Origin of the sequence: Streptomyces capillispiralis (genome assembly GCF_007829875.1) — a bacterium.
In the GTDB taxonomy this organism is placed as follows: Bacteria; Actinomycetota; Actinomycetes; order Streptomycetales; family Streptomycetaceae; genus Streptomyces; species Streptomyces capillispiralis.
Map to the genome: position 1 here is coordinate 5618797 of NZ_VIWV01000001.1, position 57671 is coordinate 5676467.

Sequence of the window (57671 nt, forward strand, 5' to 3'; positions counted from 1 at the left end):
GTGGCGGTCGGCTTGTTGTCCGCGACCGCGTCGTTGCCGAGAACATCGCTGAGCGGCTCCCTGGTCCGCAGTGCAGGCACCTCGCCGCGGTACTTGGGGTCGCTGAGTTGCACAGGGCACGCGGCGATCATGTCCTCGGCGACCTCCAGCTCCTCCTGGACGTCCCGCAGCATGCGGGTGGCGGCGGCCAGCCGTGTCCACGTCTCGAAGGTCGGGTTGTGGTGCGGGTTTTCGAAGGTCAGCCGGGCTCGGGTCCAGTCGGCCGCTGCGGCCACGAGTTCGGTCAGCTGCGGGAGGGCTCCGACCAGCGCTGCGTTGACCTCTTCGATGATTCCGGCGACCTCATGGGGAGTTGCTGTCTCGGTGAGCCGGGCGATCATCCCCGGGACGGAGTACGAGTCAGCCGACGGGTGGGGCGGGTGTCGGCCCTGCAGGGGCGTGTCTGAGCCAGGCGCCTTGCCACCGTAGGCAAGCAGGATGTTGTGCTGCATCGCGGCGCCTACGGCCTCGCCGATGCTCGGGTAGAACTCGGGCACTGTTCCTCCTTGGGTGCGGTGTTGAGTCGGTGCCGGGTGGGTTGGACAGACCCCTCGGGCCTAGGCCGGTCTGACGGCGGACGCGCTGGCCAGAGCGTCGATGTCTGTCCGCATGAGGTCGTCGCGCGTCGGACCGCCGGAGGGGGGTGCGAGAGGAGAGGATCGGGATCAACGGGTCCGAGGGCTGGCGACCTGCGGCGAACCTACGGCTGTACCGACCTCCGGAGAGGGAGTTCCGAGCGCCGAAGACGCCTTGGCCCTGCCCACCGCGGGCGACGTGGCGAGAGCCGCGCTTCGTGCGTCGGGCGGGGCTGGGGACTGCATCTGCGCCCCGGCGTGGTCGTGCCGCGAGTCGTTGACACGGTGCAGTTCGCGTCCTGCTCCGACGAGTTCTGATTGCGCCGCGCTGATGAACTCCGCGGCGAAGCCGAACCGGTCGGCGAGCGCGTACGCCTCGTCGTCGAGGTCGGTGATCTGTTCGCCTGCCGTTTCCAGAGCTTCCCGGAGGCGTTCCAGGACGCCGTGCTCGGGATGAAGGAGGTGATCGACCGCCTGGGCAAGGCCTGCACCGTTCTCGGCGGCCCTGATCTGGTCGGTCAGCCGGAGGACTTCGGCTCCGGCGGTGTAGAGCCCGAGAGGGTTGGCCGGGCTGGTCAACCGGCTCGTGTCGAGGTCGGGGTCCAGATCGACGCTGTACCGGGCGGCGCGGAGCATCTCGGCTGCGTGGGAGGCGATGGCGACGCGCTTAGCCTGCGGGGTGGTGGTCGCCAGGCGGTGGCGGCGGCCGTACCAGTCCTCGATCTGCTGGAAACCGGCGTGCTTTAGGAGCGTGGCGGACAGGTCGTCGCTGGCGCCCTTCGCGGAGACGCTGCCGCTGGGCTCTGCGCTGATGGTGATGTAGGGGGCAGGCACGTGGGTCTCCTGGGCGCTGGGTGTTGGGCGCGGGGCCGGGGGCAGGTGGCCGAGTTCAGTGGCGATTCGGTGGCACTCGGTCTGGAGACGGAAGGCGTCGCGGTAGGTGTTGTGGAGGCTGCCGTCCTCGCGGGCGAGGGTTGCCACGACGTGCACTTGCCGTGCTTGGTTGCGCACGGCGATCCACCGGCAGGCGTCCGGATCGCCCTCTGGGGCGATGCCGGTGGCCGCCACGATCCGGCGGGCCACCTCGGCCCACTGCGCGTCGGTCGGGTCGGGGCGCCGGGGATCGGAGCGGACTGAGCAGACCCACACCGGCCGCTCGGGAGCTCGGGCCCCGAGGCGCTCGACGGGTGCGTCGAGGGCGTGGGCCAGGTGCGCCGGCGCGTCGGTCTGGGCGAGCATCTCGATCGGGGCACCGTGGCCGTCCCCCGCGATGAGGCGGGGGTTGGTGTGGTTGCCGCGCTCGCCTGGCCCGTACAGGTACTCAAGGAGGCCGGCGGTATGGCTGGCACGCTGCAGGTGGGCGATCACGGCGTCTACCTCGAAGGGGAGTGGTGAACGGGAGCCCGGGTGGTCGGGCCGTCGAGGAGAGAGGATCCGCGGAATCCGCGATTTGGCCCGGCCGGAGATGGGTGGTAGATGGCTGTGGTCACCCGGCTCGTCGTGGGCGAAGGCCGTGCAGATGGAGCGGACGCCGTTGTACATGCGGGCCCAGCGGCCGTCGTGGCGGATGACGGTGGCGACGAGGACCTCGCGCGTTAGCTCGAGCCAGTCGTCGTCGGTCCACATCGGTGGTGTTGGGGTCGTGCAGTGACAGGTGAGCCGCTGGCACGCGGTGTGGCCGGTCCCCGGTCGTGTCCCCGGTCGTCGTGTAGCCGATCACGGTCCGCCGCTTCCGCTTTGGAGCCGTCCGGTACATGCCCCTGCCAGCCGCCGTGCGATCACGGCTGGTCTTGGCCCAGCGAGCCTCAACAGGGCCTCCGGCGAGGGCGATTCGGGCCGCGGCCACGGGATTCCGTCAGCTTGATCGACTGCACCACTCAGCGGGACGCTGTCCGGCCTTGGACCGCCAGGCCCGACCTGCGTGTCGAACGCTCCGACATCGAGGCTGCCTCAGGTGCCGGTAACGGTGGTCAGAAGGCTCGCAGCTTCTCGATGTGGCGTCTCTGCTGTTGGTCGTCCTGTTTGATGTGCACACTGATAAGCACTCTTTGGCCGTCCGGCTTGTAGTAGATGCGGCAAAGTCGCTCGCTTCCCGCGGTGCCTGTTGCCAAGCTCGTCACCTCAAACCAGCCACGCATTTCCTCAAGCACCTTCCCTGCAAGGCGCCCAGAGTCAATCTCAGCAAGTGCTCTCATCGTGGATGCTGGCGAATCGAGGTTGGCGATCACATCGACTGCATCGAGAACGAACTCGAGGCGGCTGAACGCCCGAGGCAGGAAGTCTATGACGCCCCCGCGCCGAGGCCGTTGCGCGGTCGCGGCGCGAAGTCGTTCCGTCTCCAGGGCCTCAAGTTCCGAAACCCTCCCAAGGAGTGCGTCTACCTGCACCGCCCAGCTGTCAGCGCGTGCTCCGCTTTCTGCCGCTTCCGAGTCGGCCGCTCGCACACGCTCCAGCAGCAAGGAGTTCTCGGCAAGAGCGAGTTCTCGAAGTTCCTCGGCGTCAGCGAGGTTCTTCACCAGTTCCGCCGTGTCAGCCATGCCTCCCAGGCCTTGTCGGAGCACGGCGAGTTGCTCTTGCAGATCTGAATGACGGCGTTCTGCGAGGGCAACGGATTCTCGGTATCGATGCTCGCTCGCTTCCGCGTTCGCAAGATCGTGACGGAGCTGCGCGACCTCACGTTCAGCCGCCTCGCCCTTGCGTGTCGCGACATACAGTTGGTTGAGCAGCTCCTCGATCCGAGCCTCGGCATCAGCAAGGCGAGCTGTGGTCGGATCCGTGACTGGCACCGTCGGCGCAGAAGACGACGGCGGTGCGATGACATCCCCGACGAGCGCAAGTGCTTCGACCTGGCTGCCCTTGAACCGAAGGCGCGCGAACCAGTCGTAGAAGTTGCCGTCATCTGCTGGACGATGGCTGACGTCCCAGCGCTGGACGTTGAGACCCGCGTCCTCAAGCGCTGACACCAAGCTGCTGGCAACGTGCTCCGACGCGTTGAAGACGACGCTATGCCCGTACTGGTTGGTTTCGAGGTGCCACTCGATGTCGAAACCGCTGGCCTTCTCCAGCGGTTCACCGGCGATGGGAGCGTACGGAACCTCTGCTCCGGTGAACAGGAAACGATCGCAGTCCGCGAGTTCCCAGCTCGTTCCGTCCAAGTCGATGAGATCGCCCTGCCGGAGTGGGTAGACGGAGCCCGCATACGCGATGCCCGCATATCCATCGGGAGTCAGACGAATCGGACGGCGGACTTTGGACTCGACTTCCGTTCCGTGGTCGAGCACTCGCACGAGTACCTTGGCGCTCGCCATGTCACGCCGTTCCGCATCGACAATCCGGGTGCCCCCACTGGCGCTTGCAGGCGGCGCACGACTTGTAGTACAGGTGTTCCAGCACCTGGGCTTCTGTCGCTCCGTCGCGCACGTGCCGGGTGAAGGCCCTTGAATTGTGCCGATACAGCACGTCGCCCGGAACGGTTGCCTGGTCCTTGTCCCTCGCCACATTCGCACGGACGACCAGTCCCGCCTGTGGCACGACTGTGGACTCCTCAGGTGCTTTTGGGGCTGCGGCTGCACCTCCGGGCATAGCTGAAGCAGGGAGGCCAAGACCGAACTCCAGGTCGTAGTACGACGCTGTGACTCGATCGTGCTTCTGGCTTGATGACGCCTCGACCGACAACACCAAGTCGTCGTCGAGAACGACCTTCAGCTCGAGGCGCTCGTGCAGTGGCGGGGCGGTCTCGTCGACGGCGAGTGTGATCATTCCCAGCGACGTTCGCCGCTCGCTCGCCTGCGGGTGTGATGACAACGCGGTCGGAGTGGCGATCGGAAATTTCGCCTTCCCGTCCGTCGGATCCGCGCAGTACAGGTGGAGGGTTTCGTGCTTGATCTCTCCACCGAGAGGCATTTCGGTGCCCGCAGCGAGGAGCGGCATCAACGACCCACGGGCGAGCTCGAGTTCGATGGGCTTTGCCAGTCGGAGTCTCTGCCTGTCATGCGCGATCCACGCAGCTCCTTGTGAGATCAACGTGGCACTGTTCGTCGGCACCTCAACTCGGTCCGGGCCAAACAACTCGTGCAGTCGGCTCCGAATCGCGGGCATGGCCGCCATGCCACCGACCACGACGACCAGCGAGACCTGGCCGGGCGCCATCGACAGGCTGCCGAGCAGCGACTCGATCTCATCGATACCTGCCGTGACGAGCGGCCGTGTGATCTCCTCCAGCTCCTGACGCGTGAGCCGGTACTGCAACGTGGCACCTGATTGGAAGTAACTTGGCCGGTAGAACGTCACGTTGGCGCGGTCAGCCGAGAGCTCGATCTTGTTGCGTTCCGCGTCTTGGAGGAGCCGGAGTTCAGCCTCAGGGATCGCGAGGTCGTCGTCAGTGGCACTACCGCGAGCCCGAGCGCGCTTCACGACCTCGTCGCGAATTACCTTGTCGAACTCGTCGCCGCCGACCTGGGCCGAGCCACCGTTACGAAGTTGTCGAACCTGGTCTTCGTCGACTCGACAGAGAGTCAGGTCCAGCGTTCCGCCGCCCCAGTCGACAACCAGGACGTTTCGTCGTGCAAGCCGCCGCGCCATCTCTTCTGGATCGTCTGCTCCCCGGATGAACCCATACAGGGCGGCGAGCGGCTCGTGGACGAACTGCGCTACACCCATCCCGGCCCCGGCGAACGCCTCTCGCAGCGCCGCGCGCCGGTGCCCATTCATGGTCACGGGGATCGTGACCACAGCATTGTCGAGGCCGCCGAGCACCTTCCGCTGCGGACTGCGCAGGGACTCCGACCGGACGTGCCGCACAACGTCCGCAACGATGTCCACCGGGCTCCGGTCGACGCCTCCGACGGCGATTACCTCCTCGCCGAGGAGGAACTTCGGCGATTTCACCGTGTTGCCGTGCACACCAATGCCCGCGGCACCCAACGCGTCCTTGGCCTCGCGACCGACGACTACCTGCTCGCCCTCGTACCGGACGATCGAGGGATGTGGCCGGCCAGTCTCGACGTCCATCACGTCGATCACGCGGTCACCAACTACCACCGAAACAAGGCTGTTGGTCGTTCCGAAGTCAAACCCGACGATCACGCGAAGCCTCCAGACGCGTCCTTCAACTGCTCGACCTCACGCGTGAGGGCAAGCAGAGAACGGTCGAGGAACTCCTCCGCGACGTCGGGCGCACCGTTTCGGAGTGCGTGCAGACCATCGGTAAGCAGATCGATCTCACCCCCGAGACGCCGGATGATGCGCGTTCGCAGCGTTTCGTAGTCGTCCGCCATATGGCTCTTGTCGACCACTCTGTTATCGCGCTCAGCCACGAGCTCCTTCTGCAGTCGCACCACGTCGGCAGAGAACGCGTCGGCGCGAGCCAGCGCAGATTGCTCACGCTCCTCGACGGTCGAAAGCTCATTGCGGAGCCGAGTCTCGCGATTCCGAGCAGCCGCAGCCTCACTCTCGAGATGTGTGACCTGCCGTTCCAAGCGGGCGATCCGGGCCAGGTAGTTCGCGCCGACGATCCCGAGCACCTTGTGATCGCTGCTTGCCCCGACCTGGCTGGCGGCTCGCTCCAGCCCTGCTGCCTCCGCGGCCTCGTACCTCCAGAGAGAGTCGTACGACGCATCGATGAACTGATCCAGGGTCCAATCACGTTGGAGCGCGCGGAGGAGTCCGTAGCACGCGATCGCATGCCTGACGAGGCGCTCACTGTCTGCGGCTTTGAACTGCTTCGGGGCCGCTCCAAGCTCGTCGGCGACCCGCTGAGCCGCGGCACGCACGTGTTCGATCGAGAGCTGCGGATCCTTGCGGGGATCGACCAGCTGGTCCACCCTGCCCCCGAACACCGGGCTGTGACCCAGTGCGACTACCGCGAGGTCAACGAGCCGGTTCAACGTCGGCGCGAGGCCACCGTCCTCGGCGCGCTTGAGCGGGACCCCCTGGCGCGCCGCGAACTGAAGCAGCTTGAACGGGGCCGACAACGTTGGGTCTGTCGGCGCGAGAGACCCGACCAGCGCGCTCTGTGACGCGATGCCCTCATCGGTAATCGCCAGCTTCTTGAGATCCTCCTTCGAGAACTCAAGCAGTCGAGCGTTCGACTCGTAGGCGAACGTCAGCAACTCCTCGATCGAGGTAATGATCGGCTTCGGTTTCGTCTTGGACTTGGCCCGCTGTGTCCCCTTCTCCGCAGCGGGTGCCGCTGACGCATTGTCAGTAGGCGCGGCCGAGCCGGTGCCATCGCCGGTAGCGGTAGCCGATGCGGGTTCGCTCGGCCCCGACTCCGCGCCGGGCTCTGGAATGGTCTCGTTGCTCAACGTCCTACCTCTTGCAATCGGGTCCGAAATCCTGCGTACCAGGCGCCGGTCTCCTTGGAGTGCCTGAGCGCCTCGCCATGTCGTGATGCACCATCGATGTCTCCCACAGCGAGCAGCGCCTCAGCCGCGATGAGTCGGACCTTGAATTGGTCCTGGGGCCGGAGCTCGCCCAGCGAGGGCAGTAGCTGGGTGACCATGGATGACTGTGTCCCGTCCAAAGCCGTCGCACCGAGGTCCATGAGGTCCTCGGTAACGGAGTCGCTCAAGGCCCGATCGAAGCTTCCGTGCGACCGGTCGGCCAGGCTTGTCGTGACGAATGCGCCGCCTGCGAGGAGGGATCGGAACCGCGCCGCGACATCGGAGACACGGTGGCTGTTGGTCTTGCGCACCGCAAGTTCGAACTGGTTGTAGTGCAACGCGACCAACCCGCAGATCGCCTCCGCTGCGGGGCGGTCGAAGGTCGACAGCAGAGAGACCGCACTGTTGTACCGCTGCTCGTAGATCGGCGCGCCCGACGCATCTACCCGGCCGGGGTCCTCGACCGCTTCACGCGCGAGTACGCCGTACAGGTATGCCGCCACACCTTCGCGGTAACGGCGGGCCGTCACCCCGCGGCCGGCACGCATGATGAAGGTGTCGATTGCGTTGCGACCCAACTCGCGACTGGAGATGAGCTTCTCCAAGGCCTGGTCGACGAGGCAGAGGTCGTCTTCTTCTGCAAGGCAGAAATCGAACTCAAACCTCCGCTCCAGCGGGCCATTGGAAACAGCCACCGTCTGGACGCCAACCTTCACCGACGCAAGGAAGCCGGCGGCCTCAGACGGTGAGGTTTCGCGGCCGTTGATGGCGATGGATTCGACATCCGAGGTCACCCAATCGGCGGAGACACTGGGGCTCGTGACCATCAAGCGCGTGCGCCCGCACTCTCGTCCCCTGAAGAGGAGGGTCGGCCGCTTAGTCGCATGACCGTCGAAGCGGTGCGCTCGGAGGGCGCGCTCGGACGAGAAGATGAGCCCACACTCAGTGCAGGGAAACTCAGGGGGCTTTGGCGGGGCTGGTAGCCCGACCCATTCAATTCCGGTCGGCTCATGGAACTCCATGTAGCCGGTGTGCCAGAACCCCACGACCCCCACCCGTCGCTTCCTGATCCGCGTCCCCTACGCCTTCGGAAGGCTAGTCGGACTGCGGGTACTTTGCGAGGTCGCTGGTTGAGTGAGATCGACCCGTGATGGGCTGTCATGTCACCTTCGTGTGGGCCAAGCTGCCGATGCATGTCTGAGACGCCATCCGCTTCCCGAACGTGATCGTTTGGTTTGGACGGGATGGGCATGAACTCCGTCTGGCGGCAGGAGAGAAGGGCGTAGTTCTTCCGTTCGTCTCGCTGCCCCGTAGGGGCGGGGCACCGGGCGGTCAGAAGTGGGGGTTCTCGGTGGGCCGGTCGGCGCCGGTAGCCGCTTCGAGCAGCTCGATCAGGTCGCCGGGCTCGGAGGAGCGTTGATCAATCCACCAGCCGGCGCGGGTGATCGTGCGAGCCGCCTCCTCGATCTCCTCCCACTCCGCCTCACTGGTCTCGCCTTCGAGGACCAGAGCGCTGTACGCGTCAGCCAAGACCTGGTGGCGGCAGCGCACGCCCCAGGCGACGGCGCGATCGCGGCCTTCGAGGGGCGGCATTCGGTACCGTTCCGACCAGGCTTCGGACTCGGCCTGCTCTTCGGCGCGCTTGGCCTCCAGCCAGGCGGCCTTGTCCTGCCCGTCGCCCTCCTTCGAGGCCCGCCAGCAATCGGTGCACTCCTGCTTGGAAAGCCACTCGGCGAACCCGGCGCGACGGTCGGCCGCCCGGTCGGACAGATCTCGCTCAGCCTGGTGCCCACAGGAATGGGCGATCTGCCAAAGGGTCTTCACGGCCATGGGAACTGCTCCTTACGGGAGTTGGGTCAGCGGTTACGGGAGAACACGATGCGCGGGTCCACCGGACGGGCCGCCGGGCCGGAGGCGGCGGGTACGGCCACCGGCGCCGTACCCGGCAGGTCGGCGCGGGCGGGACTGGCGGCGAGCGCGGCGGCGCTGATGAGGAAGCTGTGAGTGGCGACGCCCTGGACGCGCTGGTGGCGCGCTGCCGTCGTGGGCGCGGGTGAGTGGCGTGCGGCGATGTCCTGGGCGAGGAGGGGCTGCACGGCCACTTGGAGGTCGGCCCGATGCATCGCCAGCGTGGCAGTGGCGACCTTGTCGAGCGCCTCGCTGCGGCGTGTGGTGATGGGCAGCGTGTAGATGTCCAGGCCCGGGTTGTGTTGCCAGCCGTGCTCTTCCAGGATGAGCGGGCCGCCGAGAGCGGAGGAACCGTCGGCGGTGGCGGCGACCACGCCGAGCTGCGGGTGTTCGGCGAACGCGACGTCCGGCTCGACGCGCGGGGGCCGGTCGGGGGCGGGCGCTGGTCCGGAGGTCGGCGAGGGGGCGAACGCGGCGTCCACGTCGACCCGGTAGCCAGCCTTGCGCAGTAGCGCGACGGCCCGGGTGGTGCGGCCCTGCCCATCATTCTGCTGGTTGGCCAGCGCGTACAGGTTGGGGTGGTCGGGAACGGGGTGGAAGTCGAATCCCTTCAACATCCAGGTGCTTGCCGCCAGTTGCTTGGGGTTGGCGGCGACGATGCCGAAGTCGGGGTGGCGGCCGACCGCGATGTCGGGAAGCGGGTCGTGCTCGGGGGTGGGCATGGCGGATCCATCCGATGGGCGCAGGGGGTGCGGGGCGGTCGAGGGCGGGGACGGTTCTGTCGGTGCGGGACATGGCGGGCTCCAAGCTGGGCAGCGGTCAGCGACGGGGCCCGGCCGAGGGCCGGGTGGGAGGCGGGGAGGGAGGTGCGGCTGAAGCTGACGGCGGCGCGGCTGGGGTCGTGCGCCGTGCGGTCGGCGAGACCGCGAGAGCGGCGGCGACCCGGGACGCCGCCGGTTCCTCCGGGGCGACCTGGTCCACCCGGGCCTGGAGCCTGCCGGGGTGGTCGGTGTGCCGGTCGGCCAGCACGCCGCGCATGGACCGAATGTCCAACGCGTAGGAGTCGAGCTTCTGGGCGATGTAACGCAGCCGGTTCGCGTAGTGGGGATCGGCGGGTTCGCCCAGGCCTTCCCACCAGTCGGCCGTCGTGTTGAGGGACTCCACGATGTGTTGGAGAACGCCGTCACCGGGAGTGGTCAGCTCGCTCAGTGCGGCGACGACTTCGCCCGTGTGCGACGCCGACTGGATGGACTGGGGCAGGTGGCCGAGCCGGTCGCCAAGGCTGAGCCCCTGATTGCCAGGAGACGGCAGGCTGGGGTCAAGGAGGCCGGGATCGCACGAGACGTCGAAGCCCTCGGCCTGGAGCATGTCGACGGCCCGGGTCACCATCTGTCGCTGCTCGACCGGGTCGGTCATGGCGGAGGGCAGCCGGTGGAAGCGCTCGCGGAACAGCACGACGGGGACGAAGCCCGCACGGTGGAGTACCGCGTCGGCGCCGCTCTCGTGGGCAGGTCGCCGCGGGGCCGGTCGGGGCGGCAGTGCGAGCTGGTCCAGGCGAGTGTCGATGGCGTCGAGCAGGCGGGGGATGCTGCCGCCATCTCGGGCGTGGGGACCGTCGGGTTCCGAGTCGTAGATCACTTCATGGAGCGTGGAGTCGTCGGGATGCCCGCGCGTCACCAACCAGCTCTCCGGGTACCCGGGTGGGTGGTCGGTGGGCGGTTCCTGGGGTGGAGAGATGATCAGGGCGCTGCCGTCGGGAAGTTCGGCGTGGACGATGTAGCCGCTGAGGCCGTACTCGACGGTGCAGGACAGTCCGCGTTGCCGAAGCGGCGTGGTCAGGTGCCTGTACGGGTGGTCATGCTCCGACGTGCCAGCGGCGGCTTCCTGGATGAAGGGTTCGCTGGTGCGCGCCGTGATACGTGTGCCCTCCCGCTGGAGGGTGACCAGGGTCTGATCGGGGCGCATGTGGGCTTCTCCGTGGCCAGTGGCCGTCCCCAGCGGTCGACGGCGGCGGGACGCCGCAGCCGGGCGGGGACTGCAGGGGTGGTGGTGTTCATCGAGGATCCGGCGATCGGACGGTTTGGCCTCGCCGGACGTCGGTGCTGGAGGCTTTAGCGCGAGCGGCGCACGGCAGGGGGGGCGGACGCCGCCGAGGCGGGCGGCGAAGCGGCAGAGGCACCGTGCTGGCCGGAGGCGGATCGGGCCAGGGCTGCCTGGACACGCCCGGTGTACGCGGACTGGTCATCGCCGATCCGATCGGCCAGGTGATCGGCAGCCCTGGCCAACGCCGCTCCGCTGTAGCTGAGTTCGTCGGCGTAGTGCCAGCCTTCGGAGTTGCGGATCTCGCGGGCTCGTTCCTCGTAGAGCTCCCGCGACCCGGGCATGGACCCCTCCATGAGCGCGATGACCTGATCCCACTCGCGGCGGATCTCGCCCGCTCGCTCCAGTGCGGAGTCGATCCCCCGCAGGCGCAGCAGGTCGGCGCTGATCGGGCCGTCAAGGTAGTCGGCCGGTTGCGCGGCGGCCCGAACACCGGCGAGGACTTCGGGGCCGTGGGCCAGGAAGGTCTCGACGTGCTCCCAGGCGGTAGCGTCCCGGGTCACCTTGCCGTCGGCGTAGCCGGTCTCATCGACGGGCCAGCCGTCCTCGTCGCAGTACGAGTCGGAGACCGCGTCCCACTGGTCCGAGGCCTGCCTGATGCCGTCAGCAGCGGAGGCCAGGGCCTGGACACGCGCCCGCCATGCCGCCCGTTCGTTGGCATCTTGCGGCTGGCGATCAGGGGTGGCGGAGGAGTCGGGAGAGGTAGGCATGGTCGTTACTCGTTTCTGTACGGGTGCCTCACCGCGAACGCGGCAGCGAGCGCGTGACGGAAGGTGGGACAGGAGATGGAGCGTCGTTCCGCTGGCCGGGGGAAGTTCCCCGGGCCGACGCCGCTGGCGAGAAGCGGGCCGCTGCTGCCGCTTGGTGCGACCGGAGCGGATCTCGTGGTCGACGTTCTCCGCGACGAGATGCAGCTCCTCGCCGAGGTCGGTCAACCGGGAGGCGATGGTGTCCAACTCGGACGCGCTGCCTCGGGCACCGTGGGTGCGACACCACTCGGAGGCGGTTTCGAGCATCTGATGCAGGCGGGCCACCGCGCCGAAGTCCTCCGTGACGGCCTCGCGGAATAGGTCGGTGAACTCCTCGGTCCGGGCTGCGGCGAGGCGGTCGTTCCCGTCAGGTGCCGGTGCGCCGTTGTCCGGACTCGCGGCCGGGCCGGTCGTCGGGTGGCGCTGGAGCGGGGCGGCGTCCTCGACCGCACCGAACCGGAGACCGGGGGCGAGCCCGGACCGGGAACCCGAGACCCCACGGGGGCTCACTGCCGCGCCTCCCTGCTCGGTCCAAGAACTGAGGACTTGTCAGTTACGGTGAACTCACGGGGGTGCATGCATCCGGGCGTCCGTGTCGAACAGTTCGCGCTCGGCCGGATGCAGGATGTGCTGCGTGATGAAGCTCCGACCTGCGACTTTCCACAGGCCCCGGCCCTTGGTCAGGGCGGACACGGCCTGGGTTTCGATACCGGTCAGGCCGAGCAGCGACGCAGCTGCGGCGAGCTGGTCGGGCTCCTGGCGGTAGATGATGCGGGTGGAGCAGTCCGCGAGGAGGCCCTCGGCCAGCACCCGGCCACGCGAGCCGGCGTCGCCCGCGCTCAGGAGATCGCTGAGGCGGTGGATGACCATCAGGTTGGCGATGCCGAGCCCTCGGCTGAGCTTCCACTGGCTCTGCATGCGCTCCAACAGGCCGACGTGCCTCATCACGCGCCATGCCTCGTCGTAGATCACCCAGCGTCGGCCGCCGTCCGGGTCGGCGAGCGCGGACTCCATCCAGGCGCTCGCGCAGGTCATCGCGAGGACCAGTGCGGTGTCGTCGCCCGAGCCGCCGAGGCGGGAGAGGTCGATGGACAGCATCGGGGTGGTTGGGTCGAAGGCCACGGTCGAGGGCGCGTCGAACATGCCGCTCAAGTCGCCGTGGACCAGACGGCGCAGGGCATGCGCGAGGTCCTGCGCTGCGGCTCCCATGCGCCCGGCCTGGTCGCCGAGAGCCTGGTCAAGGTGCTCGGGCGAGCCGAGGGTGTGCGCGATCTTGCCGAGCAGGGGCACGGTGCCGCCTGCCTCGGCTTCGGTGACGACCAGGTCCAGCGCGAGATCGAGGGCCGTGTGTTCCATCGGCTGGAGATCGCGCTTCAGTACGGTGCGCGCGAGGCCGGCCAGGAGTAGGAGACGGCGCTTGCGGACCTCCGTTGACCAGTCGTCCTCGCTCACCGAGGCGGGCCGGGCCGGAGCATCCAAGGGGTTCAGCCTGCCCGGGAGCCCCGGACCCAGCGCGATGCTGTAGCCGCCGAGAGCCTGCGCGACGGCCGTCCACTCGCCCTTGGGGTCGCAGGGCACGTAGACCCGGTAACCGTGGGCGATCGCCCGGGTGGCGATGGACTTGGCCAGCGCGGACTTGCCCATGCCGATGATCCCGGCCAGGACCGCGTTGGGGTTGGTGAAGCCCTCGACCCGGCCGCTGCTGTACAGCGAGAACGGGTCGTAGCAGAACGCGGCCTCCGCGTGGACGTCGCGGCCGATGAAGATGCCCTCCGCGCCCAGGCCACCCTCGGCGAGGAAGGGATAGGCCCCGGACACCGTGGCGGTGGTCATCCGGTGGGCGGGCAGGCTGAGCTTGCCACCGCGTGCCGAGGAGGAGCCCGGGCGTCCGGACGGCGGATAGGTCGGCCGCAGCTCCGGGTCGAAGGTCTCCTCGTCGCGGCGCTTGGGCGGGGCTCCGGCGAGGCGGGCCTGGCGCCGGGCCTCGGCGAAACCGGCGCGGGCGGCGCGCTGCTCGGCCCGCGACGACTTGCGCGGGACGAACAGATGGGAGGCGCTGGCACGAGTACGGGGCATGAACGATTCTCCAGACGGAAGGCAGGGTCAGTGGCGGACGAGACCGGTGAACGGAGCGTGGAGGTCGGCCGGGGTGGTACGACGTCGGACCAGGTGCGCGGTGCGCTGGTGGCGCTGGCAGATGGTCAGCTCCGGTGCGCCTTCCGGCAGGCCGGCCCGGCACGCCTCGCGGTCGGGGACCTCACCGGAGCCGGGCCGGGGGGCTGCGTGATAGGCGGCGTGGACGTGGTCCGCGGCCTGCCAGACCCGGGTGCGGGCGGCGCTGAGCTGGTCGCCCTCGATCGGCGTGAGCTGGCCCGTGCGGGCGGCGTGGGCATCGAGCAGGCCGTGCAGCGAGACGAGGTGGGCGTGCAGGGCGTCCAGTTCGGCGCGAGTGGTGACGAGAGGACCGCCTGGCACGTTGAGCGCGCGGTGAAAGTCGAGCGCGGCGGTGGCGAAGGGCACGAAGTCCTGCGCGGTCGGGCTGGCGGTGCGGGACATGGCGGTGCTCTTTCGGAAGGGGGGAGGGCCGGCATCAGACGGCGAGGGCGAGCGGCATGGCGGCGGCGGTGAACGCCTCGGCCTGCTGCCAGGTGAGCGGCCGGAGGTCGAGCTGCGCGCCGACCGCCGCGGTCTCCACGACCGCGCAGGCGGAACGAAGCTCCTCCTCGGAGTCGGCCGAGACCGTCAGCAGGCCGGTCAGGGCAACATCCGCGTGGCCCGCGATGAGCTGCCGCTCACGGGACTTGATGTCCTGGTACTCGATCGAGTCCGCTTCGGAGTCGACCTGGCCACGCCGCGCCCGCTCGGCGGCGTCCGCGATCACACTGGCCTTCTTGCGCTGGACATCACGCAGGGCGGCATCCAGCCCCTTCGGCTCGTACGACAGCGACAGGGTCCGCCGCACCCCGGCGGTGAACAGCAGCTGGTGCAGGAAGCCCGCCGACGTCTCGGTGCGGGGCCAGTTCTCCACCCAGTACGTGCAGTGGACGGCGGAGTCGGTTGTGATGTGGTCCGACTTCTCGACGACCACGACCGGGCCGGCTGCGGCTGCGTCGGCCTCGGGACGCCCGGAGGAGGACCAACGGTCCAGTGCGCCAAGGGCCTTGGGGTCGTACGCCGTTCGCACGACGGCCGCGATCTCGTGGGCGGTGAGCCAGCCGGTGGGATTGAGCCCGGCGGTGCGCGCGGCTTGGTCGAAGGTCGAGGTCAACTGCGCCAGGACGCTGAAGGACCCGGTCAGACCGCCTCCGGCCTGGTTGATCAGGCGTCGCGCGGCCTTGGCGTCCAGCGAGACCGCGACGTACGCCTCGTGCGGAGCCGCGGCCGGGCCCGCGCTCTGGATCAGCTCGCTGTAGATCGCGCCGGCCACCGGGGCGTCGGGCTGGCCGTGCTCCTCCCAGTACCGGCGAAGGGCGTCGCCGGAGTCCGGCACGGTGCGCTCGATCACCTGGATCCGGGCGACCTGACCGGTGCGGGCCAGTGCGGCGAGGGCACGCCCCCAGCCGTTGACGTTGGCGTTCTGGGTGCCCGGGTCGAGCAGCGCGTAGGCGCGGGAGGACACCTTGACGACGGCGGTCAGCGTGCCGGTGTGGGGGTTGTGGACCGCGCCGTACCGGCGGTCGGGTGCGGTGACCACGCGCAGGCTGGCGGCGGTACCAGGCAGGTGGAGGAGTCCTTCGCGCACCGGGCGGCTGGAGGGCCGGACGAGCCAGATCAACTGGCCCCGCATCCGGCGGAGCACGTACCGGGTGACGATCGGAGCCCAGTCGGCCAGTGCTCGGCCTCGGTGGCGAACGAAGACGAGCAGGGCGATGGCGGCCCACAGCGGGATGAGTTCGAGAGCGCCGACCACGCCACGGGCGAGGATCACTGCGAGCAGGAGCAGGCCGGTGAGGCTCACGACGATCAGCTGTGGGGCGGTGAGGCCGAGCAGGATGCCGCGCCTGCTGCGGTGCGGGAACTTCACGGTGGCCGTGGTGGCTTCGGCCTGGGGGTTGTCAGACATGGCGGTTCCAGACGGGGGAGCGGGCGGGAAGGGGCAGAAGGCGCGGTGCTCTTCTGGAGGTCATGGCAGGGCTCCGTCTCGGGTGGCCGGGGGAAGGGGGCGGGCTGGAGGGAAGCAGCCCGCCCCCGGGTGGTGGTGGGTCAGGACCCGGACGGCGGCTGGTCGGGGTAGACCCAGTTCGTCGGAGTCGAGGAGCCGGTCGCTGACGGACCGGTGGAGGGCGGCGGTGGTGCGGCGGGACCAGCGGGCGGAACGGCACCTACGCGGGTCAAGCTGCTGCCCGGAATCGACGCGCCAGCGGGCTGAGGAGCGGAGGGAGCACCCTCGGAGCCTCCTGCTTCGCTGTCGGCAGGCCGTGTGATCAGCGCGGGGATGCCGGGGCGCTGGATCAGGGCGCGGCCCTTGTCACCGGAGGCGTTCGGGTCCTCGCCGTACCGGAAGCGGGTCTGCGGCTTCGGAGGTCCGGCGTCGATGCCCTCCTTGCTCAGGTTTCCGCCGGTGGGGTTGATGCCGGAGGCGACACCGTCGCTGCTCGCGCCAGGGACCTTGCTCGGCCCCTGCGGAGCGGGAGTGCCGGTGCTGACCTGCATCGCGAGGCTGCCCGCGGTCTTCGCCGCGCCTGCGGCGACCGCCATGCCGGCGACGCCGGTACGGTGCAGGTCGTCGTGTCCGCCGCCGTCACTCGCCCAGTGGACGAACTTGTAGGTCGCGTAGGGGCAGAGCAGGACCAGGACCATCACGACGATGCCGGCCATCGCGTCGGAGAGGGCAGCCATGCCGTCCGTGGCGTCGGACTTGCCCATGGCCGAGACGCCGATCAGGAAGACCACGGTCATCAGCAGTTTTGACACAACCAGGGTGGCGGTCGCCTCGATCCACCCCCGCCGCCAGCGCTTGGCGACCTCCCAGCCACCACCGGCTCCGGCGAAGACGGCGAGGGCGACCATGATCAGGACGCCGACCTTGCGGGCGACCATCACGCCCCAGTACATGAACGCGCCGATCGCGCAGCCGAAGGCGACCAGGGCTGGGATGGTCCAGCCGAGGGCGTACATCGGCCCCAACTGGTTGACCTTGATGACGCGGCGGATCGCGTCGTCCACTGAGCTGTTGGCCGCTTGGAAGAGACCGTCGGACAGGGCATCGACCACCGTGATGGCGACGGAGGTGAACGCTACGGCGCAGAAGGAGAAGAGGACGCCGGTCATCGTGCCAATCGCGGCTTGGGCGAGTGCGCGTTCGTCCCGTCGCCAGGCCGCGAGCATCAACTGGATGCAGAAAGTGCCGACGGCCAAGGCGAGACCGATGGGCAACAGCAGCTCGTAGTTGTCCCGGAACCAACCGGCGTTGAGATCGATGGCGGTGGTTTCGTTGACGGCCCTGGCGGCGAGATCGGCCGCGCTGGCGGCCAGCTCACCCGCTGACTTCGCAATCCACGCCCCGATGCCATCGGTGACGGTCCCGGCGGGATTGGTGGCGAAGTCGACGGCGCCGCAGACCTTGTCCATCAGCGGAAAGTCGCAGACTCCCATGGCGATACCTCCTTTCTCGGGTGGGGGTCAGGGCGCGACGGCCGACAGGACACCGGCCAGGGCGCAGGGCTGGGAGGGACGGCACTGGACCGCGAGGGTCGTGACGCGGTTCTCCGCGCCGCCGTGCGGCGAGCCTTTCCAGGCGATCGACTGTTTGCCGGAAACCGTCACGGCGTAGACGTACGCGGTGGTGATCGCCCCGGGGTCCGCTTGGAGGGCCTGGGTGAACGAGTCGGGGAAGTGCGCCTCGTTCACCTTGGCGGTGGCGAACTGGCCGTTGGCGGCCATCTGCTTCCACAGCACGCGCGAGGGGACGAGCGCGTCGACCGAGGCGGTGTCGGCGTACTTCCTCTCGCTGGTCAGCCACCCGCGCAGGGCAGCCAGCAGCTCGCGCTGGGAGTAGGCGCGGGTGTCGTAGGACCACAGCGCCGCGGCTGCCGCCTTGCCGAAGGCGATCGGGTCGTGCGTGGACGGGGGAACCGGCAGGTCGCCGCGGCTGCTGTGCGGTCGTGACGAAGCGGAAGCAGAAGCAGTCGGGGAGGAGGGGGAAGCCGAACTCACCTGCGGTGCGGGAGTTTTGGAGGAGGCCCTGCCGTCGCGGGTGAGGTAGGCGGCCAGGCCGGCGAGGGCGACGAGCACCACCAGGACAGCAGTGCCGAGCAGCGCCCGGCGGCGCACGCGAGAAGCGCCGCCGGGGTTCGTGGAGCGGGAAGACATCAACGGACCTGGCTCCCCAGCGCGCTGAAGAACGCCACCACACCGTTCGCGGCACCCAGCAGGAGGGCCGCGCCGGCACTGACCAGCACGCCCTTCTTGCCGTTGGCCTCGGCCTGGTGGCCGCCGGAGTGGTGGCCCCAGGCCCACACGCCCGCACTGACGGCGAGCGCCCCGACCACGGCGATGATTCCGAAGAGGTTGATCGAGCCCATCACCTGCTTGAGGACCGACAGACCCGGCAGCCCGCCCTCGTTCGGCTTGATCCCGGGGTCGTAGGCGAGCTGGACGACCTTGTCGACGAGGTACATAGTTGTGAACTCCAGTTCGATTTAGTGCACGCCAAAGCCCGAGGGGGCGAAGCGCCAGTGCAGGAGAGGGAGGGAGAGAAGCGCCGGTCAGACGACTCGGCGGGCCGCGAGAATCTGCGGCTTCCACGACGCGAGGGTCGCGAGGCGGACCACGTCCCCGGTGCGCGGGGCGTGCACGATCAGGCCTTGGCCGACGACCATCCCGACGTGTTCCGGGACTTTGGCAGTCCCTTCGGTGAAGACGAGGTCACCGGGCCGGAGAGCGTCCACCGATACCGGCTTGCCCTCCTTGACCTGCGTGTACGTCGTCCGCGTGAGGGTGACCCCGGCGGCCCTGTACGCCTGCTGCATCAACGAGGAGCAGTCGCAGCGGCCCATGGGGTCGCTCCCGTGGGAGTCGGTGCAGCTCCCGCCCCACTGGTACGGGGTGCCGAGCTGGCCGAGCGCCCAGCGGATCGCCGTCTGAACCTTGGGCGGAGCGTCTGCCGGGATCTTGTACCCGGTCGGCACCGCGCCGGGCGGGATGGTTCCGAAGTCGGTGCCGTCCCCGTCGGCCGTACAGCCGCCCGCGGTACTCGACGCAGCACTGGCCGTGCTGTCCGAGCCGGACGGCGAAGGGCTCGGCGACGTGCCGCCGGCCTTCGACAACAGCGGCTCGATCGCCTGCTGCAAGGCGGTGGCAAGGGGCTCCCACTTCGCGTAAGCCTCGGGGAAGCCGGACCTCTGCACCGCCTGGGCAGCCTGGGTGACGGACAGGGACTGCCAGCCCGAGACCTTTTCCAACGCCTCGTAGAACTTCGTCGAGGCATGCACCGGGTCGAGGATCTCGTTCGCGGTGCCCCACCCCTGCGACGGCCGCTGCTGGAACAAGCCCAGCGAGTCGCGGTCACCGTAGGTCAGGTTCCGCAGGCCGCTCTCCTGCAGGGCTGTCGCCAGAGCCACGATCTGGCCCCGGGCCGGGATGTTCATCGCGACGCCGGTGGCCTGGATGGTCTTGGCGTTGGGAATCTGCTCGGCCGGGTCGTCCAGGCCCGGCACGGAGACCGTGTCCTTGCCGCCGCCGTCCAGGATTGCCTTCACCTGAGCGGCGACGGCCGAGGTATCCACAGCCTGTGGACCGCCGGTCGAACAGGAGGCCGTAGCAGTCCCGGCCCCGACGGAGAGGACCGGAACGGCCAGCAGGAGCGGACCGGAGGCGAAGAGACTGACGACCGCTCCGGTGGTCTTCTTCATCGCCGCCGCCGTTCGCCGGGGCCGACAACCCGGCCGGGAAGCGGAGCTGGGTCAGGGTGTGGGCGTATCAGGGCGTGCTGCATCGCAGCGGCTCCTCGCAGTTCGTAGGAGGCGCGGTGCCGACTTCTCGTGCAAAGCCGCCGGCACCGCGCCGATGTGAATCCGCCTCTCAGGGCGGACCCGGGCCAGGGGAGTTGGTAGCTCCCGGACACCGGGTTCAGGTCATGCGCGGCAGCCAGCCGCGCTCGTAATCTCAGGCGATGCACCGGGTCTCCTCACGGCTTCGAGAACAGGGAGTCAACGTGCCTTCCGCTCCGCGTTTTTGGACGCGGAAACACGGATCAGCACAGGTCAGCAGGGGTGGAGCCGAACTCCGCCTCGGTGACGTGGCGAGACAGTAGACCGGGATTCCGGCCGCACCAAACGACTGCCGAACCTGGCCCGAACCACGGCACAGGCTCGTTAGGTGCGGCCGGAAATCGCGGCTAACCTCCGGCGCAACCCCGCTCCGACCGCCTGCTGTTGACCGCACTCCGGAGCTGGCCCAGTCCCGTCGTGCCCTGAAAGAGGCCCCGCACATGAGCTACACGCTGCACCGAGGCGACGCCCTCACCGTGCTGAAGAACCTCCCGGACGAGAGCGTCAACGCCGTCATCACCGACCCCCCGTACAACTCCGGCGGACGCACCAGCTCGGACCGCACCGGCCGCACCGCCCGCGCCAAGTACGTCACGGCCGGATCGGCGCACGACCTGCAGAACTTCCCCGGCGAGAACCGCGACCAGCGGAGCTATCGAAGCTGGCTGACCGCGCTGCTCACCGAGGCGTACCGGGCCGCGACCGAGCACTCCGTCGCCATGGTCTTCTCCGACTGGCGCCAAGAGCCGACCACCAGCGATGCCCTGCAGATGGCGGGCTGGACCTGGAGCGGCACGATCCCCTGGATCAAGCCCGCCAGCCGGCCCCGCAAGGGCGGGTTCAAGCAGTCGGCCGAGTTCATCATCTGGGGCGTCAAGGGCAGCCTCGACAAGGACCGGGACCTCTACCTGCCCGGCCACTTCATTGCCTCCCAGCCCCGCAAGGACCGTGTCCACATCACCCAGAAGCCGGTCGAGATCATGCAGCAGCTCGTGCAGATCTGCCCCGAAGGCGGCACCGTCCTGGATCCCTTCACTGGCAGCGGCTCCACTGGCGTCGCCGCCTTGCGCGAGGGCCGGCAGTTCGTGGGGGTCGAGCTCTCCTCGCATTACGCCGACGTCGCCGAGGCGAGGCTCCGAGCGGAGCTGACCCAGGACGACTTCGTCCTGGCCGGACCGGAGGCATGAGCGTGAGAGCGAACGGACCGGGGCCGACGGACCGCAGACGGATGAGGGCGGCTGGTGCATCGAGAAACCGACGCATCAGCCGCCCTTCCTCTTGCGTCAGGCCGCCTCGAACGCCCGCTGGATCAGCGGCCCAGCCTTCTCCAGGTCGGCCACCGAGGCGAGGCGCACCTCCAGGTCCCCGGTCCCGAGGTGCCCGATGCCGCGCATATCCCGGGTGAAGCCCTCCTCCAACGCGACCGTGTCCGGGTCGAGTCTGAGATAGACCAGGATCGCCTCGTGCTTCGGACGGAAGATCACCGATGCCACGTTCATCAGCCGCCGGTAAGCGATGTAGTGCCGCAGTGTCGCGACCTCGACCTCGCCCCACGCCGTGAGTGCGTCGTCCAGCTCCGCGTACAAGTCCCGCAAGCACTCCGGGACGAGCCCGGCACCCGCTGACGGAGGAGTCACCGGTGCCGTCGGCGCGCTGCTGACCGCCACGTCCCGCTCCCGGTTCCGCCGAGACGCAGCGGCGGCGGGGGAGCCGGCCGAGGAGTCGACGAGCAGCAGGCTCATCAGGCCGCCCTCGAAGACGCGGTAGCGCACCAGATCGATCCGCTCGGGCAGTCGCTGCACGGCCACGCGATCGTGGTGGGAGAAGCTGGCCGCGATGCAGACCATCCGCGGTCGACGCCAGTCGATGGACTCGGCGGCCTCCGCGCCCAACACCTTTCGGACCAACGCCTCGAACTCGTGGTGCGCCGAGTCCAGCCAGGACAGATAGGAGACGGCCTGCGACAGTACCCCGCTGTCAGAGCCCTTCTTGAACTCGATCAGCGCAGGTGTGCCGTTCTCGTCCAAGCCGAGCGAGTCGATCCTGCCCCGGTGCCACGGTCCCGTCGGGTACTCCGACGCCAGGAAGCGGATGCCGAGCATGGCCTCCATGCCTGCCTCGACCCGCCGCTGCAGCTCCACCTCCAGCGTCACCGTGGAGCCGCGCAGCTCGACGTCCCGGCCGTCGGCATCCAGCCGGAACAGCTTCAGGTCGGTCACCGGCGTCCCCCTCTGCGCGATCTCTACAGGAGAAGCAATGGAAATCGGGCACGTGACTATTCCGGGCGGGTTTTGAGCTGCTTCGTCCGCCGGACCTGTTCTCAGGACAGGCACCCGCCGTCTGTTGGCGCTGCGACGCAACATGGACGGAGCGGGGTGACATTTTCTGCAGCCGTGACCAGCTTTCTGACTAGATCCTGGGAGCTGGTCCCAGCCCGATGTGATCACTTCCTCCTATGCGATGCCGATCAGTAGGCTGTAGCGGTCATTCGTAGGTGTCCGTGCCCCTCGTGCTTTGCTTCTCTTGCGGCGGATCGGGGGCGTGCGCCGAGCGAGGGTGTGTTTTTGCTGCAACAGTCAGGGGGGTGTGCGGTGAGCGGCGCGTCTCTGCCATCGCGTATCGGTCCGTACCTCGTCGAGCGGCGGCTCGGCGCGGGCGGGATGGGGGAGGTGTACCTCGCCTACTCGGTCGCGGGTGAACCGGTCGCCGTGAAGGTGATCCGGCCCGACCGTACGGATCCGCACACACGTGCCCGGTTCGAACGCGAGGCGACGATCGCGCGTACGATCTCGGGAACGGGGCGCGTGGCCCGTTTCATCGAGGCGGACCCGTTCGCCGAGCAGCCCTGGCTGGCCATGGACTACGTTCCCGGCCGCCCACTCTCCGATGTCGTGAAGGACCAAGGTCTGCTGTCCACGCCGCTCGTGGCGAGCCTCGGCGCGCTCTTGGCCGAGGGGCTTGCCGCTGTGCATGCCGCGGGTCTGGTGCACCGCGACCTGAAGGCGCAGAACGTCATCCTCGGGGACTTCGGCCCGGTGATCATCGACTTCGGTCTCGGTGCCTTCGTTGGGGCGTCCAAGGGGTCGCTCACGCAGGCCGGCATGGTTATCGGCACGGTGCGCTGCATGCCGCCCGAGCAGGCACTGGGCGAGCTGGAGGTGACGCGGGCCGCTGACGTGTACGGGCTGGGCACGGTGCTTCTGTACGCGGCGACCGGGCACTACCCGTACGACGGCGCCCGGTGGGAGGCGGTCGCCGCGCAGGTGGTCAACGCCGAGATCGGCCCCGATCTGTCCGGGCTGCCCGATGCTCTGACCCCCGTCGTGTCGGCCATGCTGGCGCACAAGTCGGAGGACCGCCCCTCCCTGGAGGAGGTGACCCGGCAGTGTGCCGATCTGATGCGTCTGCTGGGTACGAGCCCGGCCCGGGCACGGCGCGCTCTGATCCAGGAGACGACGCCGAAGGACCACCCCACTATGTTGCTGCCCCAGCCTGACTCGCCCATGCTGGACCGGCTCGACTCACTGGAGAGGCTGCTACGCGAAGAATCGGCGGCGCCGGTGCCGAACGCCCCGGCCCCGCCTTCCGACGTTGAATCCGGTCCGGACACATCCGACACCCCGGCCGAGAGCGATGTAGAGAATGGCGTGGAGAACTCGCCCCCACCCGTGGGGAAGCCCGAGCCCGGGAGCGGCGACGCGGCTGAACACACCCCGCGAAGGGGCCGTCCCCCCGCTTCCCGGAGGGTCGCAGACGAACTGCGCAAGCGCTACGCGATGGGGCCGGCGCTCGCCTGGTCGAAGCGCTGAAGCGCTCCGCTCTTCCTCCGTTTCGCCGGACGGGGCCGGTCCGGGGATACAAAGGGGGCACGGGCACACCGCACATCTCGATCGAGCACACAGTCCACAGAGGAGCACCACGTGACCACGGCGATGCAGCCCGAGGTTCCTGAGGCGCGCGACGCCGATGCGGCGCGGTCGGCGTACCCGGCCGGTGCGAAGCCGACCTTCGCTCCCGGCGCCCAGGTGCGCATCCGCCACGAGCAGTGGCTCGTGAAGTCCGTCGCCGAGTCCCGCGACGGACTGATGGTTGAGGTCAGCGGGGTGTCCTCGTTCGTCCGGGGCACGGACGCGGTCTTCTACTCCGGCCTTGACCAGATCGACGTACTCGATCCGCGCAAGACCCGGCTCATGCCCGACGAGACCTCCAGGCACGCCAAGGCCCGCCTCTACCTGGAGGCGGTCATCCGCAAGACCGCGCTGCCGCAGACCGAGCACGGCATAGCGCTGGCCGACTCCTTCCTCATGGATCGGCAGGAGCACCAGCTGCGCCCCGCCGAGCTGGCGCTGTCCATGCGCAACCCGCAGCCCCGGCTGCTGATCGCCGACGTGGTCGGACTGGGCAAGACTCTGGAGATCGGCATCACGCTCTCGGAGCTGATCCGGCGCGGGCGCGGCGAGCGCATCCTGGTGGTCACGCCCGCCCATGTGCTGGAGCAGTTCCAGCGTGAGCTTTGGACCCGCTTCGCCCTGCCGCTGGTGCGCCTGGACTCCATCGGCATCCAGCGCATCCAGCAGGAGATTCCGGCGGGCCGGAACCCGTTCGCCCACTTCAAGCGCGTCATCGTCTCCGTCGACACCCTCAAGTCGGCTACTTACGCCCACCACCTGGAGAACATCACCTGGGACGCGGTGGTCATCGACGAGTCGCACAACCTCGTGAACAAGGGCACCCGCAACAACCGCCTCGCACGCCGCCTCGCCGAGCAGACCGACGCACTGATCCTGGCCTCCGCCACTCCCCACAACGGCGACGCCGAATCCTTCGCCGAGCTGATCCGGATGCTCGACCCGGCGGCGATCGCCGACCCCAAGAACTACAAGGTTGCCGACCTCGACCACCTCTACATCAGGCGCACCAAGACCGACCATGAGGTGCGCGACGGCCTCAAGGATAAGCCTTGGGCCGAACGTGGCGACTCCCTGCCGGTGGCGGCTCCGGCGACACGGAAGGAGGTCGCCGTCCTGGAGAAGCTCGCGAACGAATGGACGCCGGGCGACCCGAACCGTTCGTCGGTCTGCGCCGATCCCCTGGTCGGCTACAACTTCCTGAAGGCGTTCCTCTCCTCGCACGTTGCCCTGCGGGAATCCCTGGCCAAGCGCCGTGCCTACCTGGACAACCCGAAGAGCGTCACGGCGAAGGGCAAGGCCAAGACCGCGCCGGACACCCCCGAGCGCCGCGCCGCTCTCGCCGCCGAGAGCAAGGCCCTGGCGGAGCTGGAGGCGCTGGTCGCGGACTTCACCGACCAGGACTCCGCCAAGCTTGACGCACTCGTACGCACCCTCAAGAAGCTTGAGGTCGGCCCCGGAGCCGAGAGGCGCGTCGTGATCTTCTCCGAGCGTGTCGACACCCTGGACTGGTTGGCCCAGGAGGTCCCGGCCCGCCTCGGTTTCAAGAAGAACCAGGCCAAGCCTGACAAGATGCGTCCCTGGAAGGCGTACGGCGGCGTCGTCGAGGTCATGCACGGCGACACCACCAACGAGCAGCAACAGCGGGAGATCGTCGACCGTTTCGGCCGGCGCGAGGAGCCGGTGCGGCTGCTGTTCACCGGTGACATCGCCTCCGAGGGCGTCAACCTGCACCACCAGTGCCACGACCTCATCCACTACGATCTGCCCTGGTCCCTCATCCGCATCGAGCAGCGGAACGGACGTATCGACCGTTACGGGCAGGCGGTCAGCCCCGAGTTCCGTGCGCTCATCCTCACCGCCGACGTGCCCTGGCGGCGCGACGAGGAGAGCGGCGAGATGCTCACGCTCGACGACCGGCTCGTCGGCGCCCGTCTGCTGCGCCGCGAGGAGCAGGCGCACGAGATCGAGACCGGCGAGGGCAGCGCCGAGGCCGTCACCGGTCTCTACAACGACAAGAAAGAAGAGGACCGCCTAACCCGCGACCTCATCAAGGGCGGCACCGTCGAACGCTCTATCCAGCAGTCGCAGCAGGAGTCCGGCGGCGTCCTCGCGGGGCTCCTCGCCGGCGCCAACGCCCGGCTCGCCGACCCGACGGCCACTCCGGCGACCCTCGGCACGGCCGCGGTGCCCGAGGCCGACGTACCCCATGTGTTCGCCGACACCAAGGCGTACTTCCACGCCGCCGTGGACCTCATCTACCCGCAGGCCGAGCGCGAGGCCCTCGACTGGAAGCCCGAGACGGCGGGCGGTCGCATCGAGTTCACTCCGCCCGACGACCTGCAGTACCGCTTCCGGGAGCTGCCGAAGTCGTATCTGGAGCAGGAGAAGATCCTCACGACGCCCAAGTACGACGGCACACTGCGTATCACCTTCGACAAGCAGTACGCCGCCGACCGGCTGGAGGCCGCCCGCAACGCCAAGCAGGGCAAGACCGACGAGCCCACGTCGCAGTGGCCCAATGTGTCCTACGTCTCCGACATCCACCCCGTGCTCGACTGGGTGACGGACAAGGTCCTTGCAAAGCTCAAGTACGACGAGGCGTTCGTCCTCGCTTACCAGCCGGACGCCGCCAAGGCCGAACGGATCGACGCCGCTCTGCCCGCGGCCTTGACCGGCCCGGTCTATCTCCTCCAGGGCGTGTACTCCAACGCGGCGGGTAAGCCGACAGTCGTGGAGTGGATGGCCGTCACCGGCCTCGCCGAGGCCGCTCCTCGCGTGTGGCGCATGGACTCGGCGTTCCTCGCCGCCTGCGGCGTGGGTCCTGACATGCCCGGCCGCGCCCAGCCCGTCGACCGCGACCTCCTCCAGGAACTCGTCCCCGCGGCCGTCGACGCGGCCGAGACCCACCTGCGCGAGCGCCGCGCCGACTACGACAAGCAGGTCGACTCCTACCTGGCCCCGTACGAGGACCGGGTGCAGGTCTGGGAGCAGGGCGCCCTGATCGTCGTCGGCAACCAGGAGCGCCGCCGCAAGCAGGTGTCCGACACTGCCAAGCGCCGCCGCGACCTTGTACACCGTCTGCGTACTGACGGCGACCCGATGCTGCGGGTCCTCGCCGTCCTCGAACCCCTCCACCCCACCACCGTCTCCGCCGCACACGCCGAGGAGTCCGCGCGATGAGCTACACCTATGACTCCTTCGCCAACCGCGGCGAATACCTCTCCGCCCATTACTTCAGCGAGGAGCTCGAGAACACCCTCAAGAAGAGCAAGGCGGGCGACGAGGGCCTGTTCGCCCTGTGGACCAGCCGCGAGACCGACCCTCACGACCCGCAGCCCACTTCGCGTGAACTCCTCCCTCGGCTCCGCGGTGAGTACCTGGCCACCGTGCGTCCCTTCCTGGCCTCCCGCGCCCAGCGGGAAGAACCCGGCAGCACCTACGACGACCCCACGGGCGAGTGGGCTGAGCGCCTCACGACCTGGCACACCGCCGTCCTCAAGGCCCTCGGTTACGGCGGCGACCGGCCCGAGCCGATCACCGTGCACAACGCGGGTAAGGAGTACGAACTCCAGGTCGCCTGGCACGGAGACGGCATCCTCGCCGTCGACTGCGGCTGGACGGCCAAGCTCGACGACGCCCTCGACCCCGACGAGGCCGGACAGCTCCTCCACCCTCTCAAGACCGCCGACGGCCTCCTCGAAGTCGGCGAGAAGCTGGCGGGCTGGCTCTTCCAGAGCGAACTGCACGAGCCGGGCGGCGACGCGCCCCGCTTCGTCCTGCTGCTCTGCGGCGGCGTGCTCGTCCTCGCCGACCGCAGCTCCTGGGCCGAAGGCCGCTATCTCGCCGCCAATCTCGACACAGCCCTTGCCCGCAACGACACGGCGAAGGCCGGCGAACTCTCCCTCCTCGCCGCCCTCTTCTCCCATGACATGCTCGCGCCCCGCCTTGATGGCAAGGGCCGACGCCTCGACGACCTCCTCAAGGCATCCCGAGACAACGCCGTCGGTGTCAACTCTGAGTTGCGCAAGGGGCTCCAGCACTCGGTCGAGATCATCGCGAACGAGGTGCTCGCCCGCCTACGCGAGGCAGAGGTCGAGCCGCGGGAGATCGAGGACCTCAAGAAGGGCCCGTTCGCCAAGCAGCTCACCCGCGAATCGCTGCGTTACCTCTACCGCATCCTCTTCCTCCTCTACGCCGAAGCGCGTCCCGAGCTGGGCATCTTGCCCGCCGACGACTCGACGTACCAGACCGGGTACTCGATCGCCCGCCTGCGCGAATTGGTGGCGCGCGAGCGAAAGCTGGTTGAGGAAGACAGCCGCAGAGGTTTCCACCTCTACGCCTCCCTCGACGTCCTCTTCAACAAGGTCAACTACGGCCACCGCCCGCACGGCACCGAAGCAGACGACGACAAGCCCGCCGAGGAGCGCAGCGAGCAGCGCGGCCTGCGCTTCGAGCCTCTCCGCAGCGAGCTGTTCGATCCGAAGGCGATCACTCTCATCGGCCGCAGCATCCTCCACCCCCGATGGGACGAGGACGGGGACGAGCCGCCGCGATGGCTGGACCTCCGCCTGCGCAACGAGGCGTTGCACCAGGTGCTGCGTCTGCTGACCATGAAGGAGGCCGGCCAGAAGGGCAGACAGGGCGGCTTCATCTCCTACCGCAACCTCGGCATCAACCAGCTCGGCGCCGTCTACGAGGGCCTGATGTCCTACACCGGCATCATCGCCGAGGAGGAGCTGGCCGAGGTCGCCAAGCCCGGCGCGAAGAAGGGCGGCAAGCAGTACGGCGACCCCGAGAAGGGGTCCTGGCTCATCCCCGCCGACCAGCTGACCAAGTACAGGGAGAACACGCACGTTGTGTACTCCGCCCAGGACGCCGAACAGTACGGTCTGCGGGGCCCCAAGAAGTACGACAAGGGCACCTTCGTCTACCGACTGGCCGGCCGTGACCGCGAGACGTCCGCCTCGTACTACACCCCTGAGTCTCTTACGAAGGTCACCGTCGAGCTGGCACTCAAGCACCGCCTTGACCAGGAGAAGGACGCCGACGGCAATACGGTCCAGACCCGCGCGAGCGAACTACTGCGCTACACGATCTGCGAACCGGCCCTGGGGTCCGGGGCGTTCCTCAACGAGGCGATCAACCAGGTCGCCAAGGAATATCTGAAGCGCCGTCAGGACGAGCTGGGCATCAGCCTGGACACTTCGAAGATGCTGGATGCTGAGCAGAAGGTGAAGGCGTACATCGCTCTTCACAATGCGTACGGCATCGATCTCAATGCGACGGGTGTGGAGCTGGCGGAGGTGTCGCTGTGGCTCAACACCATGCACCCCGGCATGCGTGCGCCATGGTTCGGCTTGCATCTGCGGCGCGGTAACTCGCTTATCGGCGCGCGGCGTTGGGTGTACGGGGCCGAGCGCATCAAGAAGGAGCGGACGATCGGCGCGCATACGCCGACCAAACTGCCGTTCCGAGCGGCTGGGGAGGGCTCGGAGCAGCTGCTGCCGGATGGGGCTGTGCATCAGTTCCTTCTGCCGTCGCCTGGGTGGGGTGCGGTCGCGGGGGCCAGCGGGGAAGCGAAGAAGTTGGTGGAGCAGCTCGCCGGGACACAGGTGGAGCAGCTCAAGGCGTGGAAGAACAGCATCAAGGCGAAGCCTAACTGCTCGTTTCAGAATGAGGTCCGAAGGCGGCGGAGGCATATGAGGCTGCAGGCCAGTTCGAGCAGGCCCTGATGTAGATCGGCGCGCCGTTCGTAGCGGGTGCGGAGCCGTTTGAACTGGTGCAGCCAGGCGAAGGCGCGCTCGACGACCCAGCGCACCTTGCCCAGTCCGGAGCCATGAGCGACACCCCGTCGGGCGATCAGGGGCCTGATGCCACGTTTCCACAGCAGGCGGCGGTACTTGTCGAAGTCGTAGCCCCGGTCCGCGTACAGGCGTCGAGGTTTGTGGCGCGGGCGTCCCCGCAGTCCCCGGATCGGCGGGACGGCGTCGAGCAGGGGCAGGAGCTGGGTGACGTCGTGTCGGTTGCCACCAGTGAGCTTCACGGCGAGTGGGGTTCCGTGGCGGTCGACAATCAGGTGGTGTTTGGAGCCGGGGCGGGCGCGGTCGACGGGTGAGGGGCCGACGTGGTCCCCCCTTTGAGGGCGCGGACGTGTGATCCGTCCGCGGAGCAGTCGTCCAGGTCCAGCAGGTCGGCGCGGCGAAGCTCAGTCAGCAGGGCGGCGTGCAGGCGTGGCCAGACCCCTGCCTCGGTCCAGTCCCGCAGCCGGCGCCAGGCCGTCACGCCGGAACAGCCGACAGTCTCCGCCGGGACGTCTCGCCAGGCGACGCCGGTCCGCAGCACGAACAGGACGCCGGCGAGTGCTGTCCGGTCAGGAACACGCAACCGCCCGGGATGCCGGTGGCGTCGTTCGGGAGGGGGTGGCAGCAACGGGGCCACCCGATTCCACAGGTCGTCCGGAACAAGATCAGCACGCACCCGGACACCTTGCCGACCGAGATCGTCGAGTACAAGACCCGCGGCATCTCCTCGCGACTTGCACGGAGGGTCTGGCGTCAGTTCGCCAGGTCGAGCGCTCAGCCTGAGGCGCCCTCCAGCGGAAGGTGGTCTCGGAAGTACTGCGACTCCAGCCACTCCTCCTTCACGAAGAGCGGACGGGTCAGGCGTGCTGCCCCGACCTGCTGCGAGCGCAGAAGAACCCCGAGATCGGTCAGGGAAAGCGAGTCATCAGGCGTGTAGAGCAGACAGTTCCCATGCTCAGCAGCGTGGTCCAGCAGGAACTGCTGGCCCTGCTCTGGATCGCTTCCCGCCAGTGGGAAGCCAGACAGGAAGACCTGCGGACCGGTGACCGCATCCAGTGCAACACAGGCGAGCTTGCCCGCGTCGTAGAACGCTTTCACCCCATCCGGGAAGTCCTCCTGTGCATACCGACCGCCAACCCTCTCCTGCGGTCCAGGGACCAAAAGTGCCTGGGCGACCTCGGCTGGAGACATCCCGAACCGCAACGGACCCACACCGGCTCCCGACCGCAGCTCCCAGCACTCCCGCTCCGCATCCACGCCCATTCACCCACTCCTACGTTCCGACCGGTCCGGACCAAGCCGTATGCACAAGACCATGGGCCAAGGTGCCAACTCAGCTGTACAAGTGCCAACAGGATTGCTGCTCTCGGCGGCAGTCATTCTGAAACGATCAGTAAGACGACGGGCGGCAAGGGCAGCCAGCTCGCCCGGTTGCAGGCTTCGGCCCTTCGCGTCGAGTTCCTGTGGAAGCTGGTCGCCAAGCGCATGGAGCTCAGCGAGCGAGAGATCGCCCGCACCATCGATGTGTGGGGGACGGATCGCGAGGAGGACGCGGAGGAATATGCCTTCCTTCGTCGCGACAAGCAGAACCCGGACCAGAGCCTGCCGCTGACCAAGGAGCAGGTCTTCAAGGACCTCTTCGCGGCGGAGGGCTCCCCGTACTGGCGGCTCAAGCAGGTCATGGACGCGTGGTGCGCGCTGTGGTTCTGGCCGCTGGAGAAGGTGGGGCTGCTGGACGGGGCCGACGCGGAGTATGCGACGGCCCCGGTGGTGACGGCGGAAGCCGGGGCCGACCTGGATGCGTTGTTGTCGTCGATGGCCGGGCTGGCGGTGCAGGTCGAGGACCGCGCGCCCGAGCCGACGCCTGCGCCCCAGTTCCTTGAGCCGGGTCTGCTGTTCACCATGGACGGCGACCAGATTTCCCTGGGTGAGGCTGAGAGCGACGACGAGGCCGGGAAGAAGAAGGAGACCAAGAAGAAGCGCGGCTCCTCCGCTCCCAAGAAGCCCAGTGGACCGGCACGCCGCCGCGACGTCATTCCGCTGGCGGACCTGGACGACTGGATCGCCTTCCTGGAGTCCATGCTCGGTACGGGATCGGTGCCGGAGGACACCTTTGCCACGACGGTCGACTCTTTGGAGGAGCTGAAGAAGCTCGAAGACCTGATCCAGGCCGAGATGGGTATGGACGATGCCCGTAAGGCGGTTGAGACACGGTATCCGTGGATGCGGGTCGTCCGTGATATTGCGGAGGAGCAGGGTTTTCTTCACTGGGAGTTGGACTTTGCTGGTGTCTTCACCAGTGAGGCGGGGGGCTTCGACCTTCAGGTGGGTAACCCGCCGTGGGTGCGGCCGGAGTGGAAAGAGGATCCGGTCCTCGCGGAGTACGAGCCTTGGTTCATGCTCACGGAGAAGCCGAAGGCGGAGGACAAGAACCGGCGGCGGGATGTCGAACTCGCACGCGAAGAGGTGCAGGAGTACCTGCTCGGCGAGGTGACTAACACGGTGACCATGGCGAGCTACCTCTCATCGGCGCCCGTGTACCCGCTGATTTCGGGAAGCCAGCCGGATCTGTATCGGGCGTTCATGTGTGAGGTGTGGGATCACGCGGGGACCGGTGGGGCCGCCGGGATGGTGCACCCGGACACTCACTTTGCGGGGGACAAGGAGGCCGCCCTGCGCGCAGCGGCGTACCGGCGGTTGCGGGTGCACGGTGACTTCGTCAATGCGGGCAACCGGTTCTTCCCGCCGCCGGTGGGGCGGTCGAGCCACTTCGGTGTGCACATCTACGGGGCCGAAGGCGATATCTCCTTCGACTCGTTGTCGTGGCTCTTCACTGTCGACTCACTTCGTTTGTCCGCCTCCGCTGAGAACACGGGCACTGACCCCGGCGTCAAGTACGACGGTGACTGGGACGAACGTCCGCACCCGAAGCGGGTCGTCCGTGTGACGCCGGACACCCTCAAGCGGTGGCGTCGGCTGGCGGGTGATGAAGGGCCCTTGGAGCACACGCGTCTGGTCACGCCGGTGAGTACGGCGGAGGACCCGGCGATCGACGCACTTGGTACATATCCCTTGCGTCTCGGTGCTCTGTCCCCGGATATCACCCGTGGGTACGACGAAAGCGCTGCCAAGAAGGCAAAGTTCGGCCCGAACAAAGATCAGCGACTCATCGACTACAACACCGGCATTGACGGCCAGGAGGACTACCACGCGAAGGCGTGGAACGACGTCATCTTCAAGGGGCCGCAGATCGGCGTGGCCAACCCAATGTTCAAGCAGCCTAGTCAGGGCGGAGGCGAGGTACGCGGCCTTGACCCGAGGGCACTCACGGACGATGCGGTTCCTGAGTCGGAGTACCGGTGCGTGGCTCCCCACGATGTGTTCCTGGGTGAGCAGGACAAGTGGCCCGACTGGGAGAGGTACGAGGCGCTGCTCGCGTCCGAGGAAGAGAGGGCGCAGGCCCGGCTTCGGATTGCGGAGCGACGCAAGGTGCAGCCGGAGGAAGTCGAGGATGAGCAGGTTGAGAAGTTCCTGCTTGCCAAAGCGAGTTATCCGTACAGCGAAGACTTTCGGGTTGCGTGGCGCGAGAGGGTTGCGGCAGACACAGAGCGCGCGCTTTATGGAGCGCTGCTCCCGCCTGGGACAACGCACGTTCACGCAGTGCGTTCCGCGCGTCTGGCGACAAGGAGTCTCACTGCTCTCACCGCCGGCTTCCTGGCCGCGCTGCCTATCGACTACCTGCTTCGGACCGCTGGAGTCGGACACCTCGACGTTGCTCAGGCCAAGCGGCTTCCGGCACCACAGAGCGAACACCCCCTCGCCTCCGCCCTTCTCCTCCGCACCCTCCGCCTCAATCTTCTGACAACTGCCTACGCCGACCTCTGGGAAGAGCTCTACGACCCCAAGTGGCTCGGCTACGAGCCCTGGGCGATCAACTGGCCCAACCTCAAGACCGAGCTGCACAAGGTGACCCCCACCTGGCAGCGGGACACCCCCCTCCGTACTGAGTACGCCCGCCGTGCCGCCCTCGTCGAGATCGACGCGCTCGTCGCTGTCTGGCTCGGGATCGACGCGGACACACTCATCGTCATGTACCGGGCCCGTTATCCGATTACGCAGGACTTCGACCCGGTGACCTGGTTCGATGCCAACGAGCGGAAGATCGCTGGGGACCGGTATACCTACGGCTTCGACCAGACCAAGGACCACTGGACCCAGTTCGAGCAATATTGCGAGGCCTACGACAAGGACCCAAATACCGACACCCCCGTCCCCGACGGCTACACAGCCCCCTTCTATAAGGCGAACCGCGAGCGCGAAATGCGTGAAGCCCATGCCTACTTCAAGAAGCGCCTCGACGAAGCCGTAGCCAAGGGTCTGTGGGACCCGGAGAAGATGGAGGTCCCGACCCCGTGAGGCCGACCCTCGAAGCACAGGGACTCAAGGAGAGCCTCCTCCAGTACCTGTCCACGACGTACGGTCTCGCAGACGAGGGTGCCCGTAAGGCGCTGAACGCCTTCCTCGGGGACGAGACAACGGGTATGTTCCGCGGCCCGTACCTCCGCCTGCGTACCCCCTTCACCCCGGCCGACGACGGCTGGCAGCAGTACCTGGACTGGGTACGTACCGACGGCTGGACACCGTACGCCCACCAGGCCCGCGCCTTCGCCCGGCTCACCTCCAAGGACGGCCACACACCTCAGCCCACGCTCGTCACGACAGGCACAGGTTCCGGCAAGACCGAGTCGTTCCTGTACCCCGTGCTCGATCACTGCGCCCGCGAGCGCGCGGCCGGGAACAACGGGGTCAAGGCGGTCTTCCTGTACCCGATGAACGCCCTGGCCACCGACCAGGCGGCTCGTATCAACGATCTGCTGACCGATTACGACGAGTTGAGCGGTGTCCGCGCTGGCCTGTACATCGGGGAGAAGGCGGCGATGCACTACGACCGGGTCTACACCCGTCGCCAGGACATGCAACTGTCCCCGCCGGACATCCTGATCACCAACTACAAGATGCTCGACCTGCTTCTGCAGCGTGCCGCCGACGCACCGCTGTGGGACGCCAGCGACATCCGCTACGTGGTCGTCGACGAGTTCCACACCTACGACGGCGCGCAGGGTACTGACGTCGCCATGCTGCTGCGCCGCCTCGCCATCGCCGTCGATGCCAACCGGCCCGGCATGCCACTCGGCTCGATCACCCCCGTCGCCACGTCCGCGACCCTCGCCTCCGGCACCGATGAGGACGGGATACGCCAACTCCTCTTCGTGGCCACCAACGTCTTCGGCGCGGAGTTCACCGAGGACTCGATCGTCGGTGAGGACCGGCTGACGGTCGACGAGTTCATCCTCGGCGAGGACGAGTTGATCCCGGACGCGCGATTCCTCCCCGGCCAGGCCACGCCCCCTGAGGCACTCACCGCCCTGCCGGATCCGGCGTCCGGCCCCGAAGAACTCGCGGACCTCGCCGAGGCCGTCACCGGAAGCCGGATCACTGACCCGGTCGCCCTCGGTGCCGCGCTCAAGCGCAATCGGCTCACGTACGCCGTCCTGAACGCCTTCGACGGCACGGTGCGCACCTACGACGAGGTGCTCGACGTGATGCGCCGCAGTGGGGCGAAGAGCTGGGACGAGGCGATCACTACACGGCCCCAGATCGCTGCGCTGGCACTCGCCCGCTTCGTCGCGCTGCTGTCCGTGGCGCGTGACCCTGACGCGCCGGCCGCGATCAGCCGCCCCTTCGTCCAGGTCGAGGTGCACCAGTGGGCGCGGTCCGTCACCCGCATGCTGCGGGGCGTACTTCCGTGGCCGAAGGCCGAGTTCGCGTGGGACACGGCCGGGGCGCAGAGCCAGTCGCGTACGACGCCGGACACCACCACCTCCCGCGACACCAAGATCTTCCTGCCTGCGGTGTACTGCCGAGAGTGCGGGCGTTCCGGCTGGTCGGTCCTCGCCCCCGAGTCGGACTTCGAGGAGCTGAACTTCGAGGCTCACAAGATCCGCCGGGCCACCGTCACCGCCGAGAAGGCCAAGGTGCGCACCCTGGTGGCGGCCACCGACAATGAGGCCCGCGAGGGCAACGGCCGTACCGCCATGGACCCGGCGGCGCAGAGGTCGCTGACCACCGGCGGCGCGGGCGTGCTCATGGTGCTCGACGGCCTGTCCCAGCGCCTGCGGCTGCCCGACCCCCAGGGCGACTACGACGACGAGGGCAACCCGGCGCCCGCCGGCCCTGACTCCGCCTTCGTCCTGGTTCAGCTCGGCGACACCGCGGAACGCGCCGCCAAGGACGACTGGTGCCCCGCCTGCGGCACGCACAACGCGATCCGCTTCGTCGGTACGGGTGCTGCTGCCCTCGCCGCCGCCTCCGTCACCCAGTTGTTCACCGGCGGGGAGATGGACAAGGAGCAGCGTGAGACGAAGACGCTGATGTTCAACGACTCGGTGCAGGACGCCGCGCACCGGGCCGGTTTCGTCGCCTCCCGCTCGTACACCTTTTCCTTACGGGCCTTGTTCACCAAGCACCTGAGCGAACAGCAGCCCAGCGCACTTAACGACCTTGTCGCCGACGTCGTAGCGGCTACCACCGACCGTGAGACCCTCGCCGCCGTCGTCCCGCCGGACCTCCACGACGACACGGGCGTAGCGCGCCTGCTGTCCGGCCAAGGGCGCGGTGGGGACAAGAAGACCTGGGACCTGATTGGTGAACGGTTCGCGTTCGAGGCCGTCATGGAGTTCGGCCACCGCTCCCGCAACGGCCGTACCCTCGAACTGACCCGTACCTCAGCCGCCTGGGTGGACATCCCCGATGAGCAGGCGGCCGTGGCGCTCATGCGCGCCGCGCATGAGGAGGCCGCCCACCGTGGGTTGACGCTTACCGAACACGACGACACCCGCTATCTGGCCTTTCTGCGCGGCTTGTTGGAGCGACTGCGTACGCGTGGGGCGGTTGGGCACCGGTGGCTGGAGAAGTTCCTCGACGAGGCGGGCACCAGCCGCTACTTCATCTGGGGAGGTCGCCCGCGCGGTATGAAGGCCTTCCCCAAGGGGGTGTCCGCACCGAGCTTCCTGCTCGCGCGGCCCAAGCCGAGCAGCGAGTTCGACTTCGCCGCCGGACGTCTGTCCTGGTACCAGACCTGGGCCCAGCGCTGCCTCGACATGACCCGCGAACAGGCCGACGAGTTCTGGGTTCGGCTGCTGCCCCGGCTCACCGACGCCGGGCTGCTTGCAGCACGTACCCCGAGCGACACGGCCGCCCGCCTGTACGGCCTCCAGCCAGGGGCCATCCGGTTGCAGTTGCTGACCGACGCCCAGGTCAACGAGGCCTATGTTCGCTGCCCGAAGTGCTTCTGGGAGCAGACCGTCCACCCCTCGCTGCTGGACCAGTACCACGGGCAGCCCTGCCAGGCGTATCGCTGCACGGCGGGGCGGCTGGTCGCCGGCGACCGGTGGCTGGAGACCGTGGACCGGCACGACCGGGACCGCGACTACCGTGACGACTACTACCGCCGCCTGTACCGGCGAGCGGGCACCTACCAGGTCATCACCGCCGAGCACACCGGTCTGCTCTCCCGCGGCAAGCGCGAACGTATCGAGGACGCCTTCCGCAACGGCGAAGGATTCAACGACCCCAACGTGCTGTCCTGCACGCCCACCCTGGAGATGGGCATCGACATCGGCGACTTGTCCGCCGTCGTCCTCGGCGCCCTGCCGCGCCGTCCGGCCAACTATGCCCAGCAGGCGGGTCGGGCTGGACGCCGTACCGGAAATGCCTTCCTGCTGACCATTCCCGACCGCAGGCGCCGCGACCTGTACTTCCTCGACCGGCCGCGGGACATGATCGACGGACGGATCGTGCCGCCGGGCTCGTATCTGTCGGCCATCGAGATCCTGCGCCGTCAGTACACCGCCCACCTCCTCGATCTCGCGGCGCGCGGCCGGCTGCTGCGTGAGGACGGCAGGCCGCTGGCCGCGCTGTCGCGCCGAGTCGACGAACTCTTCGGTCCTTCCGGCTATCTCGCCGACTTCACCGACGCCGCCCTCGCCCACGGCGAGGAACTCGTCGCTGGCTTCCTCGCCCTGTTCCCGACCGGCGTGAGCGACACCGCCAAGGAGGAGCTGGAGAAGTACGCGGTCCGCGGCATCCGCAGCGCGATCGAGAAGGCCGAACGGGAGTGGGAGCGCGAGAACCAGAAGCTGCGCACCCGCATCCGTACGATCCGCTCCGCGATCGACGAGCTCAAAGACGGCGACGACGAACAGGCAAGCACAAAGGCGGAGTTGGAGGCCGAACTCGGAGCAATCTCCAAGCAAGGCGCCACACGGCAGCGTCAGCCCGCCCAGACCGTGCTGTGTGACCTCGGCCTGCTGCCCAACTACGCTCTCATCGACGCCACGACCACCCTCGACGCCACCGTCTTCTGGCCCGAGGGCACCACACCCGAAGGCCGGCCCCGCTACAAGTCGAAGTCGTTCTCCTACGGGCGTCCGCGTGGCTTCGCCCTGTCCGAACTCGCCCCCGGGAACACCTTCTACGCAGAGGGCTACAAGCACCGGATCACCGGTATCGATATCGTCACCGGCCGGGACCAGGACTGGCGCCACTGGCGCTTCTGCCCCTCGTGCGGCTACGTCCGCACCGAGAACGCCGAGAACGACATCACGCCCTGTCCGCGCTGCGGGGAGGCGGGCATCGCCGACTCCGGCAGCCTGTGGCAGATCGTCCAGCCCAGCGTCGTGACGGCCCGCGACAAGCGGGAGGACGCCAGGATCGGCGACGAGAGCGACGACCGCGACCGCCGCTTCTACACCGTCGTCGACATGGTTGACATCCACCCCGACCACTTCGCCAAGGGCAAGTCCTGGCGGCATACCAAAGAGGTCTTCGGCGTCGACTACACCCGCCGTGCCATCATCCGCCGTATCAACGCCGGACCGCTCAGCATCGGCGCACAGGAGAACGAGCAGCTCGCCGGGAAGCCGGTGCGCATCGCCCCCTTCCATGTGTGTACTGCCTGCGGAGCCGCGAGCGCCGACGGCCGACCGGTCTTCGACGACGACCGGGACGCCGTCGACAACTCCGCCAACCGCCAGCGCGAACTCAAGCACCACACGCCCTGGTGCCCGCTGCGGCGCGGCAAGAAGGGCGTACCCCAGGAACCGGTCCTGCTCGCCCACGAGTTGGAGACCGAGGCCCTACGCATCCTGCTGCCGGCAGCGACCGTCCTCGTCGAGGAGAAGGTCCACTCCTTCCAGGCGGCCCTGCGCCTGGGCGTGGACGGTGCCTTCGGCGGCGACCCGCAGCACCTCGCCACCACCCTCGCCACCATGCCGGACCGCGACACTGCGGAGAAACGGCACTTCCTGGTCCTGTACGACCGTCTCCCGCACGGCACCGGCTACCTTGACCGGCTCACCGATCCCGCTGCCTTCCGTCAGGTGCTGGAGGGCGCGCGCCGGTTGCTCGTGGAGTGCCCCTGCAACGAGGAGGGCGGGCCGGCCTGCCACCGCTGTCTGTACCTCTACGCCGACGAGCAGTACATCGAGCGCGTCTCCCGTCAGGCTGCCTTGGAGATCCTCGACGAACTGCTGGGCACGGACACCGACGCCTGGGACACCAAGAAGGTCGGGAACACCGATCAGATCGGCCTGGACGGGCAGGTCGAGTCCGATCTGGAGGCACGCTTCCTCAAGGCCCTGCGTGGGTGGGCCGGACAGCGCGGCGACGCCGTGCTGGAGGAGAGCGGCGACAACAGCGCCTATCTGCGTCTCGACGAAATCGGCACCGTGCACGGCTGGCGTCTGACAGCGCAACGAAACGAGGGTTACACCCGTACCGACTTCACCTTCGAACGCGTCGACGGTCCCAAGCAGAAGATCACTGTCTACCTCGACGGACACCGCTTTCACGCCTCTCGCCGGAACAACCGGCTCGCCAGCGACGCCGACAAACGCAACCGGCTCCGGGCCGAGGGGAGAATCGTCTTCCAGCTCACCTGGCACGACCTCGACGCCTTCGAGCGGCAGACGAACACGGCGGAGTCCGGCGCGGGGCGCGAGACGGCCGAGCCGGTGTGGCCGCCGTACCCGCGCAGTGCCCAGGACCTCGCCAAGCAGCTCTACGCCGACCGTGGCGGCGACGACCTCGCGGCCACCGCCTTCACCGACCCGATGACCATGCTCCTCGCCTACCTGCGCAGCCCGAACGACGCGGCCTGGGGCAAGCGGGCATCAGCCATGGTCGGCGGGCTCCTCGGGACCGGCCAGGAGATCCTCGTCGGCAACGGCACGCCCGACCAGACGCGTCAGACGCTCAGCGGTCTCCTCGACGCCTGGGGCCGCACCGACGGCATCGACCCGGCGCCCGTGCAGGGCACTGGCACGCTCAACCTGTTCCAGACCAGCGACCAGTCCGGTCTCCCCGTCGCCTTCCTCGTCGATGCAGCCACCGGCCACTGGTCAGCACTGGCCTGCCTTGACGACACCGCACACGACCAGCTCGGCACGCCCGAACACAAGGCGCGCTGGCGCTCCTGGCTCCAGTGGTCCAACATCCTGCAGTTCCTCGCCCACGACGGCGGCGACGGCATTCAACTCACCACAGCCACCGCAGCCAGCTTCGACATCTCGGTCCTCAAGGCCTTCGGCGGCCTCGGTGAACTTGAATCCCTCGTTGTGCGCTACGGCACCGGCACACCCGCATCGCAGCCCGTACCCGCGGAAGCCTCCAACGAGACTCCTCTCGAAGCAGCGGTGCGGGATCTGCTGTGGGACCGGGAGATCCTCGAATACCTCGACGAGGACGATCCCGACTCCCCCCTCACCCGCCTAGCCCACGTGTTGGCCGACGGCGGCAAGAAGGCCCCCGCCTACGGCTACGAGCTCGGCGAACGAGGCTGGCTCGCCGACTTCGTCTGGGACCACGGCACTCCGCGGATCGCCGTCATGGCCGAGCCGTACGACCAGGAGGACAAGGAGAGCGACAAGACCTGGAGCGCCTACCGTGACGCCGGGTTCACCATCCGCTCGGCCGACGACTGGCTAGCCGATCTTGATGCTCTGCTGGGCATGCTCCCCGACGCCACCGCCCGTCCCGACTCCGAAGAACAGAGTGCCGCACGATGACCGCACGCCTGAGCCTCTACCAGAAGGCCGAGAACGAGCTCTACAAGATGGACTCGTCGGTCAAGACGAAGTTCTACGACTTCTGCCACCAGTTCCGTATCGACCCCGATCACCCCAGCCTCGACCTCAAGCCTCTCAAGGGCGACGGCCGGATCTTCCGCGCCAAGATCGACCGTTCGTACAGGGCGTTGCTGGCCCGGGCCGGGGTCGGCACCGATGGCGTCCAGCAGTGGCTGATCGTCGCGGTCCGCCACCGCAAGGACGTCTACGAAGAACTCACCGTCGCCATCAACCGGATCACCGGCGAGATCGAGTTCGTCGACCTGGGCGTCGTCGGCCAGAGTGTCCTCCAGCGCGCGGGCCTCCAGCTCACGCCGGCCCAGGACGAGCACACTGCACCGGCCGAGCCCACGCCCGCCCCGGTCGTGACACAGCAGCCGGCAGCCCCCACCGAACCGCTCCTCGTCGGCTGCACCCCCGCGGACCTGCGGCGGCTTGGTGTCGCCGACGCTCTCATCGGCCCGGCCCTCGCCGTCACGACCGACGAGGAACTCGACCAGCTCATCGCGGGCGCCCCGCGCCTGACTGCCGAGGTCCTCACCGGCCTCGGCTCCGGTATGTCCGTCGACGAGGTCGAGCGCGAGATCACCCAGCCTGCCTCCACCGAGCTCGAACCGGGCTTCGAGGACGACATGGCGGCGGCCCTCACCCGTACCGCGGTCACCACGGTCGACGACGACATCCGCAACGTGCTGGCCGAGGGCGACTTCCGGGCCTGGAAGGTCTACCTCCACCCCACCCAGCGCAAGATCGTCGAACGGAACTACAGCGGCCCCGGCCGGGTCAGCGGCGGCCCCGGCACCGGCAAGACCATCGTCGCCCTGCACCGGGTCGCCCGCCTCGCCGCAGCCCTGCCGCCCGGCCACGGCAAGCCGATCCTGCTGACCACGTACACCAAGAACCTCACTGCCGACCTGCGCTCCCGCCTCACCTCGCTCATGGACCCGGCGCTGCTCGGTCGCGTGGACATCAAGCACATCGACCAGCTCGCCCAGAACGTCCTCAATGAGAACACCGCGCCCGGCGCACAGCGCAGCCTGATCACCGACGACCGGGCCCTGGACGTGCTGCGCGAGGTCCTATTCGAACACGACGAGCAGCGCTGGGACGCGGAATTCCTCTTCGACGAATGGGAGCAGATCGTCCTGGGCCAGTCCCTCGGCACCCGCCAGGACTACTTCAAGGCCCGTCGCGCCGGCATGGGCCGCGCCCTCAACCGCCCCGAACGCGCAGTCGTCTGGAAACTGCTCGAACAGTTCGCCCTGCGCCTCAACGGCATGGGCCGGGAGACCTGGGCCCAGGCCGCCGAGCGCGCGGCGCGGTACGAGATGGAACGCGCCCGCAAGATCCAGACGCGGGCCGAGCGCAAGGCCGACATTGGCGGCGGCGACCTGGCCCACCTCGACGACAACAGCTCCGCGATGCGCTACCTGCGTCACCGCTACCGTCACATCGTCGTCGACGAGGCCCAGGACCTCAGCCCCGCCCACTGGAAGATGCTGCGCGCCATGGTCGCCTCCGGCCCTGACGACCTGTTCATCGCCAGCGACACCCACCAGCGGATCTACGACCGGCAGGTCACCCTTTCCACCGTCGGCATCAACATCCGCGGTGGCCGCTCCTCGAAACTGACGCTGAGCTACCGCACCACCCAGGAGATCCTCGACCAGGCCGCCAAGGTCGTCCGCGGGGGCACCTACGACGACCTCGATGACGGCACGGACACCCTCGACGGCTACCACTCCCTGCTGCACGGCCCCGCCCCCGAGTACGTCGCCTGCGCAGACTGGACCGACGAGATCACCCAGCTCGCCGAGGCCCTCAAGCAGTGGCGCGCGGACATCACCCAGCCCACCGAAGACGGCACCGTACGCGACCCCAGTGGCACCATGGCCGTCTGCGTCGCCGACGGCGATATGGCCGGCCGCGTCGCAGCCGATTTGGAGACGAAGCACGGCATCACCACTGCGACCCTCACCAAGGAGGGGCCGCAAGGTGGCGGCGAGGTCCACATCGGAACGATGCACCGCTTCAAGGGACTTGAGTACCAGAAGCTCGCGGTTATCGGCGCGAGCGACGGCATCCTCCCGCGCACTGCTGTCGTCGAGAAGTACGAGACGACTGACCCCAAGCGGTACGAACGCGAACTCAAGAAGAGCCGCAACCAACTCTTCGTCGCCACCACCCGAGCCCGCGATGCGCTGCGCATCTCCTGGCACGGCAAACCTAGCCCGTTTCTACCCTTGTAGGCCGGGGCGGCTCTCACAGCATGCCTGAGGGATCTGGCTGGGCCTCGCGGAGCGGGTCGACAGCGTCCGCCCGTGTCCGGGACTCGGCGAGCTGTGGCGAATGGTCGCGCGGAGCGCGTACGCGCAACTGCGGCACAACCGTCAGCCGCTGTGGCTCGCTCCGCTGCTGCCGTTCACCGCGTTCCTATATCTCCTGATGACGGTGGACTCGGTGGTGCTGCACCGGGCGCTGCGTGGAAGGGCCAATGTACGCGCGCCCGGAGGCGGCGCCGGACCGGCGAACGGCATGACTTCCGGTCGGCGCCCGGGCGATACGCTGGAGAGCCGGACAACCAGCCTCTCGCGTTGGAGACTTACTGATCGTTTCAGAATGACTGCCGCCGAGAGCAGCAATCCTGTTGGCACTTGTACAGCTGAGTTGGCACCTTGGCCCATGGTCTTGTGCATACGGCTTGGTCCGGACCGGTCGGAACGTAGGAGTGGGTGAATGGGCGTGGATGCGGAGCGGGAGTGCTGGGAGCTGCGGTCGGGAGCCGGTGTGGGTCCGTTGCGGTTCGGGATGTCTCCAGCCGAGGTCGCCCAGGCACTTTTGGTCCCTGGACCGCAGGAGAGGGTTGGCGGTCGGTATGCACAGGAGGACTTCCCGGATGGGGTGAAAGCGTTCTACGACGCGGGCAAGCTCGCCTGTGTTGCACTGGATGCGGTCACCGGTCCGCAGGTCTTCCTGTCTGGCTTCCCACTGGCGGGAAGCGATCCAGAGCAGGGCCAGCAGTTCCTGCTGGACCACGCTGCTGAGCATGGGAACTGTCTGCTCTACACGCCTGATGACTCGCTTTCCCTGACCGATCTCGGGGTTCTTCTGCGCTCGCAGCAGGTCGGGGCAGCACGCCTGACCCGTCCGCTCTTCGTGAAGGAGGAGTGGCTGGAGTCGCAGTACTTCCGAGACCACCTTCCGCTGGAGGGCGCCTCAGGCTGAGCGCTCGACCTGGCGAACTGACGCCAGACCCTCCGTGCAAGTCGCGAGGAGATGCCGCGGGTCTTGTACTCGACGATCTCGGTCGGCAAGGTGTCCGGGTGCGTGCTGATCTTGTTCCGGACGACCTGTGGAATCGGGTGGCCCCGTTGCTGCCACCCCCTCCCGAACGACGCCACCGGCATCCCGGGCGGTTGCGTGTTCCTGACCGGACAGCACTCGCCGGCGTCCTGTTCGTGCTGCGGACCGGCGTCGCCTGGCGAGACGTCCCGGCGGAGACTGTCGGCTGTTCCGGCGTGACGGCCTGGCGCCGGCTGCGGGACTGGACCGAGGCAGGGGTCTGGCCACGCCTGCACGCCGCCCTGCTGACTGAGCTTCGCCGCGCCGACCTGCTGGACCTGGACGACTGCTCCGCGGACGGATCACACGTCCGCGCCCTCAAAGGGGGGACCACGTCGGCCCCTCACCCGTCGACCGCGCCCGCCCCGGCTCCAAACACCACCTGATTGTCGACCGCCACGGAACCCCACTCGCCGTGAAGCTCACTGGTGGCAACCGACACGACGTCACCCAGCTCCTGCCCCTGCTCGACGCCGTCCCGCCGATCCGGGGACTGCGGGGACGCCCGCGCCACAAACCTCGACGCCTGTACGCGGACCGGGGCTACGACTTCGACAAGTACCGCCGCCTGCTGTGGAAACGTGGCATCAGGCCCCTGATCGCCCGACGGGGTGTCGCTCATGGCTCCGGACTGGGCAAGGTGCGCTGGGTCGTCGAGCGCGCCTTCGCCTGGCTGCACCAGTTCAAACGGCTCCGCACCCGCTACGAACGGCGCGCCGATCTACATCAGGGCCTGCTCGAACTGGCCTGCAGCCTCATATGCCTCCGCCGCCTTCGGACCTCATTCTGAAACGAGCAGTTAGCCTTGCCGCAGCTCGCCTTCGTGCACACCTTCTGGACCGACTACGAGCAGCTGGAGAAGCCCGTCCGGGCCGGGGTTCGCAAGGCGATCACCAAGTTCCAGTCGCTGACGGTGGCCGAGCTGTACGCGGACAAGGGGCTGGGGTTGTCCGTCGCGCGCATGGCCCGTGATCCGCGGATGAGGACGATACGCATCACGGCCTTCTGGAGGGGCGTGCTCCTCGCGCCCGACGACGGAAGTGAGACCTTTCTCCTCCTCAAGGTGCTGCCACACGACGAGGCCCTGCAGTGGGCCTCCACCCGGCTCTTCTCCGTGAACTCCGCGATGGGAAGCCTGGAGGTGCGGGACGTCGAGGCCATGGAGCGGCTGATCACTTCGCGGCCCGCCTCCCACGCTCCCATGACTCTCTTCGCTCGGTTCTCCGCCGCCGACCTCACAGAGCTGGGCATCGACGGCCAGACCCTGGAGGCCATCCGCACCATCACGGACAGGGCGCAGTTCGACGCCTTCCAGCCACTGCTTCCCGAGGACCAGCGCGAGGTGCTCCATTACCTCGCCGAGGGGTTCGATCCCGCAGAGGTCTTCCAGAACGTCGTCGCTCCCCGGCGGCCAGTAGACGCGAACCCGCCGGCTTCGGCGAGCCTCGCGGATGCCATCGCCCACACGAGCGACCGGATCACCCTTTTCTCGGAAGCCGGGGAACTGGAGGAGATCGCTGGCAAGCCGCTGGTCGCGCCACGAACCGGAGAGCTGCTCAGCCCCTCCAGACGGGGCGAGCGCAAGGACTACGCGTGTGAACGGCTACCCCTCGCCGACGGCGGCCAGGCAGACGTTTTCAAGGCGGTGCACAAGCCCAGCGGCAAGGTCGTCATCCTCAAGAAGCTTAAGGACAAGTACCCGCCCGGCCGTCAAGTTGCCCGCATGAAGCGAGAGATCGAATTCGGGCGCAGCCTGATCGGGAACCCGCACGCGATGCCGATCCTGGACTTCGATCCCAAATACACCTGGTTCGTCATGCCGTACGCGGAGGCCACCGCCGAGAGCTGCCGGGAGGAATTCTCCGATGATGCGGCCCTGCGGGAGCTGCTGGAATCCCTCTGCTCGGTCCTCGCGGTGGCGCACCGTGAGGGATGGATCCACCGGGACATCAAGCCGGCCAACGTCCTGCGTCTGAACGGCCGCTGGGTCCTGGCGGACTGGGGGATCGTGCGGCGGCCCCTGGGCCAGACGACCGATCCACAGCGCACCCGCGTGGGGGTCTTCCTCGGCTCCGAGGGTTTCGCGGCCCCTGAGCACTACAACGACGCCCACCACGCGGGCCCCACCGCTGACATCTACAGCCTGGGGCAGCTCATCGGATGGGCCGTCACGGGCGAGATGCCCCTCGTGAACGTCCCGTTGCTCCCCAAATCGGGCCCCTGGCGTGCGATCGTCCGGGAGGCGACCCAGAGGGCCCCGGAGCGACGCCCGGCCACGGTGTCCGCCTTCCTCGATTTCGTCGCGCAAGAGCTGGACGAGCCGGCGGAGCCCGTTGCGCTACGCGGCGAGCACCTCCAGCGGGAACTGTTCGCCGGGTCGACGGGTGCGGGGTCGGACCTCCTGACGCTGGCCGCTACGCATCCCGACGACGCTGCTCTCTACTTCGACGTGCTGATCAAGGTTCCCGTCGTCTCGATCATGGCGGACCTGCTGGCCGACGCCGCTCGTGCTGTAGAGGTCGTGTCCGCGATGGCGACACTCTTCGGTTCGGACGTCTCCCACGGTTCCGAGGAACTCGGCGCCACCGTCAAGTGGCTGGCCAGTATCGCCGAGGAGGCGGCCCGGGCGAGGGAGCTCGATCTCTTGGAAGCGTGCTGCGGCGGCGCGTTCGAATGGATCCCCCTCCTGGACGACCAGAGCGGGCAGGCCGATGGCTTCTCCTGGTGGACGACGCTGATCGGGGACGCCGCCAGCTCGGTGGCGGCGATGCTGCGACAGCACCCGGAGTGCGTGACGTACTTCGGCCACCTGGCGCACGACCTCCGCGTCGACCACCGGATTCGCGCGGCCATCGCCCAGCAGTAGACCGGTTCGGCGCAGGCGGCGCGGTGCAGCGCCCTCAGTGGTCAGGTAGCCGTACTCGTCTCGGATGTCCCATGTATATGCCAACTCGTCAGCGGCGTCGAAGCTCGGTTGACTCATACATGAGCTGATATACGTGGAGGGCTGAGTTTTTCATTCGGTAGATGGTGATGTTTGACAGAAAGTCTGTCTTTACTGCGGCACTCCGCCGTTGCTGCCCGTCCTCATCAGCGCCGACGATCCAGTCCTCGATGTGCTGCGGCAGTATGAATGTGAGGCGATAGGAGGCAGCGTCACCATTCCTGGGGGTGATGATCCACTCTGCGTCACCATGATCGGCCGTGCGTCTGATGCGGACTGGGTGCGTTGGATTCCGGGAGGCGTAGTCGAGGAATCCCTTTCGGTTGGTGGTGTGCAGGGGAAGAATGAATGGCGCTGCAGGAAAGCCGATCAATAGCTCTGCCTCGCCGTGTTCGTTGATGCCCTGGACGAAGTCATTCAGGGCGCCTTGTATGGCCCGATCGGCGGGAGCCGACAGTCCCTCATCGATCAGTGCAAACGAATCGCCAGGCACTTCCCGCGGTGTCTCCAGGCTCAGCCGCACCATGGTGCGTACCCAGTTCACGATCCGATTCGGGACATCTTGCCCCGGTGACGCGGCGCAGATCGCGGAGGCCAGAGTGTAAATGTGGTCCCGTAGCCATGTGAATGAGTCCCCCGATAGATCGATCAGTGAGATTTGGTGTGCAAGGGCGAACTGCTGGGCATTTTTGCTGAATCCACTGGTCGAGAAGAGGGCGTAGGAGTAGTGGTACCGGCGTCGAGGACGGCTGCTACCCCCATACGTGAAGTTCTGGTTCACATCACTGATAACGCCGTGCGCGTTGCGGACGATGTCCAGTCCGCAGGTGCGCTTCTTGTCGTAGAACTTCGCTTCCAGGAATAAGCGGATAGGCAATGAGAACGCCGGAGTGAAAGGGAATTCACCGAGGGCATCGACCTGGTGTTCTGTTCCCCGCCCGACGACGTGGAGCGTGTTCCGTCTCTTGACGAGTTCGGATCCATCCTTGTCTCCCTGGGTCAGGAGACTGTAGCCGCTGTTGCGGAGCAGCCATGCCAGAGCCTCTTCGAGTAGATAACCCCTCAGTGCCTGTGCGGTGGCCATGACAATACCCCTTTGTCGTCCCCGGGTGCTTCTGGGCAGGCTACGGCACGGCTTGGGCAACTAGCCATGAAGTCATGTGAGTTGACCTGCATCCACTCTTGGGCCTCGCCATATCACGACGGGGCAGCCGCACCAAACCGCTGAATCCTCGGATTCTGAACCTGCTCGCCGACGGTGTTCCGCGCGGCTTCGCTGCGCAGTGGGCGGGAGGACGAACGACCGCTGCTTTGGCAGCGCTTACCCCGGAGACACGCGATGCGTAACCAGTCCAAGCCGACCGTTGAGGCTGCCTTCCTGAATGTTCAGGACACTGCGAAGTACATGGGCATCTCGGTGAACACCCTCTACGTCTGGCGTCACCGCCGGCAAGGGCCGCCCAGCTTCCGGATGGGGCCAGGCGGGAGGGTCATGTACCGCCGGGACCTGCTTGATGCGTGGCTCAACGAACAGCAGCAGGCGGACTCGCGGTCGAACCCGGCTCTCAATCCGCTGAGCAAAGCGCCGCAGCAGCGCGAACGACGCCGGGCTGTTTGACCTGGGAGAACGGTTCCGAGGAGTTCAGCAGCACTCGGAATTTCATGTGCACGGAGATCGTCTGTGTGTCTGATCGCGACGCAGGTCGTGCCGAGAGAACCATGACCAGGCCAAGGAGAAGACGCGCATGGCGGGCTACATCGAGGACCGATGGCTCAAGAAGCGGCCGAACAAGGAGACGGGCAAGCGCGAACGCACTGCGCTATGGGGCAAGTGCACGCGTTACCGCGTCAAAGGGATACCGGGGGTCCGTGACCGGTCCTTCGATACGGTCGCGGACGCCAAGGCGTGGCTAGCCGAGGCACAGACCGACACACGCCGAGGGGATTTCGTCGATGCGCGGGACGGTGCGATCAGCCTTCGTGAGTACGTTGAGAAGCACTGGTGGCCCTCCCAGGTCCACCCTGCTCAGACGCTGGAAAGCATGAGGCACCGGATCTGGGGGCAGGTGCTGCCGCAGCTCGGAGACCTGGCGCTCAGGGACATCGGCGTCGCGGAGCTGCGCAAGTGGTCGGCCGATGTGCAGAGGGCGGTGGCGTCGAGCACGGCCTATGTCGCGTGGGTGTACCTCAAGGCGATCATGCAGGCCGCAGTCGAGGACAAGCGGCTGTACCGCAACCCGTGCAAGGGCAACAGCTCGATCAAGCCGCCGAAGAAGCCGGAGCGCAAGGCTCGCGCCTGGGAGCAGGATCGTGTCGACGCTGTACGGGAGGCACTGGCCGACCGTTACCGGATCATGCTCGACCTCGGCGTCGGATGCGGACTTCGGCAGGGTGAGGTGTTCGGCTTCAGCCCGGGTGACATCCATGGCGACTTCGTGCACGTAGAGCGGCAGATCCTCATGTACAAGTCGCAGCTTTACTTCGGCCCGCCCAAAGGTGGCAAGGAACGCGACGTACCTCTGCCGAAGGTGCTCGCGAAGCGGCTCCTCACCCACCAGGAACGCTTCGAACCGATCGACGTCACCCTGCCGTGGCTGGATCCCGAGGAACCCGACCTCGCACGCGAGGACCGACGCAAGGTGACCGTCCCGCTGCTCGTCTATACCGGGCGGCGCGGCGCGATCAACCGCACTACCTGGAACACCAAGGCATGGAAGCCCGCGCTCGCCGAAGTGGGAGTCATCCCGCCGCTGCCCGAGCGGCAGCCGGGCGAGAAGCCGTCGCGCGTATGGGAGCCGAGCCGCGAGCACGGCTTCCACGTCCTGCGCCACACGTACGCCTCGGTGATGCTCGAAGCCGGCGAGTCGATCGTCTCGCTCGCGAAGTGGCTGGGGCACTCAGACCCGGCGTTCACGCTCCGGACGTACACCCACTTCATGCCGCAGGCCGGCGCCCGGGGACTGTCCGCCATCGAGGCCTGGTTCACGGACTCGGCCGAAAGTCCCTGAGAAGTCCCAGAGGGCGAAACCAGCCGCCGGATGCCCGCAAACATGCAGGTCAGAGCGTGATCGCTTCCTGAGTGGGGCAGAACCCGGCGTACAGCCCGACTCGTCTGCCTTCACCCCCTCCTCGCAGGTCGTGCGTGCTTCGAGGCCGCGACAGGGGTGGACGGACGGCGAGCTGAGACCGTTCGCGTGTTTCAGAGGCCGGGCGCCCGAACGGCCGGCATCGTTGCGGGCTCCGCCCGTAGGACCATGAGCAGGTCGGTGACCTGCGACAGCCGGGTGTGTATCTCCGCGGGCGTGGGGGGAAGTTCGTACGTCCGGTAGTGGCACGCCGCGCTCAGCGCCGACCAGGTGGTACGGCACCTCCGGGCGGTTTCGTGACCCGCGTACCACTCCAGGCACAGCATTCGATGCTTGCCGATGCGGGTCATCGACGGGGTGATCCGCTGCCAATAGAGGTCCAGGGCCTGGTCGAGCGCCATGCGGAGCAGGACCGCGGCAGCACGGGCGCGCAGGCCGGGAGCCAGTGTGTGCACGGTTCCCGGTGGAGGCCGCAGGAGATCGCCGGCGGCGGTGACGAATGCTTCGGGGGACGCGGTCATCGGGCGCTCCCGGTGCCGCCGGTGGCACTCGTCGTACCGACAGCGAGGCTACGGCGGATCGCCGTCGCGAGGGCCTTGGTCCGGGCCACGAGCGCCTTGCGGTCGTCGACCGTCGGCAAAGGGCCGTGCGCACCGGAGTTGAACGCCTCGATCAGCCTCCACCCGCCGGGACGGAGCTGCTCGACCGCCTCACGCGCGGACTGGCGCTCGTCGCCGAGAAGAGCGAGCGACACGTACTGCTTGGTGCGCTCCAGGCACTCGACGCGCTTCTCGACGGCGCGCAGACCGAGGCCCTGCTCGTCACGGAGCCTGCGCCGGGCGGTCTCCAGACACGCGGCCTCCAAGGCGACCCGGCACATTGCGGGCAACACGTGATTTGCCACGTCCGGGGGCAGGTTCGGGTCGAGGGAAATGGCCCGCGCCTCGGCGAGCGCCTGCTCCACCGGGTCCGTGAGGGCCTCCACGCCGACCACAGAGTCGGTTTGCCGGGTGACCCTCAGGATGGTCGCCTCGATGCCTAGGTGGGCAATGGCCTGCTGGAGCCGGGTGTCGTGGGTGAAGACGATCACCTGCCGGTCGCGGGCGCACTCGTCGAGTACCCGGGCCAGTCCCTCGACCTTCTCCGGGTCCATGGACTGCACGGGGTCGTCGATGACGAGGAAGCCGAACGGGCTGGCCTCGTGCGTGGCGCGCGGGATGAACAGGGCGAGCGCGAGGGAATGCAGTTCACCCTGGCTCATCACGCTGTAGGCCGGGGCGTCCATGTCGTCGACGGAGACACCGAGCTTCACGCTGCCCCGGCCCGGAGTGCCGGCGAGTGTGACCGAACCGAGGGACACGCTGCTGTGCTCGCACAACCGCTGCCAGATCTCCTGGGAGCGCTCCGCGTACGGCCTCAGCCGCTCGTTCCGCAACTCGTCGAGGATCGGCCGCAGCCACTCCCTGGCCTTCTTCGCATGCAGGCGGCGGGTGTGTGCGGTGTCCGCGACCTCGGCGACGGAAAGCCACTCGGTGAGCCTCACGGCGAGGGGCTGCCAGGCCTCGTCGTGCTCGGCGAGATGCGCTCCGGCTTCCTCGCGCACCTGGCGGCAGGCCTCATGCAGGATCTTCGCCGTGCGCTCCGCCCGGTCCGCCAGTTCCCCGGCGTCGGTGACGTCACGGCACAGCGCCCACGCGCGCCACAGGTCGGCGAGCGGCGAGGCTTCCCTCCGGAGGCTGGCGGGGACGGGCTGGACGAGGTCCTGAACGGCCCGCACCGTGAGGGCGAGTTCCCGGCGGGCCGCCTCCACACCCGTGGCCTCGGTCCGGAGCCGTTCCACCTCCGCCCGCGCATGCTCGGCCCACGTCCTGTCGAGCCGGTTCTCGCTGCCGCACACCGGGCAGTCGGGGCTGTCCGACCGCCACCGGTGATCGAGCGCCGCTTCCAGGAGCTCGGCGAGCCGACGGGCGTCCTCGGCGCTGCCGAACCGTGCCTGTTCCGCAGCGGCGGACGCCTCCCGCAGCCGCGTCACGGCCCGGGTGACCGCCGTCAGGTCGGGGCCGGCGAGACTGACGCGCTCACGCAGCCGTGTGAGCTCGTCCCCGTCGGCCGGGGAGCGACCTTCCAACAGGGCCCGTACCCGAGCCGGGTCGGGAGTACGTCCGGACAGCGCGGCAGCGGCCTCGCGCGCCCGGGGGTCATCCAACGCGCTCAGTTGGCCGAGCAGTTCCGCGGTCAGTGAGGCGCTCCGCTTGACCCTGCCGTCGTACTCGCTGTGCGCGTCCTTGACCCGTCCGTCGAGCTCGGCGAGCAGGTCCAGCCCGAGAAGCTTGAAGAAGGCGTCGTGGAGGTCGCTGAGCGAACCGTTGATCATCGAGCCGAGTTCGCTGTACGGGAGGAAGGGCCGCGTCAACTCCAGCGCCCCGGCGTCCACGACCTCGTCCAGCTTCCGTTCCGAGCCGTCCGAGCCCTCGACCCGCGTGCGGGCTTCGTCGACCTTGGCTCCGAACCAGGTCCGCCGCACGGTGACGGTCTCACTCCGCTCGCCCACGGAGAGTTCGGCGGAGACCTCGGGGGTCACATCGGGGCTGTGCAGGTTGCGCCAGCCCTGCTTCCAGTCCCCGGCCCGCTTGCCCTCCCACCGGAAGTTCCGGGCCGTCAGTGCCGTCTCGGCGGCCTCGGCGAAGCTCGACTTGCCGGAGCCGTTGGGCCCGGCGACGACCACCAGGCCGGGGCCCGGAGGCAGTTCGAGCGTGGTCCGCGGACCGATACCGCGCCAGCCGGCCGCGGTGATGGACCGGAGATGCACGGGTCCGGCCCGTCCGCCGCTGTTCCCGGCCCGCTCCTCGGGCAGCAGCTCACGTAGCAATCCCAGGGCCTCGGGTGCGAGGCGGGAGTTGTCCATGCGTGCCAGGAGCAGAGCGCGGAGGGAGGAGTCGGGGGCGGACGAAGTGGTCGAGGAGTTGTCGGGAGATGCGAGGGTCTGCTCGGTCATGCTCAATTCCCTGTGCCGAGCGCAGCGCGGGAGCGCGGCGCGACGAATGGGGCGCTGTTGCCGATATGAGCATGGCGATATTCCGTTAGCTGTGTCAACGCGTATTGGACAGTGAATGCGTTCGAATGCGTGTATGCCTCGGTTCGGCTTCGGGCGCCTCATCGGGCGTCCAGGTGAGGCGGGCGGTGAACCGACGCCTGATCCCGTGCGGGGTGGAGGTCGCGCCAACTGCGGCGGCGTGGGTCGTGTCGCGGGGTAGCTCATTGGACTTCGGTGACCAGTTTCTCTATTTTTCTCCTACGAGTTTCCGAAGAAGGGTGCTGAGGTATGCCGAAGCACACGATCGTCGTGGACCATGAGGTCTACGAGCGGCTCCAAAGGGAAGCCAAGCCGTTCGTCGACAACCCCAACACCGTCCTCCGCCGACTTCTCGACCTCGGCCAGGAAGCGCCGGGGGCCGCTCGGCGCAGAAGGTCGTCGGTGGCCCCACTGCTGACGGCGGGTCTGCTGATGCCGGGGCAGCGGCTCACCTGGCGCAGGCGCAACCTCGGCGAGACCCACACGGCGTATGTGACCGAGGACGGATACCTGCGGCTTGAGGACGGGACCATATGCGACTCCCCGTCGGGGGCCTGCGAGACGGTGGCCGACTGCAAGATCAATGGCTGGAGCGTCTGGTACACCGACGACGGCGTCTCTCTGTCGGCTCTGCGTGACCGGAGATGAGCCGTCCCGTGCCGCAACATCTCAGTGCAAAGAGTCGACGGGGGACATGGACTTCACTCAGCGCATCTTCGCGTACCTGAAATTTCAGCAGTTGCTCACGGACCTGCACGGCGAGCCGTTCGAGCAGTTCTTCCACCGGCTCATGGGGGCGTTGAATCCCGACTACGTGCCGGTGCGCACCCACGGCAACCTGGGTGACATGGGCGCAGACGGCCTGCTCCTCCACGACCGCACGCTCCATGCCTGCTACGCCCCGGAGACACACGACGTCTCCGCGTTCCGGTCCAAGCTCCACTCCGATCTGGACAAGGCGCTGGCCAAACGCGGCGGCCAGTTCGATACTTTTGCTTTCGTCTACAACGACGCTCGCGGCGGCGTCCATCCGCAGATCAGCGTGGTGCTGTCCGAGGCGCAGGAGCAGATCAGGCCGCTGCGCGTGGCGGTGCGTGGCAAGCAGTGGCTCTGGCAGGAGTTCATGCGGCTCGACCGGGTCACGGCAGAGGACCTCCTCGGTTGTCCGATCCCGATCGACGAGCGGACCTACGGCATCGGGCTGGCCGACCTCGAGCCGCTGCTGAGGCAGTTGCGGCAGCGCAGGGAGACTGCCGAGCCGCTGGCCGAAGTGCCCGTCGTCAATCAGCACAAGATCGAATACAACCGCCTCACCGACGATGTGCGAGAGACACTCGTCAAGGCCCTGCGGCACAGTTACCTGGTCGACGAGTACTACGACGGGATCATCCGGGTGAACGAACACGACTTGGTGGCCCGTGGATTCCGCATCTACTTCGACCAACTGCGAGAGACGACCTCCGACGCGGAGGAGTTGTGGCTCGGACTGGAGCAGTACGTGGTGGGCAATGCGCGAGTGACCCACCGCGCCACATGGGCGGCGGCCGTCGTCATCGCGCACTTTTTCGAGCGCTGTGACGTCTTCGACGTGCCGCCGTCCGGTTGGGCGCCGGCGACCACCGGGGAGATGTGACGTGCTCACTCCGACGAAGGGAATCGCTCCCGACCGCGCGTTGCTGGCCGTCGGTGCGCAGATCCTCCTCGCGCTCGACCAGCCCCTCACCGTCAGTCAGGCCTGGGCCCGCTTCAAGGAGCAGCGCGCTCGGCTCGGCCATCACTCCCCGGTCCCGTTCGAGTGGTTCGTGCTCGGCCTGGACATCCTGTACGCGCTCGGCACGGTTGAGCTGCGGCGGGATCTGCTCGTACCGACAAGGAGCGAGGATGCTGCGCCGACTCTCCGCTGACCACGGTTCGTTCCGCACGGTGACGTTCCGTCCGGGAATCAACCTCCTGGTCGCCGACACGACGGAAACTTCACGCGAGACCGACAGCCGCAACGGTACGGGCAAGTCCAGCCTTGTCGAGTTGCTGCACTTCCTCCTCGGCGCCCCCGCGGGCAAGAAGAGCCTCACGTCCCGCCGCGCACTCCAGAAGATCACGTTCGCCCTGACCCTGGACTGGCCCGGCGACGGCCGGGTGACCGTGCAGCGCCAGGGCTGCGATCCGGGTTTCGTACGCCTCGACCCCGACGTCCGGCACGACTCCGGCGGCCTCTTCGACGTCGCCGGCCCGGCGGTGATCCCGACCGCGGAGTGGAACCGACTCGTTGAGCAGACTCTCTTCGGCCTGGGCCTGGACCATCCGGGGATCTCCGGCCGGACGATGCTTTCCTTCCTGATGCGGCGCATCGCGGCGAAGGCGTTCAACGACGCTGTACGGACCTTCCCCCAGCAGTCGGAGGCGGAGGCCACGGCCAATCTCGCCTACCTGCTGGGACTCGACTGGCGGCTCGCCGCCGAATTCCGTGAGCTCGCGGCCCGGGAGTCGACCCGGCGGCAGCTGAGGAAGGCAGTGGACGACCCGGTGTGGGGGCGTATCGTCGGGAGTGTGGCGGACCTGCGCGGACAGATCGCTCTGGCGGAGAACGAGGTGAGCCGTCTCAAGGACCAGATCAGTTCCTTCCGCGTCGTACCGGCCTATGAGGAGCTGAAGAACCGGGCGGACGACATCAACCGCCGGATCCGAGCCATCCCCAACGAGGACATTACGGACCGGCGCAATCTGGAGGATCTTCAGAAGTCCGTTTCGGAGGCCGCCGATCCCGACACCAGCTACCTGGAACGGGCCTACCAGGAACTGGGGGTCACGCTCGGTCGGCAGGTGCGGCAACGGTTCGACGACGTACAGGCGTTCCATGCCTCGGTGGTCCGGAACCGCCGGCGCTATCTGATGGACGAGATGAACACCATTCAGCAGCGACTGGAGGCCCGCAGACGCGAACGGGAACAACTCGGCGAGGAACTGGCCTCCGTACTCAAAGCCCTTGAGGAGGGAGGTGCCCTTGAGGCACTGACCGCCCTTCAGCAGGCGCTGGCACAGAAGCAGGCGTCCGTCGACGCGCTCAAGCACCGCTACGAGGCCGCTCAGGCGCTGGAGAGCAGCGCCCGGCAGATCACGGCGAAACGGGCGGAGCTGCAGGAGGCCATGGCGGCCGACCTCGATGAGCGGCAGACCCAGACGCGGGAGGCCATCCTGCTGTTCGCCGAGTACGCCCGCAGGCTCTACGGGCCCGAGCACGAGGCGTACCTCGCCATCCAGTCCGGGACGAACTCCCTCAAGATCACGCCGTTCATCGACCGGGGCGACAGCCGGGGCATCGGCAACATGGTGATCTTCTGCCTTGACCTCACGGTCGCGGTTATCGCCCGCCGTCATGGACGCGGCCCCGACTTCCTGGTGCACGACAGTCATCTCTTTGACGGGGTCGACGACCGGCAGATCGCCGCGGCGCTCACGTTGGGTGCCGAGGTCGCCGAGGAGGAGGGCATGCAGTACATCGTCAGCCTCAACTCGGACGACCTTTCCAAGGCGGTCCAGCGGGGTTTCGATGTGGAGGACCGCATCATCGAGCCACGGCTGACGGACGGGAGCGAGGAGGGTGGTCTCTTCGGTCTCCGCTTCTGAGCCGGCCCGGCGATCAGGAGGCTGCCGCCGCGCGCCATGCTGTGACATTTTTCGGGAGGGGAGGGTGAGACGACTGAGAAGCCGTTGACGCACAGGCAGGCGCTCGCCGCGGTGATCCAGGGGCTGGGAGGCACCTGGAACTCGAAGTGCGCCTTCGCGGCTAGCTCGTTGCCGCGCTGGTGGCCAGGGAACAGATGGCCGTGTCCAATCGCTCAATGGCCGGTAGGTACGGGCGTAGGGTCCGTCGTCGGTCGCTGTGCGTTCGTCTCGCAGGGACGTGGCCGCCGCCGAGGTGAAGGAAGGCGTTCCCCTGCGGGTTCGGTCGAGATCGCTCGAACCGAACGGGGCGGCTGTGGAGGCAGCCCTCGAAGGAGCCGTTTATCGCGGTGACCGGGGCTTTCGGTGTCTGCCGGGCCCGGGGCCGAGCTTCGGTGCCGGCCCCGAGGACGGGGCTGTCCCTGTGTCGGGGAACAGGACGCGCTGAGCCTCCGCGAGGTTCGCCGCGAAAGCGTAGGGCTCCCACATGTGCCCGTTCCACCGCTGGATCGCACGGGGTGCGTCAGGGTTCAGATGCGCCCCCCGCGGGCCCTCGCCGCTCACGAAAGGTACGGCGCGGAGCTGTCCGACCCTCTCGGCACGGCGCTCGGCCCACTGGGACAGCGGTTCGTCGTCCATGGCTCGGAGGGTAGCGGCTCAGCAGAGCCGGTGTTCCCAGCGCGGCGACGGGCTCCGGTCGACGGACGCGGACATCTTCGAGCACATCGAGCGGACCGTCTGAACTCCGGGACGGTTCAGGCCCGGCCCGGCCCCTCGGGGTGGGTGCGGCGGCGGTTGGTGGGGCGGTGGGGTGGGCGGGTCTGGCGGGTGCGGTACTCGCCGGGGGTCGTGTCGAACTCCTTGCGGAACGCCAGGTGGAAGCCGACCTGGCTGCGGTAGCCGATGCGCTGCGCGATGTCCTG

The 57671-nt window shown here is 68.0% G+C and carries 41 protein-coding genes and 2 pseudogenes (2 of these 43 only partly in view); 18 read left to right on the plus strand and 25 right to left on the minus strand.

The genetic code is table 11. From position 1 onward, the window contains the following. From FHX78_RS24530 to FHX78_RS24620, 17 genes are all read right to left on the minus strand, one after another. A protein-coding gene (locus FHX78_RS24530) for a hypothetical protein (RefSeq protein WP_145869568.1) crosses the window boundary here: on the minus strand, positions 1 to 536 show its 5' portion. 142 nt of this gene lie to the left of the window's left edge; the window shows 536 of its 678 coding nt (coding positions 1–536); the start codon lies at positions 534 to 536; the stop codon falls past the left edge of the window. A 168-nt stretch (positions 537 to 704) separates the two neighbouring features. After that, on the minus strand, positions 705 to 2240 hold the full coding sequence (locus tag FHX78_RS37600; protein WP_229924192.1) for a hypothetical protein: 1536 nt from the start codon (positions 2238 to 2240) through the stop codon (positions 705 to 707). A 344-nt stretch (positions 2241 to 2584) separates the two neighbouring features. Further along, positions 2585 to 3922, minus strand: coding sequence for a hypothetical protein (locus tag FHX78_RS24540; RefSeq protein ID WP_145869569.1), 1338 nt, complete (start codon positions 3920 to 3922; stop codon positions 2585 to 2587). Position 3923: 1 nt separating this feature from the next. Next, positions 3924 to 5699: an Hsp70 family protein gene (locus tag FHX78_RS24545; protein ID WP_145869570.1), complete on the minus strand. Its 1776-nt coding sequence runs from the start codon at positions 5697 to 5699 to the stop codon at positions 3924 to 3926. Beyond that, positions 5696 to 6919: a keratin gene (locus FHX78_RS24550; RefSeq protein WP_145869571.1), complete on the minus strand. Its 1224-nt coding sequence runs from the start codon at positions 6917 to 6919 to the stop codon at positions 5696 to 5698. The genes FHX78_RS24545 and FHX78_RS24550 overlap by 4 nt, the downstream gene beginning before the upstream one ends. Next, a complete protein-coding gene (locus FHX78_RS24555) occupies positions 6916 to 7791 on the minus strand; it encodes a hypothetical protein (protein ID WP_145869572.1) in 876 nt (291 codons plus the stop codon). Before FHX78_RS24555 ends, FHX78_RS24550 begins: the two co-directional genes overlap by 4 nt. A gap of 538 nt (positions 7792 to 8329) precedes the next feature. Further along, a complete protein-coding gene (locus FHX78_RS24560; RefSeq protein ID WP_145869573.1) occupies positions 8330 to 8827 on the minus strand; it encodes a hypothetical protein in 498 nt (165 codons plus the stop codon). Between the two features lie 26 nt (positions 8828 to 8853). Beyond that, complete coding sequence (locus FHX78_RS24565) at positions 8854 to 9627, minus strand: hypothetical protein (protein WP_145869574.1); 774 nt, start codon at positions 9625 to 9627, stop codon at positions 8854 to 8856. Positions 9628 to 9724: 97 nt separating this feature from the next. After that, positions 9725 to 10870 (minus strand): hypothetical protein, encoded by a 1146-nt coding sequence (locus FHX78_RS37610; RefSeq protein ID WP_229924193.1) that lies wholly within the window; start codon positions 10868 to 10870, stop codon positions 9725 to 9727. A gap of 146 nt (positions 10871 to 11016) precedes the next feature. After that, positions 11017 to 12264, minus strand: a complete 1248-nt coding sequence (locus FHX78_RS37615) for a hypothetical protein (RefSeq protein ID WP_229924194.1) — start codon at positions 12262 to 12264, stop codon at positions 11017 to 11019. A gap of 54 nt (positions 12265 to 12318) precedes the next feature. Then, complete coding sequence (locus tag FHX78_RS24590; RefSeq protein ID WP_145869576.1) at positions 12319 to 13830, minus strand: P-loop NTPase family protein; 1512 nt, start codon at positions 13828 to 13830, stop codon at positions 12319 to 12321. 27 nt (positions 13831 to 13857) lie between these two features. After that, a complete protein-coding gene (locus FHX78_RS24595; protein WP_145869577.1) occupies positions 13858 to 14310 on the minus strand; it encodes a DUF6238 family protein in 453 nt (150 codons plus the stop codon). A gap of 34 nt (positions 14311 to 14344) precedes the next feature. After that, a complete protein-coding gene (locus FHX78_RS24600) occupies positions 14345 to 15817 on the minus strand; it encodes an SCO6880 family protein (protein WP_145869578.1) in 1473 nt (490 codons plus the stop codon). Between the two features lie 140 nt (positions 15818 to 15957). Beyond that, positions 15958 to 17349 (minus strand): SCO6881 family protein, encoded by a 1392-nt coding sequence (locus tag FHX78_RS24605; protein ID WP_145869579.1) that lies wholly within the window; start codon positions 17347 to 17349, stop codon positions 15958 to 15960. A gap of 27 nt (positions 17350 to 17376) precedes the next feature. Continuing rightward, a complete protein-coding gene (locus tag FHX78_RS24610) occupies positions 17377 to 18066 on the minus strand; it encodes a hypothetical protein (protein ID WP_167531846.1) in 690 nt (229 codons plus the stop codon). Next, positions 18066 to 18374 (minus strand): DUF6112 family protein, encoded by a 309-nt coding sequence (locus FHX78_RS24615; RefSeq protein ID WP_145869580.1) that lies wholly within the window; start codon positions 18372 to 18374, stop codon positions 18066 to 18068. The genes FHX78_RS24610 and FHX78_RS24615 overlap by 1 nt, the downstream gene beginning before the upstream one ends. An 87-nt stretch (positions 18375 to 18461) precedes the next feature. Next, the gene (locus FHX78_RS24620) at positions 18462 to 19607 is read right to left on the minus strand and encodes a C40 family peptidase (protein ID WP_145869581.1); all 1146 of its coding nucleotides are present in this window, start codon (positions 19605 to 19607) and stop codon (positions 18462 to 18464) included. A gap of 578 nt (positions 19608 to 20185) precedes the next feature. On the opposite strand from FHX78_RS24620, the gene FHX78_RS24625 reads away from it, so the two are divergent. Beyond that, on the plus strand, positions 20186 to 20932 hold the full coding sequence (locus FHX78_RS24625; protein WP_145869582.1) for a DNA-methyltransferase: 747 nt from the start codon (positions 20186 to 20188) through the stop codon (positions 20930 to 20932). A 96-nt stretch (positions 20933 to 21028) separates the two neighbouring features. Here FHX78_RS24625 and FHX78_RS24630 read toward each other — a convergent pair whose 3' ends face one another. Then, on the minus strand, positions 21029 to 21964 hold the full coding sequence (locus tag FHX78_RS24630) for a DUF5655 domain-containing protein (protein ID WP_145869583.1): 936 nt from the start codon (positions 21962 to 21964) through the stop codon (positions 21029 to 21031). A 372-nt stretch (positions 21965 to 22336) separates the two neighbouring features. Between FHX78_RS24630 and FHX78_RS24635 the strand changes: the two genes are divergently transcribed. The 3 genes from FHX78_RS24635 to FHX78_RS24645 all read left to right on the plus strand — a co-directional run bounded on the left by FHX78_RS24635 (position 22337) and on the right by FHX78_RS24645 (position 29388). Continuing rightward, positions 22337 to 23554, plus strand: a complete 1218-nt coding sequence (locus tag FHX78_RS24635; protein WP_145869584.1) for a serine/threonine-protein kinase — start codon at positions 22337 to 22339, stop codon at positions 23552 to 23554. Between the two features lie 111 nt (positions 23555 to 23665). Then, positions 23666 to 26836: a DEAD/DEAH box helicase gene (locus FHX78_RS24640; RefSeq protein WP_145869585.1), complete on the plus strand. Its 3171-nt coding sequence runs from the start codon at positions 23666 to 23668 to the stop codon at positions 26834 to 26836. Further along, positions 26833 to 29388 carry a hypothetical protein gene (locus tag FHX78_RS24645; RefSeq protein WP_208766190.1) on the plus strand — a complete coding sequence of 852 codons (2556 nt, stop codon included), beginning with the start codon at positions 26833 to 26835 and terminating at the stop codon, positions 29386 to 29388. The genes FHX78_RS24640 and FHX78_RS24645 overlap by 4 nt, the downstream gene beginning before the upstream one ends. Here the strand turns inward: FHX78_RS24645 and FHX78_RS24650 are convergent. Both FHX78_RS24650 and FHX78_RS24655 read right to left on the minus strand, forming a co-directional pair. Next, positions 29325 to 30133 (minus strand): IS5 family transposase gene (locus tag FHX78_RS24650; RefSeq protein WP_145869040.1). Its coding sequence is split into 2 segments (ribosomal slippage): positions 29325 to 29794 and positions 29794 to 30133, totalling 810 coding nucleotides; the frame shifts between segments, so codons are not numbered across the junction. The genes FHX78_RS24645 and FHX78_RS24650 overlap by 64 nt on opposite strands. A gap of 98 nt (positions 30134 to 30231) precedes the next feature. Next, complete coding sequence (locus FHX78_RS24655) at positions 30232 to 30555, minus strand: hypothetical protein (protein WP_229924249.1); 324 nt, start codon at positions 30553 to 30555, stop codon at positions 30232 to 30234. A gap of 387 nt (positions 30556 to 30942) precedes the next feature. On the opposite strand from FHX78_RS24655, the gene FHX78_RS24660 reads away from it, so the two are divergent. The 8 genes and pseudogenes from FHX78_RS24660 (at position 30943) to FHX78_RS24690 (ending at position 46851) form a co-directional block, all read left to right on the plus strand. Continuing rightward, on the plus strand, positions 30943 to 33873 hold the full coding sequence (locus FHX78_RS24660) for a hypothetical protein (RefSeq protein WP_208766191.1): 2931 nt from the start codon (positions 30943 to 30945) through the stop codon (positions 33871 to 33873). 125 nt (positions 33874 to 33998) lie between these two features. Next, a pseudogene (locus tag FHX78_RS38210) lies at positions 33999 to 34679 on the plus strand (DEAD/DEAH box helicase); the annotation flags it as partial. 1938 nt (positions 34680 to 36617) lie between these two features. Further along, positions 36618 to 40583 (plus strand): DUF1998 domain-containing protein, encoded by a 3966-nt coding sequence (locus FHX78_RS38215; RefSeq protein WP_425282239.1) that lies wholly within the window; start codon positions 36618 to 36620, stop codon positions 40581 to 40583. Continuing rightward, positions 40580 to 42892, plus strand: a complete 2313-nt coding sequence (locus FHX78_RS24670) for a UvrD-helicase domain-containing protein (RefSeq protein WP_145869587.1) — start codon at positions 40580 to 40582, stop codon at positions 42890 to 42892. Before FHX78_RS38215 ends, FHX78_RS24670 begins: the two co-directional genes overlap by 4 nt. Positions 42893 to 42923: 31 nt before the next feature. Continuing rightward, a pseudogene (locus tag FHX78_RS37620) lies at positions 42924 to 43182 on the plus strand (glycosyltransferase); the annotation flags it as partial. A gap of 362 nt (positions 43183 to 43544) precedes the next feature. Then, complete coding sequence (locus FHX78_RS24680) at positions 43545 to 43868, plus strand: hypothetical protein (protein WP_229924249.1); 324 nt, start codon at positions 43545 to 43547, stop codon at positions 43866 to 43868. Positions 43869 to 43966: 98 nt separating this feature from the next. Next, a protein-coding gene (locus FHX78_RS24685; RefSeq protein WP_145869040.1) for an IS5 family transposase occupies positions 43967 to 44775 on the plus strand; the annotation gives its coding sequence in 2 pieces (ribosomal slippage) (positions 43967 to 44306 and positions 44306 to 44775; 810 coding nt in all). A gap of 15 nt (positions 44776 to 44790) precedes the next feature. Then, a complete protein-coding gene (locus FHX78_RS24690; RefSeq protein WP_145869588.1) occupies positions 44791 to 46851 on the plus strand; it encodes a serine/threonine-protein kinase in 2061 nt (686 codons plus the stop codon). Between the two features lie 88 nt (positions 46852 to 46939). On the opposite strand, the gene FHX78_RS24695 is transcribed toward FHX78_RS24690, so the two are convergent. Next, positions 46940 to 48013, minus strand: coding sequence for a restriction endonuclease (locus FHX78_RS24695; protein ID WP_145869589.1), 1074 nt, complete (start codon positions 48011 to 48013; stop codon positions 46940 to 46942). A 255-nt stretch (positions 48014 to 48268) separates the two neighbouring features. Between FHX78_RS24695 and FHX78_RS24700 the strand changes: the two genes are divergently transcribed. Both FHX78_RS24700 and FHX78_RS24705 read left to right on the plus strand, forming a co-directional pair. After that, positions 48269 to 48547: a helix-turn-helix domain-containing protein gene (locus tag FHX78_RS24700; RefSeq protein ID WP_145869590.1), complete on the plus strand. Its 279-nt coding sequence runs from the start codon at positions 48269 to 48271 to the stop codon at positions 48545 to 48547. A gap of 127 nt (positions 48548 to 48674) precedes the next feature. Then, complete coding sequence (locus FHX78_RS24705; RefSeq protein ID WP_145869591.1) at positions 48675 to 49937, plus strand: tyrosine-type recombinase/integrase; 1263 nt, start codon at positions 48675 to 48677, stop codon at positions 49935 to 49937. A 191-nt stretch (positions 49938 to 50128) separates the two neighbouring features. Here the strand turns inward: FHX78_RS24705 and FHX78_RS24710 are convergent, their stop codons facing one another. Both FHX78_RS24710 and FHX78_RS24715 read right to left on the minus strand, forming a co-directional pair. Then, a complete protein-coding gene (locus tag FHX78_RS24710; protein WP_145869592.1) occupies positions 50129 to 50536 on the minus strand; it encodes a hypothetical protein in 408 nt (135 codons plus the stop codon). Then, positions 50533 to 53010: an AAA family ATPase gene (locus FHX78_RS24715; protein WP_145869593.1), complete on the minus strand. Its 2478-nt coding sequence runs from the start codon at positions 53008 to 53010 to the stop codon at positions 50533 to 50535. Before FHX78_RS24715 ends, FHX78_RS24710 begins: the two co-directional genes overlap by 4 nt. A 327-nt stretch (positions 53011 to 53337) precedes the next feature. Here FHX78_RS24715 and FHX78_RS24720 point away from each other — a divergent pair, with 327 nt between their 5' ends. Genes FHX78_RS24720 through FHX78_RS24735 form a run of 4 tightly spaced genes read left to right on the plus strand, consistent with a single transcriptional unit; the run spans position 53338 to position 56712 of the window. Further along, positions 53338 to 53736, plus strand: coding sequence for a restriction system modified-DNA reader domain-containing protein (locus tag FHX78_RS24720; RefSeq protein ID WP_145869594.1), 399 nt, complete (start codon positions 53338 to 53340; stop codon positions 53734 to 53736). Between the two features lie 46 nt (positions 53737 to 53782). After that, the gene (locus tag FHX78_RS24725; RefSeq protein WP_145869595.1) at positions 53783 to 54721 is read left to right on the plus strand and encodes an ABC-three component system protein; all 939 of its coding nucleotides are present in this window, start codon (positions 53783 to 53785) and stop codon (positions 54719 to 54721) included. Between the two features lies 1 nt (position 54722). Next, positions 54723 to 54992: an ABC-three component system middle component 6 gene (locus FHX78_RS24730; RefSeq protein ID WP_145869596.1), complete on the plus strand. Its 270-nt coding sequence runs from the start codon at positions 54723 to 54725 to the stop codon at positions 54990 to 54992. Beyond that, positions 54970 to 56712: an ABC-three component system protein gene (locus FHX78_RS24735; protein WP_145869597.1), complete on the plus strand. Its 1743-nt coding sequence runs from the start codon at positions 54970 to 54972 to the stop codon at positions 56710 to 56712. Before FHX78_RS24730 ends, FHX78_RS24735 begins: the two co-directional genes overlap by 23 nt. Positions 56713 to 57090: 378 nt before the next feature. On the opposite strand, the gene FHX78_RS37625 is transcribed toward FHX78_RS24735, so the two are convergent. Together FHX78_RS37625 and FHX78_RS24750 are read right to left on the minus strand one after the other, a co-directional pair. Continuing rightward, on the minus strand, positions 57091 to 57387 hold the full coding sequence (locus FHX78_RS37625; RefSeq protein WP_145869599.1) for a DUF6087 family protein: 297 nt from the start codon (positions 57385 to 57387) through the stop codon (positions 57091 to 57093). Between the two features lie 116 nt (positions 57388 to 57503). Continuing rightward, positions 57504 to 57671: the 3' portion of an AraC family transcriptional regulator gene (locus FHX78_RS24750; RefSeq protein WP_145869600.1), read on the minus strand. It continues 819 nt past the right edge of the window; 168 of the gene's 987 nt are visible here — the last part of the coding sequence; its start codon lies off the right edge, out of view; it ends in the stop codon at positions 57504 to 57506.

What these genes read in the sequence shown, in the direction of transcription:
- FHX78_RS24625 (WP_145869582.1), top strand. Translation starts at nt 20,186, where the DNA reads ATGAGCTACACGCTGCACCGAGGCGACGCCCTCACCGTGCTGAAGAAC.
- FHX78_RS24615 (WP_145869580.1), bottom strand. Translation starts at nt 18,374, where the DNA reads ATGTACCTCGTCGACAAGGTCGTCCAGCTCGCCTACGACCCCGGGATC.
- FHX78_RS37610 (WP_229924193.1), bottom strand. Translation starts at nt 10,870, where the DNA reads ATGCGCCCCGATCAGACCCTGGTCACCCTCCAGCGGGAGGGCACACGT.
- FHX78_RS24620 (WP_145869581.1), bottom strand. Translation starts at nt 19,607, where the DNA reads ATGAAGAAGACCACCGGAGCGGTCGTCAGTCTCTTCGCCTCCGGTCCG.
- FHX78_RS24605 (WP_145869579.1), bottom strand. Translation starts at nt 17,349, where the DNA reads ATGGGAGTCTGCGACTTTCCGCTGATGGACAAGGTCTGCGGCGCCGTC.
- FHX78_RS24720 (WP_145869594.1), top strand. Translation starts at nt 53,338, where the DNA reads ATGCCGAAGCACACGATCGTCGTGGACCATGAGGTCTACGAGCGGCTC.
- FHX78_RS24670 (WP_145869587.1), top strand. Translation starts at nt 40,580, where the DNA reads ATGACCGCACGCCTGAGCCTCTACCAGAAGGCCGAGAACGAGCTCTAC.
- FHX78_RS24710 (WP_145869592.1), bottom strand. Translation starts at nt 50,536, where the DNA reads ATGACCGCGTCCCCCGAAGCATTCGTCACCGCCGCCGGCGATCTCCTG.
- FHX78_RS24705 (WP_145869591.1), top strand. Translation starts at nt 48,675, where the DNA reads ATGGCGGGCTACATCGAGGACCGATGGCTCAAGAAGCGGCCGAACAAG.
- FHX78_RS24610 (WP_167531846.1), bottom strand. Translation starts at nt 18,066, where the DNA reads ATGTCTTCCCGCTCCACGAACCCCGGCGGCGCTTCTCGCGTGCGCCGC.
- FHX78_RS37625 (WP_145869599.1), bottom strand. Translation starts at nt 57,387, where the DNA reads ATGGACGACGAACCGCTGTCCCAGTGGGCCGAGCGCCGTGCCGAGAGG.
- FHX78_RS24695 (WP_145869589.1), bottom strand. Translation starts at nt 48,013, where the DNA reads ATGGCCACCGCACAGGCACTGAGGGGTTATCTACTCGAAGAGGCTCTG.
- FHX78_RS24595 (WP_145869577.1), bottom strand. Translation starts at nt 14,310, where the DNA reads ATGTCCCGCACCGCCAGCCCGACCGCGCAGGACTTCGTGCCCTTCGCC.
- FHX78_RS24725 (WP_145869595.1), top strand. Translation starts at nt 53,783, where the DNA reads ATGGACTTCACTCAGCGCATCTTCGCGTACCTGAAATTTCAGCAGTTG.
- FHX78_RS24540 (WP_145869569.1), bottom strand. Translation starts at nt 3,922, where the DNA reads ATGGCGAGCGCCAAGGTACTCGTGCGAGTGCTCGACCACGGAACGGAA.
- FHX78_RS24600 (WP_145869578.1), bottom strand. Translation starts at nt 15,817, where the DNA reads ATGTCTGACAACCCCCAGGCCGAAGCCACCACGGCCACCGTGAAGTTC.
- FHX78_RS24590 (WP_145869576.1), bottom strand. Translation starts at nt 13,830, where the DNA reads ATGCCCCGTACTCGTGCCAGCGCCTCCCATCTGTTCGTCCCGCGCAAG.
- FHX78_RS24715 (WP_145869593.1), bottom strand. Translation starts at nt 53,010, where the DNA reads ATGACCGAGCAGACCCTCGCATCTCCCGACAACTCCTCGACCACTTCG.
- FHX78_RS24700 (WP_145869590.1), top strand. Translation starts at nt 48,269, where the DNA reads ATGCGTAACCAGTCCAAGCCGACCGTTGAGGCTGCCTTCCTGAATGTT.
- FHX78_RS38215 (WP_425282239.1), top strand. Translation starts at nt 36,618, where the DNA reads ATGACCCGCGAACAGGCCGACGAGTTCTGGGTTCGGCTGCTGCCCCGG.
- FHX78_RS24645 (WP_208766190.1), top strand. Translation starts at nt 26,833, where the DNA reads ATGAGCTACACCTATGACTCCTTCGCCAACCGCGGCGAATACCTCTCC.
- FHX78_RS24565 (WP_145869574.1), bottom strand. Translation starts at nt 9,627, where the DNA reads ATGCCCACCCCCGAGCACGACCCGCTTCCCGACATCGCGGTCGGCCGC.
- FHX78_RS24660 (WP_208766191.1), top strand. Translation starts at nt 30,943, where the DNA reads ATGGAGCTCAGCGAGCGAGAGATCGCCCGCACCATCGATGTGTGGGGG.
- FHX78_RS37600 (WP_229924192.1), bottom strand. Translation starts at nt 2,240, where the DNA reads ATGTGGACCGACGACGACTGGCTCGAGCTAACGCGCGAGGTCCTCGTC.
- FHX78_RS24735 (WP_145869597.1), top strand. Translation starts at nt 54,970, where the DNA reads ATGCTGCGCCGACTCTCCGCTGACCACGGTTCGTTCCGCACGGTGACG.
- FHX78_RS24560 (WP_145869573.1), bottom strand. Translation starts at nt 8,827, where the DNA reads ATGGCCGTGAAGACCCTTTGGCAGATCGCCCATTCCTGTGGGCACCAG.